The 57,671-nt window shown below is 55.0% G+C and carries 50 protein-coding genes and 1 pseudogene (1 of these 51 cut by a window edge); 31 read left to right on the top strand and 20 right to left on the bottom strand.

What is annotated here, in order from left to right:
* On the bottom strand, positions 1 to 1,233 hold the 5' portion of the coding sequence (locus tag VJ369_RS10410; RefSeq protein ID WP_324091993.1) for an acyl-CoA carboxylase subunit beta. The gene continues 378 nt to the left of window position 1, outside the view; the window shows 1,233 of its 1,611 coding nt (coding positions 1-1,233); its start codon is at positions 1,231 to 1,233; its stop codon lies beyond the left edge, outside the window.
* A gap of 194 nt (positions 1,234 to 1,427) precedes the next feature.
* On the opposite strand from VJ369_RS10410, the gene VJ369_RS10405 reads away from it, so the two are divergent.
* The 7 genes from VJ369_RS10405 to VJ369_RS10375 all read left to right on the top strand — a co-directional run bounded on the left by VJ369_RS10405 (position 1,428) and on the right by VJ369_RS10375 (position 9,104).
* Positions 1,428 to 2,285: an NAD(P)-dependent oxidoreductase gene (locus tag VJ369_RS10405; RefSeq protein WP_324092104.1), complete on the top strand. Its 858-nt coding sequence runs from the start codon at positions 1,428 to 1,430 to the stop codon at positions 2,283 to 2,285.
* A gap of 40 nt (positions 2,286 to 2,325) precedes the next feature.
* Positions 2,326 to 3,192, top strand: coding sequence for a biotin--[acetyl-CoA-carboxylase] ligase (locus VJ369_RS10400; protein ID WP_324091992.1), 867 nt, complete (start codon positions 2,326 to 2,328; stop codon positions 3,190 to 3,192).
* 116 nt (positions 3,193 to 3,308) lie between these two features.
* Entirely contained in the window at positions 3,309 to 3,830 is a 522-nt protein-coding gene (locus VJ369_RS10395) for a hypothetical protein (protein WP_324091991.1), read from the top strand.
* Complete coding sequence (locus VJ369_RS10390; RefSeq protein WP_324091990.1) at positions 3,827 to 5,038, top strand: adenylate/guanylate cyclase domain-containing protein; 1,212 nt, start codon at positions 3,827 to 3,829, stop codon at positions 5,036 to 5,038. Before VJ369_RS10395 ends, VJ369_RS10390 begins: the two co-directional genes overlap by 4 nt.
* Entirely contained in the window at positions 5,039 to 5,968 is a 930-nt protein-coding gene (locus VJ369_RS10385) for a serine/threonine-protein phosphatase (RefSeq protein ID WP_324091989.1), read from the top strand.
* 91 nt (positions 5,969 to 6,059) lie between these two features.
* On the top strand, positions 6,060 to 8,300 hold the full coding sequence (ligA, locus tag VJ369_RS10380; RefSeq protein WP_324092103.1) for an NAD-dependent DNA ligase LigA: 2,241 nt from the start codon (positions 6,060 to 6,062) through the stop codon (positions 8,298 to 8,300).
* Positions 8,301 to 9,104, top strand: a complete 804-nt coding sequence (locus VJ369_RS10375; RefSeq protein ID WP_324091988.1) for an inositol monophosphatase family protein — start codon at positions 8,301 to 8,303, stop codon at positions 9,102 to 9,104.
* Between the two features lie 74 nt (positions 9,105 to 9,178).
* Here the strand turns inward: VJ369_RS10375 and VJ369_RS10370 are convergent, their stop codons facing one another.
* On the bottom strand, positions 9,179 to 9,706 hold the full coding sequence (locus VJ369_RS10370; protein WP_324091987.1) for a hypothetical protein: 528 nt from the start codon (positions 9,704 to 9,706) through the stop codon (positions 9,179 to 9,181).
* Positions 9,707 to 10,043: 337 nt separating this feature from the next.
* Between VJ369_RS10370 and VJ369_RS10365 the strand changes: the two genes are divergently transcribed.
* Complete coding sequence (locus VJ369_RS10365; protein ID WP_324091986.1) at positions 10,044 to 10,574, top strand: hypothetical protein; 531 nt, start codon at positions 10,044 to 10,046, stop codon at positions 10,572 to 10,574.
* On the opposite strand, the gene VJ369_RS10360 is transcribed toward VJ369_RS10365, so the two are convergent.
* Both VJ369_RS10360 and VJ369_RS10355 read right to left on the bottom strand, forming a co-directional pair.
* The gene (locus VJ369_RS10360) at positions 10,571 to 10,921 is read right to left on the bottom strand and encodes an SRPBCC family protein (RefSeq protein ID WP_324091985.1); all 351 of its coding nucleotides are present in this window, start codon (positions 10,919 to 10,921) and stop codon (positions 10,571 to 10,573) included. The two genes, VJ369_RS10365 and VJ369_RS10360, sit on opposite strands and share 4 nt — an antisense overlap.
* A 143-nt stretch (positions 10,922 to 11,064) precedes the next feature.
* Positions 11,065 to 11,880 carry a glucosamine-6-phosphate deaminase gene (locus VJ369_RS10355; protein WP_324091984.1) on the bottom strand — a complete coding sequence of 272 codons (816 nt, stop codon included), beginning with the start codon at positions 11,878 to 11,880 and terminating at the stop codon, positions 11,065 to 11,067.
* A 479-nt stretch (positions 11,881 to 12,359) separates the two neighbouring features.
* On the opposite strand from VJ369_RS10355, the gene VJ369_RS10350 reads away from it, so the two are divergent.
* Both VJ369_RS10350 and VJ369_RS10345 read left to right on the top strand, forming a co-directional pair.
* Positions 12,360 to 12,896 (top strand): GNAT family N-acetyltransferase, encoded by a 537-nt coding sequence (locus VJ369_RS10350; RefSeq protein ID WP_324091983.1) that lies wholly within the window; start codon positions 12,360 to 12,362, stop codon positions 12,894 to 12,896.
* Between the two features lie 72 nt (positions 12,897 to 12,968).
* The gene (locus VJ369_RS10345) at positions 12,969 to 14,882 is read left to right on the top strand and encodes a penicillin-binding transpeptidase domain-containing protein (protein ID WP_324091982.1); all 1,914 of its coding nucleotides are present in this window, start codon (positions 12,969 to 12,971) and stop codon (positions 14,880 to 14,882) included.
* A gap of 7 nt (positions 14,883 to 14,889) precedes the next feature.
* Here VJ369_RS10345 and VJ369_RS10340 read toward each other — a convergent pair whose 3' ends face one another.
* Positions 14,890 to 15,498 (bottom strand): GNAT family protein, encoded by a 609-nt coding sequence (locus VJ369_RS10340; protein ID WP_324091981.1) that lies wholly within the window; start codon positions 15,496 to 15,498, stop codon positions 14,890 to 14,892.
* A gap of 130 nt (positions 15,499 to 15,628) precedes the next feature.
* On the opposite strand from VJ369_RS10340, the gene VJ369_RS10335 reads away from it, so the two are divergent.
* The 4 genes from VJ369_RS10335 (at position 15,629) to gatB (ending at position 19,624) form a co-directional block, all read left to right on the top strand.
* A complete protein-coding gene (locus tag VJ369_RS10335) occupies positions 15,629 to 16,180 on the top strand; it encodes a maltokinase N-terminal cap-like domain-containing protein (protein WP_324091980.1) in 552 nt (183 codons plus the stop codon).
* 86 nt (positions 16,181 to 16,266) lie between these two features.
* On the top strand, positions 16,267 to 16,563 hold the full coding sequence (gatC, locus tag VJ369_RS10330) for an Asp-tRNA(Asn)/Glu-tRNA(Gln) amidotransferase subunit GatC (protein ID WP_324091979.1): 297 nt from the start codon (positions 16,267 to 16,269) through the stop codon (positions 16,561 to 16,563).
* Positions 16,553 to 18,106, top strand: coding sequence for an Asp-tRNA(Asn)/Glu-tRNA(Gln) amidotransferase subunit GatA (gene gatA / locus VJ369_RS10325; protein WP_414652645.1), 1,554 nt, complete (start codon positions 16,553 to 16,555; stop codon positions 18,104 to 18,106). Before gatC ends, gatA begins: the two co-directional genes overlap by 11 nt.
* Before the next feature lie 9 nt (positions 18,107 to 18,115).
* Positions 18,116 to 19,624 (top strand): Asp-tRNA(Asn)/Glu-tRNA(Gln) amidotransferase subunit GatB, encoded by a 1,509-nt coding sequence (gatB, locus tag VJ369_RS10320; protein ID WP_324091977.1) that lies wholly within the window; start codon positions 18,116 to 18,118, stop codon positions 19,622 to 19,624.
* 276 nt (positions 19,625 to 19,900) lie between these two features.
* Here the strand turns inward: gatB and VJ369_RS10315 are convergent, their stop codons facing one another.
* Complete coding sequence (locus VJ369_RS10315) at positions 19,901 to 20,167, bottom strand: hypothetical protein (RefSeq protein WP_324091976.1); 267 nt, start codon at positions 20,165 to 20,167, stop codon at positions 19,901 to 19,903.
* Between the two features lie 134 nt (positions 20,168 to 20,301).
* On the opposite strand from VJ369_RS10315, the gene VJ369_RS10310 reads away from it, so the two are divergent.
* A complete protein-coding gene (locus VJ369_RS10310; protein WP_324091975.1) occupies positions 20,302 to 20,745 on the top strand; it encodes an isochorismatase family protein in 444 nt (147 codons plus the stop codon).
* Here VJ369_RS10310 and VJ369_RS10305 read toward each other — a convergent pair.
* The 3 genes from VJ369_RS10305 to VJ369_RS10295 all read right to left on the bottom strand — a co-directional run bounded on the left by VJ369_RS10305 (position 20,717) and on the right by VJ369_RS10295 (position 22,417).
* Positions 20,717 to 21,184: a DUF664 domain-containing protein gene (locus tag VJ369_RS10305; protein ID WP_324091974.1), complete on the bottom strand. Its 468-nt coding sequence runs from the start codon at positions 21,182 to 21,184 to the stop codon at positions 20,717 to 20,719. The two genes, VJ369_RS10310 and VJ369_RS10305, sit on opposite strands and share 29 nt — an antisense overlap.
* A 168-nt stretch (positions 21,185 to 21,352) precedes the next feature.
* On the bottom strand, positions 21,353 to 21,985 hold the full coding sequence (locus tag VJ369_RS10300; RefSeq protein WP_324091973.1) for a hypothetical protein: 633 nt from the start codon (positions 21,983 to 21,985) through the stop codon (positions 21,353 to 21,355).
* Positions 21,986 to 22,033: 48 nt separating this feature from the next.
* Positions 22,034 to 22,417 (bottom strand): hypothetical protein, encoded by a 384-nt coding sequence (locus tag VJ369_RS10295; protein WP_324091972.1) that lies wholly within the window; start codon positions 22,415 to 22,417, stop codon positions 22,034 to 22,036.
* A 197-nt stretch (positions 22,418 to 22,614) separates the two neighbouring features.
* On the opposite strand from VJ369_RS10295, the gene VJ369_RS10290 reads away from it, so the two are divergent.
* From VJ369_RS10290 to VJ369_RS10280, 3 genes are all read left to right on the top strand, one after another.
* Positions 22,615 to 23,232 carry a TetR family transcriptional regulator gene (locus VJ369_RS10290; protein ID WP_324091971.1) on the top strand — a complete coding sequence of 206 codons (618 nt, stop codon included), beginning with the start codon at positions 22,615 to 22,617 and terminating at the stop codon, positions 23,230 to 23,232.
* A gap of 453 nt (positions 23,233 to 23,685) precedes the next feature.
* Positions 23,686 to 24,567: an aminoglycoside phosphotransferase family protein gene (locus VJ369_RS10285; RefSeq protein WP_324091970.1), complete on the top strand. Its 882-nt coding sequence runs from the start codon at positions 23,686 to 23,688 to the stop codon at positions 24,565 to 24,567.
* A 94-nt stretch (positions 24,568 to 24,661) separates the two neighbouring features.
* On the top strand, positions 24,662 to 25,288 hold the full coding sequence (locus tag VJ369_RS10280) for a maleylpyruvate isomerase N-terminal domain-containing protein (RefSeq protein WP_324091969.1): 627 nt from the start codon (positions 24,662 to 24,664) through the stop codon (positions 25,286 to 25,288).
* Positions 25,289 to 25,326: 38 nt separating this feature from the next.
* Here the strand turns inward: VJ369_RS10280 and VJ369_RS10275 are convergent, their stop codons facing one another.
* Entirely contained in the window at positions 25,327 to 26,004 is a 678-nt protein-coding gene (locus VJ369_RS10275; protein ID WP_324091968.1) for an HAD family phosphatase, read from the bottom strand.
* A gap of 31 nt (positions 26,005 to 26,035) precedes the next feature.
* Positions 26,036 to 26,482: a MarR family winged helix-turn-helix transcriptional regulator gene (locus VJ369_RS10270; RefSeq protein WP_324091967.1), complete on the bottom strand. Its 447-nt coding sequence runs from the start codon at positions 26,480 to 26,482 to the stop codon at positions 26,036 to 26,038.
* A gap of 114 nt (positions 26,483 to 26,596) precedes the next feature.
* Here VJ369_RS10270 and VJ369_RS10265 point away from each other — a divergent pair, with 114 nt between their 5' ends.
* Both VJ369_RS10265 and VJ369_RS10260 read left to right on the top strand, forming a co-directional pair.
* The gene (locus VJ369_RS10265) at positions 26,597 to 27,778 is read left to right on the top strand and encodes an MFS transporter (RefSeq protein WP_324091966.1); all 1,182 of its coding nucleotides are present in this window, start codon (positions 26,597 to 26,599) and stop codon (positions 27,776 to 27,778) included.
* Positions 27,779 to 27,822: 44 nt separating this feature from the next.
* Positions 27,823 to 28,653, top strand: coding sequence for an aldo/keto reductase (locus VJ369_RS10260; protein WP_324091965.1), 831 nt, complete (start codon positions 27,823 to 27,825; stop codon positions 28,651 to 28,653).
* Positions 28,654 to 29,046: 393 nt separating this feature from the next.
* Here the strand turns inward: VJ369_RS10260 and VJ369_RS10255 are convergent, their stop codons facing one another.
* Positions 29,047 to 29,349, bottom strand: coding sequence for a hypothetical protein (locus VJ369_RS10255; RefSeq protein ID WP_324091964.1), 303 nt, complete (start codon positions 29,347 to 29,349; stop codon positions 29,047 to 29,049).
* Positions 29,350 to 29,557: 208 nt separating this feature from the next.
* On the opposite strand from VJ369_RS10255, the gene VJ369_RS10250 reads away from it, so the two are divergent.
* Together VJ369_RS10250 and VJ369_RS10245 are read left to right on the top strand one after the other, a co-directional pair.
* The gene (locus VJ369_RS10250) at positions 29,558 to 29,926 is read left to right on the top strand and encodes a hypothetical protein (RefSeq protein ID WP_324091963.1); all 369 of its coding nucleotides are present in this window, start codon (positions 29,558 to 29,560) and stop codon (positions 29,924 to 29,926) included.
* Between the two features lie 184 nt (positions 29,927 to 30,110).
* Positions 30,111 to 30,527: a hypothetical protein gene (locus tag VJ369_RS10245; RefSeq protein WP_324091962.1), complete on the top strand. Its 417-nt coding sequence runs from the start codon at positions 30,111 to 30,113 to the stop codon at positions 30,525 to 30,527.
* A 229-nt stretch (positions 30,528 to 30,756) separates the two neighbouring features.
* Here VJ369_RS10245 and VJ369_RS10240 read toward each other — a convergent pair whose 3' ends face one another.
* Positions 30,757 to 31,254 carry a GNAT family N-acetyltransferase gene (locus tag VJ369_RS10240; protein ID WP_324091961.1) on the bottom strand — a complete coding sequence of 166 codons (498 nt, stop codon included), beginning with the start codon at positions 31,252 to 31,254 and terminating at the stop codon, positions 30,757 to 30,759.
* A gap of 780 nt (positions 31,255 to 32,034) precedes the next feature.
* Positions 32,035 to 32,940: a LysR family transcriptional regulator gene (locus VJ369_RS10235; RefSeq protein WP_324091960.1), complete on the bottom strand. Its 906-nt coding sequence runs from the start codon at positions 32,938 to 32,940 to the stop codon at positions 32,035 to 32,037.
* A gap of 136 nt (positions 32,941 to 33,076) precedes the next feature.
* Here VJ369_RS10235 and tdh point away from each other — a divergent pair, with 136 nt between their 5' ends.
* The 3 genes from tdh to hutI all read left to right on the top strand — a co-directional run bounded on the left by tdh (position 33,077) and on the right by hutI (position 36,726).
* Positions 33,077 to 34,123, top strand: coding sequence for an L-threonine 3-dehydrogenase (gene tdh, locus VJ369_RS10230; RefSeq protein WP_324091959.1), 1,047 nt, complete (start codon positions 33,077 to 33,079; stop codon positions 34,121 to 34,123).
* Between the two features lie 10 nt (positions 34,124 to 34,133).
* Positions 34,134 to 35,333, top strand: coding sequence for a glycine C-acetyltransferase (locus tag VJ369_RS10225; protein ID WP_324091958.1), 1,200 nt, complete (start codon positions 34,134 to 34,136; stop codon positions 35,331 to 35,333).
* Positions 35,334 to 35,532: 199 nt separating this feature from the next.
* Positions 35,533 to 36,726: an imidazolonepropionase gene (gene hutI, locus VJ369_RS10220; protein ID WP_324091957.1), complete on the top strand. Its 1,194-nt coding sequence runs from the start codon at positions 35,533 to 35,535 to the stop codon at positions 36,724 to 36,726.
* Here hutI and VJ369_RS10215 read toward each other — a convergent pair.
* Positions 36,716 to 37,348, bottom strand: coding sequence for a class I SAM-dependent methyltransferase (locus VJ369_RS10215; RefSeq protein WP_324091956.1), 633 nt, complete (start codon positions 37,346 to 37,348; stop codon positions 36,716 to 36,718). The genes hutI and VJ369_RS10215 overlap by 11 nt on opposite strands.
* Positions 37,349 to 37,481: 133 nt before the next feature.
* On the opposite strand from VJ369_RS10215, the gene tpx reads away from it, so the two are divergent.
* Together tpx and VJ369_RS10205 are read left to right on the top strand one after the other, a co-directional pair.
* Positions 37,482 to 37,982, top strand: coding sequence for a thiol peroxidase (gene tpx, locus VJ369_RS10210; protein ID WP_324091955.1), 501 nt, complete (start codon positions 37,482 to 37,484; stop codon positions 37,980 to 37,982).
* A gap of 252 nt (positions 37,983 to 38,234) precedes the next feature.
* Positions 38,235 to 38,957, top strand: coding sequence for a type II CAAX endopeptidase family protein (locus tag VJ369_RS10205; RefSeq protein ID WP_324092102.1), 723 nt, complete (start codon positions 38,235 to 38,237; stop codon positions 38,955 to 38,957).
* Between the two features lie 154 nt (positions 38,958 to 39,111).
* Here VJ369_RS10205 and VJ369_RS10200 read toward each other — a convergent pair whose 3' ends face one another.
* The 4 genes and pseudogenes from VJ369_RS10200 to VJ369_RS10185 form a co-directional block, all read right to left on the bottom strand.
* The gene (locus VJ369_RS10200) at positions 39,112 to 40,296 is read right to left on the bottom strand and encodes a TerC family protein (protein WP_324091954.1); all 1,185 of its coding nucleotides are present in this window, start codon (positions 40,294 to 40,296) and stop codon (positions 39,112 to 39,114) included.
* A 2,144-nt stretch (positions 40,297 to 42,440) separates the two neighbouring features.
* Entirely contained in the window at positions 42,441 to 45,005 is a 2,565-nt protein-coding gene (locus tag VJ369_RS10195; protein ID WP_324091953.1) for an MMPL family transporter, read from the bottom strand.
* A 47-nt stretch (positions 45,006 to 45,052) separates the two neighbouring features.
* Entirely contained in the window at positions 45,053 to 45,688 is a 636-nt protein-coding gene (locus tag VJ369_RS10190; protein WP_324091952.1) for a TetR/AcrR family transcriptional regulator, read from the bottom strand.
* Positions 45,689 to 46,136: 448 nt separating this feature from the next.
* A pseudogene (locus VJ369_RS10185) lies at positions 46,137 to 46,391 on the bottom strand (IS3 family transposase); the annotation flags it as partial.
* A 775-nt stretch (positions 46,392 to 47,166) separates the two neighbouring features.
* Between VJ369_RS10185 and VJ369_RS19180 the strand changes: the two are divergent.
* From VJ369_RS19180 to VJ369_RS10165, 4 genes are all read left to right on the top strand, one after another.
* On the top strand, positions 47,167 to 47,361 hold the full coding sequence (locus VJ369_RS19180; RefSeq protein WP_414652644.1) for a tyrosine-type recombinase/integrase: 195 nt from the start codon (positions 47,167 to 47,169) through the stop codon (positions 47,359 to 47,361).
* A gap of 791 nt (positions 47,362 to 48,152) precedes the next feature.
* The gene (locus tag VJ369_RS10175; protein ID WP_324091950.1) at positions 48,153 to 51,140 is read left to right on the top strand and encodes a CshA/CshB family fibrillar adhesin-related protein; all 2,988 of its coding nucleotides are present in this window, start codon (positions 48,153 to 48,155) and stop codon (positions 51,138 to 51,140) included.
* Positions 51,141 to 51,208: 68 nt separating this feature from the next.
* Positions 51,209 to 52,612 carry a SpaH/EbpB family LPXTG-anchored major pilin gene (locus VJ369_RS10170; RefSeq protein WP_324091949.1) on the top strand — a complete coding sequence of 468 codons (1,404 nt, stop codon included), beginning with the start codon at positions 51,209 to 51,211 and terminating at the stop codon, positions 52,610 to 52,612.
* Between the two features lie 111 nt (positions 52,613 to 52,723).
* Positions 52,724 to 53,608: a class C sortase gene (locus VJ369_RS10165; RefSeq protein ID WP_324091948.1), complete on the top strand. Its 885-nt coding sequence runs from the start codon at positions 52,724 to 52,726 to the stop codon at positions 53,606 to 53,608.
* A 168-nt stretch (positions 53,609 to 53,776) separates the two neighbouring features.
* Here VJ369_RS10165 and VJ369_RS10160 read toward each other — a convergent pair whose 3' ends face one another.
* Positions 53,777 to 54,010 carry a DUF4193 family protein gene (locus VJ369_RS10160; protein WP_414652648.1) on the bottom strand — a complete coding sequence of 78 codons (234 nt, stop codon included), beginning with the start codon at positions 54,008 to 54,010 and terminating at the stop codon, positions 53,777 to 53,779.
* Between the last annotated feature and the right edge of the window lie 3,661 nt (positions 54,011 to 57,671).

Genomic DNA, 57,671 nt, shown 5'->3' with positions numbered 1-57,671 from the left:
CTTGGGTACGGTGGCTTCTGCATAGGCGTAGAGCAGCTTCGCGCCACGGCGGATAATTCCCTGGAATTCTTGGTCCTTGCCAGGTAAGAATCCAGGCACATCCACGAAGGTGAGCAGTGGAACGTTGAAGGCATCGCAGTTGCGCACGAAGCGTGCGGCCTTCTCTGAGGCGGCGATATCTAAGGTGCCAGCGAACTGCATCGGCTGGTTAGCCACAATGCCTACCGTGCGGCCTTCAACGCGCGCATAACCAATCATTACGTTCGGTGCGTAGAGTGACTGCGTCTCAAAGAAGTGCTCGTCGTCAACTACGGATTCAATCACCTTGCGCATGTCATATGGCTGGTTTGCCGAATCGGGGATGAGCGCATCGAGGGACAGGTCATCTTCGTTGATTTCCAGATCTTCATCAAATTCCGCGGTCAATCCGTCGGCGAGGTTTGAGGAAGGAAGGAAGTCCAGAAGTTCCTTGCAGAACTCCACCGCGTCTTCCTCGTCGGTGGCCAGGTATGTGGCGGTGCCGGTGTTGGCGTTGTGCTGGCGCGCACCGCCTAAGGACTCCATGTCGATTTCTTCGCCGGTGACGGTCTTGATGACATCTGGGCCGGTGATGAACATGTGGCTGGTCTTGTCGACCATGATGACGTAGTCGGTGAGCGCGGGGGAGTAAGCTGCCCCTCCGGCGCTAGGGCCCATGATCAAAGAAATCTGCGGCACAACACCTGAGGCGTGAACGTTGTTACGGAAGATGTCGGCAAACATCGCCAGCGAGGCGACGCCCTCCTGGATGCGCGCGCCGCCGCCGTCGAGGATACCCACAATAGGGCAGCCGTTGCGCAGAGCGAATTCCTGGACCTTGACGATCTTTTCGCCGTTAACCTGGGAAAGTGAGCCACCGTATACGGTGAAATCTTGTGAGTAGACCGCGACTAAGCGACCGTCTACCGTGCCGTAACCGGAGACCAGCCCGTCACCCAGTGGCTTCTTCTTCTCCATGCCGAAAGCAGTGGAGCGGTGTGTTGCCAGGGCATCAAATTCGACGAAGGAATCTTCGTCCATCAGCATGTTAATGCGTTCGCGGGCTGTGTGCTTGCCGCGGGCGTGCTGCTTTTCGATGGCGGCTTCGCCCGAAGGTGCCTGCGCCAAGTTCTGGCGGCGGCGGAATTCGGCAAGCTTGCCAGCGGTGGTGGACAGATCGATTACTTCGTCCGTCTCGGTGTGGCCCTGCGTCATACCTTCGGCTCCCTCGGGTTCAGCTGATGTGTAGGAATGGCACAAGAAAAATGCCAACTAAGTCAGTCTAACCGGGTTATTTGCGGTTTTTGTTGTAGGAAACTCACAAAATGCCCGTGGTGTGAACGTGAAGCACGCCAGAATAAGTTACTCGTGAGTAGCTTAGCGTGAGCACATCGCGTAACCTAGGTCACATGACTAATGAATCGCGTAGTGAGATCGCCCCAGAAATAACTCGGCTCAAGGGCCGCACCGTATTGATGAGCGGAGGCAGCCGCGGCATTGGGTTGGCCATCGCCCTAGCCGCCGCTAAGGCCGGAGCCAACGTCGTCTTGCTATCCAAAACCGATAAGCCGCACCCCAGCTTGGAAGGCACCATTCACACTGCCGTCGAGCAGATTAACGCGTCCGGCGGACACGGTTTGGCGGTCGCCGGCGACGTCCGGGAAGACGCGGACGTACAGCGCGCGGTGGACGCGGCGGTGGAAAAATTCGGTGGCATCGACATCGTCATCAACAACGCTTCGGCTATCAACCTGGCAAAAACCGATGACCTGGACATGAAGCGCTACGACCTGATGCAAGACATCAACGTGCGTGGCACGTTCCTGCTCTCAAAAACGGCGTTGCCATACCTGCGCAAATCCTCACACGCTCACATTCTGACCCTGTCACCACCGCTGAATCTAGATCCGCACTGGGCGGGACTTCACCTGGGCTACACCATGGCCAAATATGGCATGTCACTGACCACGTTGGGATTAGCCGAAGAACTCAAAAACGAGGGTGTTGCGGTGAATTCCTTGTGGCCAGCAACCTTGATTGATACCGCCGCCATTCGAGCTATGCCCGGTGGAATGAAGATGATCCAAGCCGCCCGCACCACCGATATCGTGGCGGACGCCGCGATGTGCATTCTTGCCAGTGACCCACGAGGGGTCAGCGGCAACTTCTTCACCGACGTGCAGGTGCTCGAAGGGTGCGGAATCAAAGACCTGGAGAAATATGCGGTAAATCCGCAAGCTGAACTCATCGAGGACATCTTCCTCTAAGAACAAGTTCTCAATGCAGGAGATGTCATAGGCTTAAAGCATGAACCCTGAAACCGCGGCGGCGCGGGCAGCTCTGGACCCAGCCCCCTTAGAAGAGCTGGCCGCGCAACTGCGGCTGGGCTTCGTGAAGGTGGTCCCCAGCTCCGGCTCCACCAACACCGAACTTGCCCAACTGGCAAGCGACGGACTGGCTGGCCATCTGAGCGTGTACTTCAGTGAGCACCAGCAACAGGGCAAGGGGCGTCTGGGGCGCGAATGGGTGACGCCAGCCGGGTCGGCAATCACCGTGAGCATCTTGGCTTCACCGGGCACCACGATGGAGCCGCAGTCGTTAAGCTGGTACACGATGCTGGCGGCGTTGGCCTGGTCCCACGCAGTCCAGGAGCTCGTTCCTGTTAACGCGCGGATCAAATGGCCTAATGACCTACTTGCCGGTGACCGCAAAATCTGTGGGATTTTGGCACAATTGGTGCAAACTCCCCAAGGTTTTGCCGTGGTGGTGGGCACCGGTATGAACGTTGATCAAGAGGCAGCGGAATTGCCCGTGGAAACAGCAACCTCGCTTCGACTAGCCGGCGGTAACCTCGTGGACCGTTCGGCCTTGCTTGCCGAATATCTGCGAAAGTTTGTTGCCCTCGACGCGGCATTCCGAGCGGTGGGTGGGCAAAGTGACGTGGCCTTGAAACCTTTTGGGAACCAGTCACTGCGCGAACTGGTGGCGGAACGACTGGCGACCTTGGACCAGGAAGTGCGTGTGGAATTCCCCGACGGATCAACTTTGGTGGGTCGAGCCGTGCAGCTGGCTGAAGATGGGGCGCTGGTTGTGCAAGACGCCGCGGGGCAAAGTCACCGGATTCTGGCCGGCGACGTGCATCATGTGCGGCGCGCCGACGGTAAATACGCTTAACAAGCCAAGCGCAGAGCACGCGGACTAGTATTAGATGAGATGACTGGTCGGAAGAACTTACGGTAGGAGGGGCGAGGAACTCGACGATGAAGGTGCCGTTACATGACAGGGAGCGCGTGGTCATCAAGACCCGAGAACATTCCCGAGTGTTACGCCAACCTTTTGCCGTCTTTTTATTCCTCACCGCTGGGTGCGCGTTTTTACTTGGTTATCTCTCCCGTGAAGACCTTTCCGATTGGCTCACGAATGAATCTGAGCTCTGGATGATTTTATCTGCAGTGCTGTGGTTCATACTCGTGCTGATCTGGTGCGTTACACCGTGGGTTCGCTGGTTACGCACCTGCATCGTGTTGACCACCGAGCGGATCTTATTCCGGACTTCCTATGGTCGCGCGGACCTGGATTCTATTGGTCTTTATTCCGTGCGTGATTTGATTGCGCACACCAAGCAACAGGCGGTTAGCACGAAACCCGGGACCCTAGACGTTGTATTAAGCCATGGACATGTGCGTATCATGCATGTGCCCGCAGTATCTTATTTCCGCACCTTAGCCATCGAGACGATGAACAACGTGCACCAGCATCAGAGAACACACACCGCGGTAGATGCATCGAACAGTGAGGGCATTGGACTATGAGCACCGACAACTCCAATCCTTCACGCCCAGACACCCCGCAGGCGGCTTCTGAGGCGGTCAAAGAAGCCCGTGAGCACACCCCTAATCCTGAGAACCCGGCGGAACTAGACCCCATCGCCGAATTGGCCCAAGCCATGAAAAGTCCGCTCCAGGTTCCACATCATGCCTCGGATGCGGTCAAAAATCACATGGCCGATTTGGAACACCGCCTGATTGGCGGGCCACGCGAGTTTAAACGTCGTGAGGTAGCCGCCGACGCCGGTGTTTCGCTGCTCTCGGCACGCAAACTTTGGCGCGCCATGGGCTTCCCGGAGCTGGGCGATGACGAAGTGTTTTTCAGTGGACGAGATACCGAAGCCCTGAAGACGATGGTTGATCTGGTGCGCGAAGGAAAACTCACCGACGAAACCGCCATCTCGCTGATGCGCTCGGTAGGGCAAATGACAGACCGCATGGTGGTCTGGCAGGTCGAGGCGATTGTTGAGGATATGGTCGCCAACCAGAATATGAGTGACCGGCAAGCACGCCGGCAACTTCTGGAAAGTCTGCCTGATCTTATCGGTCCGTTAGAAGATTTGTTGGTTTACTCCTGGCGTCGCCAGCTCAACGCCGGAATTCACCGCCTTGCACTACGCGCCGAAGCCGGGGTGGCGGCCTATAACCAGGACTCGGGTGATGACGACGGAACTCCACTGCCGCTGGCCCGCGCGGTAGGCTTTGCCGACCTAGTTTCTTACACCTCCTTGTCGCGTCGGATGAACGAACGCACCCTAGCCCAGATGGTGCAGCGCTTTGAATCTAAGAGTGCCGAAATTATTTCCGTTGGTGGCGGGCGTTTAGTTAAAACCATTGGCGACGAAGTCTTATTTGTGGCCGAAACCCCGCAGGCGGGAGCCCAAATTTCGTTGGCGCTTTCGCGTGAATTTGAAGCCGATGAACTATTGCCGCGCACCCGTGTGGCGGTGGTCTGGGGACGTTTGCTCTCCCGGCTGGGAGATATTTACGGTCCCACGGTTAACCTGGCGGCTCGGCTGACCTCCTTGGCTGAGCCCGGAATGGTGCTCACCGACGCGGTTACCGCGAACACACTGAAACAAGACGCACGCTTTATCCTCACTGCTCAAGAAATAACCTCGGTGCGTGGTTTTGGTGAAATTCAACCCTATGAACTCTCCGCTGGTGAGGGTGGCAGGCTGGTGCTGGACTAAATGGAATCTGAAGAGAACTTCGAAAGCTTCCGCCTGGCCGTCTGCGGGCAAACTGATGTCGGGCTCAAACGCCAGGACAATCAAGACCGTATCCTGATCACCGACGTGGTTCAGGCGGTGGCCGATGGGATGGGGGGCCATGAGGCGGGCGAGGTAGCCAGTCAGCTGGCCGTAGAAACCCTCGAAGAGCTGAACACCTTCAGCCTGAAAACCATAGCGCGCCGGCTGCCAACCGTCGAACAAGTTCAAAAACAGGTCCAACTGGCCGATGACCGTATCCGGGATGCGCTGGAATCGCGTGGTGGCACCACGCTCTGTGCCCTGGCATTGATTCGCAGTGCAGGACCCGGCCATGACCAGGTGAGCCAGCCAATGGTGATCCCACCGTGGACCGGCAGCTTTAAAATGAGCCAAAACACCGATGTGCTCAGCAAAATTACGCCCGAAATGCTGGCCGAGCATCGGGCACGGACCGAAAAAGTCAGTGCGGAAACCCAAAGTAGCGCCGAGTACACCAGCTTGCTGCTGATCAACGTCGGTGATTCGCGCGGCTATCGCCTGCGCGGCAAGGAACTGCGTCAACTCACCCGGGACCACTCTGCGGTGCAGGAAATGGTGGACGCCGGTCAGATTACCGAGGCCGAGGCACGTAGCCACCCACACCGTAACCTGATCACCCGTGCTTTAGGTGCCGGGGCCGACAGCCAACCGGATTTGACCGTATTGCAGCCGCGCATCGGTGATCGTTACCTGCTGTGCAGTGACGGGTTGAGCGGCGAATTGACCGAAGAAGCAATCCAAGAAATTCTCATTGCCTATCCGGAACGTGAAGCGGCTTCTCAGGTTTTGACTCAGGCTGCGCTGGAAGCCGGAGGCCGGGATAATATCGCGGTGGTAGTCATCGACGTGTTACCCGCCGCATACTCTTAAACACGCGGTGCTCGCAAGGGTCAAAGCGTCGCCTAGTTGGGGCACAATTGGATACGTGAGTGAAAATCCAGTAACACCAACAGACTCCACGATGACCCCACCGGATAGCGTTCGCGAGCGCTATGCAACGCTGGTGGAACAAGTGCGTGCGCATCGCGAGGCCTACTATCTGCGGGACGCCCCGATGGTCTCGGACGCCGAGTATGACCAGCTATTCCACGAATTGCAGCTGGTGGAGAGCCAATACCCGATTCTGATGGGCCAGGACTCACCCACGTTAGAGGTCGGCGGTGAAGTCAGCAGCGCCTTTGCCTCGGTAACTCACGCCAGCCGGATGTACTCGTTAGAGGACGTCTTTTCGATTGAAGAGCTCACCGTGTGGCTGGAGAGAGCCCAAGCCAACGCATTAAAGCTTCATCCAGATATGCCCATGAAATGGTTGTGCGAAGTAAAAATCGATGGGTTGGCGCTGAACCTGACCTATCGTGACGGAAAGCTGTTGCGTGCGGTCACCCGAGGCGACGGCACCACCGGTGAAGACGTGACGCATAACGCGCTGACCATCGCCGATATCCCGCAAGAACTGAATGGCAGCGGATACCCGCAAGAATTTGAAGTCCGCGGTGAGGTTTACATCGGCACCGATGATTTCAACGCCTACAACGAGATGCTGATTGCAGACGGCAAGGCGCCCCTGGCGAACCCCCGCAACGCAGCCGCCGGTTCACTACGCCAAAAGGATCCAGCGCAGACCGCTAAGCGCCCACTGAAGATGTTTGTCCACGGTCTTGGGCGTAGTAAAGACTTTGCAATGACGCACCAGTCCGAAGCCTATGAGCTGATGCGCGGCTGGGGTCTGCCAGTTTCTCCTTATGGCCGAGTAGTCACCTCACTTTCCGAGGTCACCGACTTCATCGCCGAGAATGGTGAAAAACGCCACGAGCTGATCCACGACATTGATGGAATTGTCATCAAGGTTGATGACCTGGCCACACAAGAGCAGCTAGGGTACACCTCGCGTGTGCCACGCTGGGCGGTGGCCTACAAATATCCACCGGAAGAAGTCCACACCAAACTGCTCGATATCCAGGTGCAGGTCGGCCGCACCGGACGAGTGACTCCCTTCGGCGTGATGGAGCCGGTGCTCGTAGCCGGTTCCACTGTCGCGCGCGCCACCTTGCACAACCAAGAAGTTGTTAAGGCTAAAAATGTGATGATCGGCGATACCGTGATCCTGCGTAAAGCCGGAGACGTGATCCCAGAGATTGTTGGTCCGGTACTCGCCTTGCGTGAGGGTAATACGGAACTGCGTGAATTTGTGATGCCTACTTCTTGTCCGTCCTGTGGTCAGCCGCTGGCTCCGGCTAAGGAAGGCGACGTAGACATTCGTTGCCTCAATGCTGAATCGTGCCCGGTACAGCTCACCGAACGAGTGGCCTATCTCGGCGGACGCAGCGCATTGGACATCGAAGCGCTGGGCTACGAGGCTGCTGCGGCATTGACCAGTGGACCGGGTGAAGACCCTGCCACTCAGGGTGGCTTGATCTTGCCAGCTGGCGCCGGACCGCTGCGTAACGAAGCTGAACTTTTTGATCTGAAAGACAAGCTTGAACAGCTTGCCGAGGTAAAAGTCTGGCGCGAAAAACGCTCCAAGGGTGAAGGCACCGGAAAGTTCGAATTGGTGCCGTACTTCTACACCAAGGCTACGGCTAAAAAGCCGTCGGCGCCTACCAAGAGCACGTTAAAGCTCTTCGATGAGCTGGAAAAGGCAAAGAGCAATCCACTCTGGCGCGTCTTGGTCGCCCTGTCGATTCGTCACGTTGGACCTAACGCTTCACGCGCCATTGCAACCCGCTACGGGTCTATGGACGCAATCCTAAAAGCCTTGGAGTCGCCGACGGCAGTCGATGAGCTCAGCCAGATCGATTCGGTGGGTTCAATTATTGCCGAAGCCTTGGTCGACTGGTTCAAAGTTGATTGGCATCGTGACATTGTCACCCAGTGGCAAGCCGCCGGGGTGAAGATGGAAGATGAGCAAGACGAAAATGTCATCAAGCATCTAGACTCATTGGCCATTGTGGTCACCGGTACGTTGGAAAATTTCTCCCGGGACACCGCTAAAGAAGCAATTATTATCCGCGGTGGAAAAGCCACCGGAAGCGTCTCCAAGAAGACAGATTTTCTGGTGGCCGGCGAGGCCGCCGGATCAAAGCTTGATAAGGCACAGTCCCTAGGGGTTCCAGTACTGGATGAGGCTGGCTTCGTGGTGTTGATTGAACAAGGGCCGGATGCCGCACGCGAGATCGCAATAAAGGCAAGTGAAGGAGTCTAAGTGGAGAACAAAAAGGTAGCGCATGACCCACTGGTACTTTTGGCACGTCGGGCTGCTGCGGCCGGTGCCCAGGTACTTTCCGGCCGTGATGAGCAAAAGTTTAATACTGATGAAAAATCTGCTGCGGGGGACTGGGTTACCGATTTTGACCGCGCAGCAGAAGAAGCCATCCGTGCCACGATCTTCACCGCACGTCCCAACGACGAACTCACCGGTGAAGAATTCCCCAGCCAGAAGCCGAGTAATCCCAGTGGCTACCGCTGGAGTATTGACCCCCTGGATGGCACGACAAACTTCGTGCGGAACATCGCGTATTACTGCTCGTCGGTAGGCGTATGCCAGCGACAAGATGACGGAACCGACGTATGGGTGGCAGCAGCTATCGTTGCACCCGCGCTGGAGGTCGAATACTTCGCCGGGCGGGGGCAGGGAGCTTGGAAGCACGATCTACGTACCAAGAAAATCACCCAGCTCACCGGCCCAGTAGAGTCGGATGCCAAATTGTTGGGCACCGGCTTTGGCTACGACGCAGAACGTCGTGACTTCCAACTAAGCGTACTGACCGAACTGCTGCCAGATTTTGTCAATATTCGCCGGATTGGTTCGGCGGCCTTGGACTTGTGTTTGGTCGCCGAGGGGTCCTTGGACGCCTACGCAGAATATGGCACTCAAGAATACGATTGGGCTGCCGGTGCCTTGATTGCTGAAGAAACTGGCACCCCGGTGGGGCGACCGGTGGGATACCCCGGATGGCAATATGCCGGGCTGGTTGATACCAGCAAACTGGTTAGCCCTAAAGCGTAGTTAAACATCTCTGGCTCGCACCTGTGTCCCTCGGAGAGGGCTACAGGTGCGAGCCAGAAGCGTTTTTGGAGCGGTTAGCTGAGCATTGCAATCCAACCGCTAAGGTAGCTCACTGCTATGCCAACAACGACACCGCCGCAGACCTGCGAGGAGGTATGCTGCTGGCTACGAATGCGGGACCATGAGAGCACCCCGATAAATAACAGCACCGGTGGGACCCCTGTCAGACTCGTGCAAAGCTGTAGCGCCACATAGCAGCCGACCGCCATATGCACAGAGACCTTCCACCACAGGTTAATCGCTGCCACCATGAGCAATCCGGCCAAGATGGAGAGTACTTCAACAAATATCCGCTGACTCGCGTCCATCAGGCTCAGTAGTAGGAGTCCAAGTCCAATCGATACCGCGGTGAGGGCGAATATTTTATGACGTTGACTGCGTCTGGTGACGTGTAAATCGGTTACTGTTCCGCGGTAGGTGGACCACAGCAGATACAGCCACGGAAGCAACATGGTGAAAGCGGTAGCAACGCATACTTCAACCCAGGAGACTTCGCTGTGCCGCAAAGGCGTGGAAAGCAACAGCAAGCTGGCTAAGATCACCGGGGTGAAAATATGCGAGAGGAATAGCGCAATTTTTCCGACATGGTCATTTTGGGAATCGAGTCGCTGAATTTGAGCGGTAATGAGACGCTCCCTTGCTTGTTGGATCTGCTGTCACGCCTTGTGAGTCTAAATGCGGACGGACTTAAGCCTATAAGTATCGTCTGAGAAATCGAGCCGTCGGGACACGCGAACTAAATAATTACTTCCTGTCGGGGCCGAATCCTAGCTATCAATTCTTTTTATGCGTAGGATTGAATAAAAGAATTATCAGGTCGCAGGCATGATCCCCAAATGCAAAGATCATATTTCGGCGATCGCCACGAGATTCTGCGTCATGAAATTCAGCAGCAGTAGCGCGCACTGGAAAGGTAAAACCTTGAATAGCAGTCCCAAGAGAATTTATGGTTTAGCAGGTGCTATCACGCTGATGGTGCCGCTACTTCTAGCTACAGGTTGTTCCAAGTCCCAAGAACGGTGTTTGCCTGAAGCCATGTCTCTTTCTGAAACGACGGCCCAGCCAGGAGGGACGATTACCGTCTCTGCGCCCGCTGCCAAATGCGATCTGGGTTATGCAGAAGGGAAAAACTACACACTTCGGCTAATTTCGGAGTACTCCGAAACAGATCCTCTGGAGGGGCGGGAAATTCTTGTGAATACAGATGGTTCCTTCAGCGACGAAGTCCCGATCCCTACCGATTTCCCGCAAGGGGCTGCTACGTTGCTAGTTACAGGTAGTCCATATGATGAGTGTGGGGACGCAGAGTCCTGCGCCGCCTACTCCCACTCGTTCGCAGTTACTGCCGACAAGGACGAGTCAGCACCCAACGTCCTTGATCATCTAGATAGCCTGTTGTTTGAGCCTTAATTTTCCAAAAGAAATTTGTTTCGCTGCCTGATCAACTGAGGCATATACCAGCCCAAAACTAGCCTTTCGGCCACCCATCCAAGGGGGCCGAAAGGGGCCGTGAAACTGATCCGATCAATCATCATTGTCATGCCATCCACGTCAAAAAATTCATGGACATGATGGAATGACTTAAACGGTCCACGTAACTGTTCATCAATGAACATGCGGGCCGGATCCATGGCCGTGATTTTCGTGGTGAGTCGAAACGGTATTCCAAAATGTCGGGCCTTCCACGTGACCTGCTCACCGAGTGAGATTAGGCCACTTAGCACTCCAGCGACAGCTTGTTCATTTGTCTGAGACATTGAACCTAGGTGTGCGTCAATGCTCCGTGAACGGTCAAATAGTTCGGTTCGACTCATCGGAGTTTGGGTGACGCATTCGAAATAGACTGCCATGATTCTCAGTCTTACACTGCTGGTACATCAATGGCCGTATTGAAACAGGCCTAGTGGACCCTCAAGTTCTCTAGGCTGATTCCTTCCGCCGCATCATCGTAGTAGGCGCGTTTCTTAAGACCGGCCGCGGCAGCCTCGTCGAGAAGTACCACAGCATCTGGGTGAAGTTGCAGTACCGAACCCGGGCAGGATGCAGACAGCGGACCTTCAACGGCTAGCGCCACGGCTTCTGCTTTAGCTTCTCCCGTAGCCACGAGGACTAGACGCCCGGCTTCCAAAACAGTGCCCAGACCTTGGGTCACGCAATGGGTAGGGACGTGTTCGATGCCGTCGAAAAAGCGTGCATTGTCGATGCGCGTCTGCGCAGCTAAACGCTTGATACGGGTGCGGCTTCGTAACGCGCTTCCTGGTTCGTTAAACCCGACGTGGCCGTTGCTACCGATGCCAAGGATCTGGACCTGTACGCCACCGGCAGCCTTGATGGCTTGGTCATACGCATGTGCGGCGGCTTCGATTTCCTCGACAGTATCTGCCATGCCTCGGGGAGTGTGCAGACCGCTGACGGGCAGGCCGAAAGTGTTGCATACTTCGGTGATCAGCGTCTGACGGTAGGAGAGCTCATGGGTATCGGGGATGCCGATGTATTCGTCCAAGGCGAAGCCTTGTGCGTTGGAGAAGTCTGCTCGTCCTTCGGCAACCGCCACACGTAACTCGCGATACAGGCCCAAGGGGGATGAACCCGTAGCGACACCGAGTACGGGATTTTTTCCATGCCCGTGGTGTGTTAATCCTGCAAGGACGTTATCTGCTGCAATGCGAGCAACATGTTCCGCGGATGAACCAATGAGAACGCGCAAGTCGTTCACTCTCCGATCTGATAGTAAAAATAGAATTAGTGAGGGCTGGCTACGCGCCGTAGCGCAAATTTTTGGAACTGAACCAAAATGTTGTCCCTGACAAATTGAAATTATTGGGTTGTGTCTGTACTTCTCTAAAACTTCTCACCGCTCTGAAGGCAGCTAAAAAACAGTCCAGTTACGGGTGATTAGTAGGAAAGCTACTTCCTCGGCCATGGACGTGGCGCAGGCGAGCACAGCATTGTGATCAAAGAGAAAGACCGTATGCCCAAGGGCAATGCTTACTACTTTACTGGTTGCTGGCAGACAGCACAGCAACACTGTCTTTTATTTCACGTCAAATCATCACGACGTCTTCACACCTTCGCCACTTGGCTGCTCATCGGTGATTTCACGCGGAAAGACTAAACTAAGCAAAATTCAAAGTAGCGAATGAAACCATAGAAAGGGCATTGAAGATTCAGAATTGGTGACAAAATAGTAGAACCATGTCTGAAATTGATGATGCCAAAGTTACCAGCAGCCCATTACTGATCGAAGCCGCTACGGTGGCCGACTATGAACGAATTGGCCAACTAACGGTTGATGCGTATGTGCAGGCCGGGCACTTTGCTGATCCGCAACACGAATACCTCAAGTTTGTTCGCCAGGTTGCTCGACGCGATAAGTATTGCGACATTTTGGTAGCGCGCAAGGCTGGTCATCTTGTTGCCTCGATGACACTCATTCAAGCAGGTAATGAATATGCTGACATTGCACTAGAAGGCGAGCTGGAAATCCGTATGCTCAGCGTTGATCCGGGCGTGCAACGCACCGGTGCTGGCAAAGCGATGGTGGTGGCGGCAATTGACTTTGCCCGCCAACTTGCCGACGTGCACACGGTCTCGCTAACCACCGGTCAACACTGGTTAGCAGCAAGAAGTCTTTATGAGTCACTGGGATTCATCCACCGGGCCGAACGTGATTGGGTAGTTCCCGATACCGATATCCGCCTTGTGGTGTACTCGCTGAACTTAGCGGACTAAACCGCATAGCTAACGCTGACATGTGGCGAGCCGTTCTAGCGAGCTGCAGTACGAAGTGCATAGACTGACGCCATGCGTCGTTTCCCCCGAAGTGTTGTTGCCCTGTCCGTCGCCGCGCTCGTTGCCAGTACGTTTACTGCGTGCAGCGCAGCAACGCCGGACCCAAAACCCGCGGCCGAGGCCTTGACCGCCGCGCTCGGTTCCGGGGACTTTAGCCAGGTGCCACTCGCTGGAAGCGATGCAAGCGCCGCGAACAAAAGCGTCGAAACAGCCTTCGGTCCGATGGGCGAGATCAAGCATACCCACACCGTGCTCAATGCGGCGGAAGACGAAGAAACCCAGGACGGGGTGAAAACGGCTACCGCAACCGTGCAGACCACGTGGGATGTTGACTCCTCCGACAACGACCTCACCTATGAAACTCAAGCGGTCATGGAATTTGATCAGGACGCCGAGCAGTGGAAGCTGCGCTTTAACCCGGCGATTCTCGCACCCGGTTTGGTCGCCGGTGAATATCTTGACGCACGATTTAGCGAAGCCAAACGTGGACAGATTCTGGGTGGTAACGGCAATGCCCTGGTGAAGAATCGTCCGGTGGTGCGGGTAGGAATCGACAAGACTCGCACCGAGGCAGACACGTGGGATTCTTCGGCACGTAATCTGGCCAAATTACTTGAGATCGATGAAGATTCGTTCGCTAATCGGGTTGAAAAGTCTGGGGCCAAGGCCTGGGTGCAGGCTATCGTATTGCGTGATGACGCCAGCCGCGAGGTAAGTGATGACGAAATTACCGGGATCCCAGGTGCCATCGCGCAGCCTGATGAGATGCCCCTAGCCCCCACGCGTACCTTCGCCCGACCGATCCTTGGAAGCGTCGGACAAGCCACCGCTGAAATTATCAAAAAGTCTGAAGGCAAAATTCAGGCCGGTGACCAGGTGGGTCTTTCCGGTCTGCAATCGGCCTATAACGAGTCATTAGCGGGGAGCTCAGGCGTCACCGTTTCCCGCTATAACGCGGACCACGAGGCCGTGGCCGAACTGTTGAGCAGTGAACCGGTCGCAGGCGAAGATCTCAAACTGACGCTCAATGAGAATCTGCAGACCGCTGCGGAGTCGTTGGTTGCTGAAACTGATTCGGCTTCCTCCATCGTGGCCATCAAACCTTCCACCGGCCAAATTCTCGCGGCCGCATCCGGACCTGAAACCAACGGGCTGAATACGGCGCTCAAAGGACGCTACGCACCGGGATCCGTCTTCAAAGTAGTCGGTGCCCTTGCCATGCTGCGTGACGGCGAAACACCCCAGAGCAAGGTGCAGTGCCCGGCAACTACCGAGGTAGATGGGAAAAGTTTCAAGAACTATGACGGTTACCCTGCCAAGGCGGTGGGTACGATTCCATTCGCAGAAGCCATTGCAGAGTCTTGCAATACGGTCTTCGTCAATGCAGGTAAGGGGCTCGGGGCCAAAGCGGTGGCCGACGCCGCCAGCTCCTTAGGGCTACTGGCAGATGATGGAACCGGAGCCGAAGCATTTATCGGTTCGGTGCCAGATGATTCCGAAGGTACCGAGCTGGCTGCAAACATGATTGGACAGGGCGTGGTGGAAGCCTCGCCTTTGGGCATGGCAACAGTGATGGCATCCATTGCTAACGCCAGCACTGTGCATCCACAACTCGTGGTGAGCCCGAAGGTGCAAGAACCGGTCAAGGCTAAGAGCGCGCTGACAGAAAAAGAAGCCGAACAGTTGCAGGAAATGATGGCCGGCACGGTGGACCATGGAACGCTCAAAGCATTAAAGTCGGTTCCCGGGACAAAAATTATCGGCAAGAGTGGCACCGCTGAATACGACGCCGAACGAAACGCTCACGCCTGGGTGATTGCCGCCCAAGGCGATCTGGCTGTTGCAGCCTTTGTCGAAGATGGCGATGGGGGAGCGCAGACTGCCGGTCCGCTAGTTGCCGACTTCCTGACTAAGGCTGGTAAGTAGTCACCGGCTAGCCTGCGGGCGCAACCGCCGCGAAGTAATCACGGGCGAGAACGCTGAAAATCAGCTGGTCGTGGAAACGACCCTGATGGAAATAGATCTCTCGCTCTCGTCCTTCAAGGATGAAGCCTGCTTTTTCATAAGCGCGTACCGCGCGGGTGTTAAAGGCGGCGACCCTAAGCCCTATACGGTTTAGCCCCATCTCCGCGAAGCCGTATTTGAGCATGAGACCGATGGCACGGGTACCGTAGCCCCGGTTGACCTGGTCACCGCCGAGCATGATGGCTAACTGGGCGGCGCGGTGTGGCAAAGATCCACCGCTGAGCGTGATGTGCCCAATAAGCCGTCCATCCTGGCATTCAAAAATGCTAAATCCAGCATCACCGCTGTGGGGTTTGTTGATACTCCAGCTAGCCAGCATTTCCATCACCGATTGGGAAGGCCGGGGTTTGATAATGCGTTGTTGCAGCACTGCCCAGCGCGGGTCATTCCACCATTGGGCAAGTTGCGCAAGATCCTCTGGTTCCACCTCGCGCAAATCCACCTGTTCATCACAGAGCAGGCTCTTGCCATAGTCTTGGGCCTGGTACATTTGATTCCACTGCGCCTCACTGAACATGAAGACCATGCTATCTAGTCGTCGCGGAAGTTGGTTAGCAAAGAGAAAAACAAACTATTTGTCAAAGAAGTCTGAACAACACTAGCTCTTGGCTCTTGTATGCTCAGCGCGCGCTTGGCAGACTGAGCCCATGGGCATTATCTACAACACCTCCATGAATCCTTCGAAAAATGAGTTGCTCGCCAAGTGGCTGGTGACGCAGGATTTTTACGACGGTCAGGGCGCTCCAGACTTACAGAACGTCGGTGGCTTCCGTTTGGAGGATCCCGCCGGAGAAGTGGGGATGGAACTGCGCCTCGTCGCAGACCGTGCCGATCGCTCCGAGGTGATTTACCACGTGCCCTTCAGCTACCGAGCCGAAGAGCTGGAAGGCGCCGAAGCATATCTTGTGGGCACCAGCGATCACGGGATTCTCGGCTTGCGTTACATCTACGACGCAACCGGTGACCCGGTGTTCACTCAACAGCTCAACGAACTTCTTGCCGGCCGAGCGGTCCCGCAACATCAGAATAATTCCTTCGAAGAAGACTCAAATGTCCGGGTCTTAGGTAACGGTGTCAGTGGCAAGCTGGAAGTGATTCGCCGCCCAGTCGCCGGCGAAGTAACCGGGCAAGGTGTGGTCGGTTCGTGGGAAAACGCGCTAGGCCAACCGCTCAGCGGTCTGGTATTGCGCATAGCATAACCGCATGATGGCCAAATCGACCTAGGTGAGTGCGGGCAAGGGATAGACTTATCTGTGAAACCCATCCGCCCACTTTAGGGAGATATATGTCTGCCATCAGCCGTGAGGACCTTGTGCACCTGGCACAATTGGCCCATATCGAGATGAGCGGCGCAGAGCTGGATAAGATGACCGGTGAGCTCGGCGTGATCGTCGATGCCATCGCATCCGTCAGCGAAGTCGCCTCCTCCGATATCCCAGCCACCAGCCACCCAATCCCGTTGACCAACGTATTGCGTGAAGACGTGGTGGGGCAGACGCTGAGCATCGATGAAGTTCTGCTCAACGCGCCTGACTCGGACTCGGACCGCTTTAAGGTCCCGGCAATTTTGGATGGTGAATAAATCTGTGCCTGATTTGATTCGTCTTTCCGCCACCGCACTGGCAGCAAAGCTGCGCGCTGGCGAAGTAACTTCCGTCGCAGCGGTACAGGCTCACCTGGACCGTATCGCCGAAGTTGATGGTGCACTGAACGCCTTCCTGCACGTGAACGCCGAAGAGGCGCTCGCCGTAGCTGCCGAGGTTGACGCGATTCGCGCAGCCGGCGGTGCCGAAGCCGAAGCGCTGCACCCATTCGCTGGTGTGCCGATTGCCATCAAGGACCTGATCGTCACCAAGGGCCAGCCCACCACCGCGGCATCAAAGATGCTCGAAGGCTGGATGAGCCCATATGACGCGACCGTCATTGAAAAGATCCGCGCGGCGAAGCTTCCAATGCTGGGTAAGACCAACTTGGACGAATTTGCTATGGGCTCGTCCACCGAGCACTCCGCTTACGGTGTGACCCGCAACCCGTGGAACCTGAACCGCATCCCCGGTGGCTCCGGCGGTGGCTCGGCCGCTGCCGTTGCCTCCTTCGAGGCACCCCTGGCGCTGGGCACCGATACCGGTGGTTCCATCCGTCAGCCAGGCGCAGTGACCGGCACCGTGGGTGTGAAGCCAACCTATGGCGGTGTTTCGCGCTATGGTGCGATCGCCATGGCTTCCTCGCTGGACCAGATTGGCCCGGTCTCTCGTACCGTGCTGGACTCGGCGTACCTGCAGGAACTGATCGGCGGGCACGACCCGAAGGATTCAACCTCGCTGCCAAAGACCCTTGAGGGTCTGGTTGCTGCCGCAGAAGCTGGCGCCGCAGGAGATCTGAAGGGTCTGCGCGTTGGCGTGGTCAAAGAATTGCAGGGTGAAGGCTACCAAGCTGGCGTGCAGGCACGCTTCGAAGAATCTCTGGAATTGCTCAAGGGTGCGGGCGCCGAAATCGTTGAGGTTTCCTGCCCTAACCTGAAATACGCGCTGGGCGCTTACTACCTGATCATGCCTTCGGAAGTCTCTTCCAACCTGGCTAAGTTTGACGGTGTCCGCTTCGGTAAACGAGTGCTGCCAGAATCCGGTCCGATGACCATTGAACGCGTCATGGGTTCCACCCGTGCCGCAGGTTTCGGCGATGAGGTAAAGCGCCGCATCATCTTGGGTACCTATGCATTGAGTGCAGGCTACTATGACGCGTACTACGGTTCGGCACAGAAGGTCCGCACGCTGATTCAGCGCGACTTCGCCGCAGCGTTTGAACAAGCAGACGTACTGGTGTCCCCAACGGCACCAACCGTGGCCTTCGAACTGGGCGAGAACGACAACGATCCATTGGCCATGTACCTCAATGACGTGGCAACCATCCCGGCTAACCTCGCCGGCATCCCGGGCATCACCGTGCCAGGCGGATTGTCTGAGGACCTGCCGGTGGGTATCCAGTTCTTGGCGCCTGCTTTCGAAGACGCCCGCGTGTACCGCGCCGGTGCGGCACTGGAAGCACTGCTGGAAAAGAGCTGGGGCCACACCCTGATCTCGCAGGCACCTGCCATTGATTCCGCGTCGATCGCGCCAAAGGCCTAAGGGGAGCACATGTCTAACTACACCGATGAACTAGTCGACTTCGACGAGGCGCTGGAAAAGTATGATCCGGTGCTCGGCTTTGAGGTCCACGTAGAGCTAAACACCAAGACCAAGATGTTCTCGGACGCGCCGAACGCTTTCGGCGACGCCCCGAACACCAACGTCACCCCGGTAGACCTCGGTCTGCCAGGCGTGCTGCCGGTGGTCAACAAGACCGCGGTGGAATACTCCATCTTGATCGGTCTGGCGCTGAACTGCCAGATCGCTGAAAAGTGCGGTTTCGCCCGGAAGAACTACTTCTACCCGGACACCCCGAAGAACTTCCAGACCTCGCAGTACGAAGATCCAATTGCCTTTGACGGCTACCTGGATGTCGAGCTGGAGGATGGGGAAATCTTCCGCGTTGAGATTGAACGCGCGCATATGGAAGAAGACGCCGGCAAGCTGACCCACATGGGTGGATCCACCGGACGCATCCAGGGTGCGGACTACTCGCTGGTTGACTACAACCGTGCGGGCGTTCCACTGGTAGAGATCGTCACCAAGACCATCGAGGGTGCAGGCAAGCGCGCTCCCGAGCTGGCTAAGGCCTATGTGGCTGCGGTGCGCGAAATCGTGAAGAACCTTGGTGTTTCGGAAGCAAAAATGGAGCACGGCAACGTGCGTTGTGACGCGAACGTTTCGCTGATGCCAAAGGGTGCAGATAAGTTCGGTACGCGTACCGAAACGAAGAACGTGAACTCCTTGCGCGCGGTAGAGCATGCAGTGCGCTTCGAGATTGAGCGTCACGCTGCGGTGCTGGATTCTGGTGCCAAGATTGTTCAGGAAACCCGTCACTGGCACGAGGATACTCGCTCGACTACCTCGGGACGCCCGAAGTCGGATGCTGACGATTACCGTTACTTCCCGGAGCCGGATCTGGTGCCAATCGTCACCACCGCTGAATGGGTTGAAGAACTGCGTGGCCGTCTTCCCGAGCCGCCGGCAGATCGCCGCAAGCGTCTGAAGGCCGACTGGGGTTATGCGGACAAGGAATTCCGCGACGTGGTCAATGCTGGTGTTCTCGACGAGATCGAAGCAACCATTGCTGCTGGTACTTCTGCTGCGGTAGCCCGCAAGTGGTGGATGGGCGAGATTGCTCGTCTGGCCAAGGCTGCGGACAAGGACATCGCTGATCTGGGCGTGACTCCTGCGACCATCGTTGAGCTGAACTCGCTGATCGAGGGCAAGAAGATCAATGACAAGATCGCCCGCCAGGTACTGGAATTCGTCGTTGACGGTGAAGGTACGCCAAGTGAAATCGTTGAGAAACGCTCGCTTGCAGTGGTCAACGATGATGATGCCTTGGGCAAGGCCGTGGATGATGCCATGGCTGCAATGCCTGATGTGGTCGAGAAGATCAAGGGCGGCAAGATGCAGGCTATCGGCGCGCTGATGGGACCGGTCATGAAGGCCACCCGCGGTCAAGCTGATGCAGGTCGCGTTCGCGAAATCGTGATCGAGAAGCTGGGCCTATAGTCCTCGGACTTCAAACCCTGGCGCCGGCCTCGGACTTCCAATTGTGAAGTCCGAGGCCGGCGTTTTTAACAAGCATTACACGGAGATCTCCTTAATCGGCCCAGACCTAGGACCCGGGCGATCATTAGGTTGCGGTTGCCTAGGGCAAACGAATGCCCGAGGCTCGCGATCGGACAGAGGTCTGGTGTCAGAAATGGGCCCGGTTGTGGCGACCGTGAAAACTGCTCGCGTAAGAACGAATTCGGATATCTACGATTCCGCCATGAACGGCAGCAATTACGATTCGGTAGTTGGAGATTCTTTAGAGTTCGCAGGAATCTGAATCAAGGCACGCTCAGCAAGGAGCGAGCCGAGGAGCAATACGCCTGCCCCCAGCGTCCAGGGTAGGAAGAACAAGTCCTCTGAATCACCTTTGATAAGCCAGCTCGTAGTAGCGAAGGTCAGAAAAGCCAGTCCTAGGCAAATGAGCAGGGAACCCCATTTTCTTCTTTCACTGACACCGGTCCACAAGGGCAGCGATTCGTGTTCAGGATTTCCAGTCATTCCAAGCCAAGCAAGCACCAGCTTCACGGTCCTTCCAGTAATCCTGGTGCCCAGCTTCGAGTCGGTGCCAAGATCGATGATTACGGTTCTGCACTTAAGCCTATGTAGGCGATCGGTGGTTATCCATAATCCTTTTGGATGATTGGGACTACCTGTGCGGCTCACCCTTGTTTGTGGAAGGGGCCGGCAATAATCTTCACGAATCGGTCCAGGCGGTTACCCCTGATCTGTTTGTAACTAAGGCAGTGAACTCATCATTTTATGGCTCCCCGGATATAGACCAGTGGCTAAGGATCACGCGAATCAATCAGATTTTCGTCTGCGGAATCCAAACCAACTTGTGTGTAGAAACCACCGCCCGTATAGGCGGGAATCTGGGATTTGATGTCATTGTTCCTCTCGATGCCACACGAACTTTTGATCTGGCAGGACCTGACGGCACGGTAATACCGGCAGCCACCCTGATGCAGGTTACAGCGACAAATCTTCACGGTGACGGTTTCGCCCAGGTGGTTTCCACCCAAGACGTTCTAGATTCACTACTTCCTTCTAAGGGCGGCGCAAGAAATCACGAGTGATTTCTAGATGGCCCAAGTGCTGGCAGAGCTCTTCGTAAACATGCATGAGGACGCCTTTGCAGGTTGCCATCCAATATTCGATTTCTCGGCCCGATGGCAAAACGGCAGGAGCTTGTTCCATTGTGGTGAATGAGATGTCTGCAGCAAACGCTGCTCTGGTTTCCAAGGCCAATTTCAAAACCTCTGGCTTGCTCATTCTTGCGCTGAACTCAGCGTCCCGATCACGGGGGACTTTGATGCCAAGGTTCACCGTTGAGGACCAACGTCGCATCATGCCGCAACAATGCACGAGAATCTGCACTGGCGAGTTGCTGCCCTCCACTGGCAAGCAGCTATTGATCAATACGTCTGGAACGTCGTTGACCGTTGCGCAGAGCCGGTCGAACTTTTCAAGAATAAGGTGAACGAGAATCTGCTCGTTGGATGCCGATGGGCTCATGCCACGATTCTAGACCGGAACCTTTTGCGAATCCTCTACCCAAATGGTCAAAAATAGTCCCGAGAACATTGCTAGAGCACGGAGGACCAGGGTCCGTCCGTGCTCTAGGAAAGTGCCTCATGGGCGTCAGATTGAGTGGTAAACAACAAGATGTTTACCCTTATTCACCTAGGAAACGTGCTTCCCAGCGTGGGGTGTTTCCAGCGTGCTCTCTGGCACGTGCATAGTTTCTTTGGCGCGGAAATGCCCAATCAATGTCAGTACGATACCGACCAAAACCCACACACTAAGCGTCCACCACTGTTGTGCGGTGGAAGCATCAGGGAAGTAGCTGAGGGATCGAATGAGCGAACCGGAAGCGCCTGGTACTAAGTACTGTCCGATAGCACCCCATGGTGCTGGCAAGAATTGCCAAGGCATGGTGGCACCTGACAGGGGATTGCCGACAAACATCGTCACCACGGCACCAATTCCGATACCTGCCCGGCCAATAAGCGAAGTGCAGCCAACGATGAAGGAAGCGGTTGCCATCATCGTCAGGCCCATCGCCAAAGCATTGATCCAGAAGTCTCCCTGAAGGTACTGGAACCACGTCTGCATGATGAACGCGACGACCAGTCCTGCGACAACTGCAAAGCTGGCAACGGCGGCCAAACGCCGCACCGGACCTGTGATCAGCAAGGAAATCAGTACGCCGCCAAGCATGCCTCCGATGGCCATCGGGAAGGACGCAGAGGCAAGACCAGAACCACTTGGATCATGAACGGAGAATGGGACGACAGGGGTGACCGAAACCTTCACGGACGCAGGGTCCCCGCCAGCTTTGGCGACCTGTTGTGAGACTTGAGCCTACAGCTGAGTGGCTACGCCCGTGAGCATCTGAGCTGACACTGGGCTTGCTGCTGGTGCGGTCAAAACTTCAGGAACTTCAGTGCCGGAACCCAGTACGATAGCCCCGTAGGTCTGCTGAGACTTAATTTGGCTAACGGCATCCGCGCGATCTTTGGCCTCGACGAAATCGAAAGTATTCGTGGCTCCCATAGCACTTTCAAGAGCGGATACCTTGGCTTGATCGCCAGAAATACCTACTGGCAGGTTTTCGGCTTGCGCGGTTTTTCCCGGCCAGAGGAAGGCAAGCACAACCAAGGCAAGCACGAGCGAGGCTACTGCGCCGATGGTTACTGCGACCGGCCACTTTGTATGTGGGGTTGGGCTGGTTACTTGGGATGTCATGGTCTGACTCCTCTATTGATTTCAGAATGAGGTGGGGTGGCCGCAGATAGGGGAAATCTTTAACCGGTGGCCTTTTGGAGGGAAGACTGTGGGGGGAAGTTGGCTTCGCCAAGAACCTTATTTTTGTGGTTCTTAGGTCTCTTGCTCATTAACTCTACACCTGAGGAATTCCTCAGGTGTAGAAGTATACTGAATTTATGAGCGATCAAGATGAAAAGTCCCTGCCTAAGCGCCCCAGCGGACGTCGTTCCGGCGATAGCGGCACGAAAGAAGCAATCCTCGATTCGGCGCGCGAACTGTTTTCGCAGTCGGGATATGAAGCAACGTCTATTCGGACTATTGCCACGTCAGCGGGTGTTGACCCGGCGCTAATCCGCCATTTCTTTGGCGACAAGGCAACCCTATTTGCAACTACCTTGGCTGAGCACACCACCATCCCGCAGCGACTGAGAGAAGCATTTATTGGTGATCCTGACCATATAGGTGTCCGAGTGGTCGATATATACCTTCGACTTTGGGAAGACGACGAAACTCGTCACATCTTGTTGGCGATCGTTCGCTCTGCAGCTACTTCAGGTAGCGCCTCTGAGATGCTCAAAACGGTCTTGGGTTCTCGGATGCGTGGTGTTGCGCAGCTATCTGCAGAAGACCCAGATCAGAGCAAGCGAGTAGCCTTGGCTGCCTCTCACATGCTCGGCATTGGATTCACTCGGTATGTCATCAAACTCCCAGACATCACGTCTCGGACTCATGAAGAATTGGTCGCTGAGGTCGGTCCGGTCATCCAAAGGTACTTAACTGGAACAAATCGCTAACTAGTTCAGCTCGTGAAGTGAATGACCTGCCCAGGGGCATAGTCTTCACTCGATGAGTACGCTCTGGGGTGGCGAGGCATCTATCACGTTAGAAACTGTCCAGTCTCCATAAGATTCGCTCATCTTGGTTGAAGGTATGTTATCGCGCCGAGAGGAACTCATTTCTTGCTGGGATTGCCCGGTGTTTTTGGACGTTCCGTTTAAGGAAGCGGCGGCCCGAATGGCACTTCGAAATGGGAATGATCCGGATCCTGAATATCCTTCGATGAACAGACATGTGGAAGGACAAAAAATGTATTTCAGAACTGCCAAAGCTTGGAATCGTGAGTCTTTCGTCGTAGACAACTCAAACTTTTTGTTGCCACTAATTATTGAGTCAAACCAGGTATCTGCCATCCATCTTTAGACGATTAGTATTGAGCGATGAGCTCCCCACCAGTTAAGAAGACGGCTATGCCTGAAGCGGAGGTTGCGATCGATCTGGCGCTGGTGCGCGGGCTGATAGCATCTCAAGCACCCCAGTGGGCTCACGAAGAAATCAGGTACCTTGCCACCGGTTGGGATAACGAGGTCTATCGCCTCGGAGATTCTTTGCTGATTCGTTTGCCTCGCAGGCAGATGGGGGAGGACATCGGGTTCAAAGAGCGTACCTGGCTTCCACAACTGGCAAAGGACACCGGTGTAGATATTGGCTTGACGATCTTTGAAGGTCAGCCCACTTCCAGTTACCCTTTTACCTTTTCGATTTGCCGCTACGTTCCGGGATCAAGTGCCGCGCAGTTCAAGCGTCAGGACCGCGATGAATACGCGGAGGAATTTTCTGGACTATTACGTGCACTGCATCAACCGGCACGTATACAGGAACCGCGAAGCGAATTCCGTGGCTGTGCACTGAGCTTGGTTGATTCACGGACTCGCGAACAAATCTCGTTCCTAGATTCGTCCATCCAGCCCGCGGCCTTAATGATTTGGAACGAGGCTCTGAATGCGGAGGAATATTGCGGTGCACCAGTGTGGCTGCATGGCGATCCGCATCCACACAACACGGTAGTGGGGGATGGGGCGCAACACTCCACTGTGGCTCTGGTCGATTATGGCGATCTATGTGTTGGTGACCCGGCCTCGGATCTAGGTATGTTCTGGATGCATTTCACGCCCCGAGGCATCAGCAGTGCTTTCGAGAGTTACGGCATTGCAGAGGGCAGCCCAACTTGGCAACGAGCGCGCGGTTGGGGATTACGATATGCCATGTTAACGGTAAATCTTGGCACTGATGACCTGCTGGGCGTTGTTGGGCGTGAGACCTTGGAAGTCTTGACAGCTAGCTCCAGATAGTTCCACGTGAACGTTATTTGAGCTACCTCAGACCGTAAGCTGATTTTCAACAAATATCTGAGTACTGTCTGATTAGATCGATGAGAGGATCACTGTGGATCTCGAGAAAAAGCCGAGCATCGCTGCACGTTTATGTATCGAATCCCATGCAGAATTGTTGCAGCATGTCGCCGGCCTCAGCGACGAGACGATGAGGCAGGATAGCAAACTGCCGGGGTGGTCCATCGGTCATGTGTTGACGCACCTTGCGAGAAATGCCGATGCGCATGCACGGCGTCTGGATGGAGCATTAGCCGGCGAGGACGTTCCCAAATATGCGAACGGTCCAGAGCAACGCCGCCAGGAAATTGAAGACGGCGCGAAGAATTCGGCATCTGAAATCTTGACGGATCTTGAATCGAGTATTTGGCGTCTAAACGGAATTCTGGAGCAAAGTGAACAGGCCCAGTGGCCCAACGCCGACTTTATGGGCGGAGGAAATTACGGAGTTGGCGGTTGCCCGGCCCATCGCCTTCGCGAGGTGCAGATGCATCTAGTAGATCTTGGGCTGGGATACACACCAAGTAGCTGGCCCGATGAATACGCAGCGTGGGATCTTGAAAATTTACTAGCCAGCGTTCCTGAACGATTGGCGAGCAAACAAGCGCGCACAGAACTAGTCGCATGGTTGGCCGGGCGTGCCCCGCTGCACGAGGACTTCACTTTGGAACCTTGGGGCTAAGCGGGTTCGCCGTCGATATCTAAAGTGCTGTGCCTCAACTAGTCCTGAGCGAGAAGTCCCGGCAACTGATCCATGCTGGTGAACACTTCGGTTGCACCTGCCGTCAAGAGCTCTTCTTTGGTGCTGCTGATAGGTCCACCTGGGCAGTAACCAAAGACCGTCGCCCCGGCCGCAACGCCAGCACTCACTCCGGTGACCGTATCCTCGACAACTGCTGCTTGTCGGGGATCAACGCTTAGGCCAGAAGCCGCTGCGAGATAGACATCCGGTGCCGGCTTGCTCTGCGCATATTCCATACCGCTGTAGACCTGGTTGCCAAAGAATGGCGCTATCTCGGTTATCGATAGCTGCATCTCAACCTTGGCCCGGTCCGCACCTGTAGCGCAGGCCAGCTTGTCGCCGTAAAGGGTCGAAATCCGTTTCACCGCGTCCAAAACACCGGGTATGGCCTGCAAGTTTTTGCGCAGAGCGATATCGCGACGTTGCCGAAACTCGGCGATCCACTGTTCATCAATCCGCACCCCGGTGTGAACCAGAATGGGTTCCCATTGATCCTTCAAGGCTTTGCCGATAAAGATGCTAATGCACTCTTCTTGGCTAATGTTCCAACCCAGTTCAATGAGCATCTCTCGCAGCACTGAGTTGGTGATGGACTCGGAATCGACGAGTACGCCATCACAATCAAAGAGCACGGCGGAAAATTTTGGACGCGTCAAGTTTGAGCCTTCCTGCAGAATCAGTGATTAGTTAGGCCACTGAGAATTCGTGAAGAATGCGAGCCAGTGGTGCCAGTTCTGGCTGTTCTTCGGCCTGTTTTAAAACACGTTCCAAGGTGGCATCGTGGATTGGCTGCGCCTTTTGATACAACTCGTGGCCGTTGGCGGTGAGCTCTGTGTAAATCCCGCGGCGGTCATCGGCGCACAGCACGCGAGAGAGCAGATTTCGATCTTCCAGCCGGGTGACCAAGCGCGTCGTCGCGCTCGGGCTCAGAGCGGTTGCCCGGGCAAGCTGCGCCATGCGCATATGCCAACCGTCCTGCCGGTTCAAAGCGTCCAACAATGTGTACTCGACCACAGAAAGCCCGGCCTGCGCGGTCAAATCCTTTTCGAGTGCAGCCTCGATTAATCCGTGCAATGACGCCAAGGTACGCCATCCACGAGCACGGATTTCGACAGCATCATCCGCGATTCCCATGAGTTCCTCCAAAAATACTTGCTTGCGCTGGTTAGTTGCGTATGCAACGATAGTGTTCATCGCGCAATAACAAGCGTGTGCAACTAATTTATCTAGTCTAGCAGGAGTAACGCTATGCCGCTCGGTCTTATTGCGTTGGCTATCGGTGCCTTTGGCATCGGGCTTACTGAATTTGTCATCATGGGCCTGTTGCCAGACGTGGCCACCGACTTCGCAGTCAGTGAGGCAGCTGCTGGCTGGCTCATTTCCGGATACGCCCTGAGCGTCGTGGTGGGGGCCCTTGGGCTCACCGCTGCCACCGTTCGTCTGCCACGCAAGCCAGTGCTTGTAGGTTTGCTGGTGCTGTTTATTATCGGCAACTCGCTGACCGCACTGGCCGGCACCTATGAAGTGGCCATGATTGGGCGCATCATTGCCGCTCTATGCCACGGTGCTTTCTTTGGTATTGGTTCGGTGGTGGCCTCGGATATGGTTCCGGCCAATAAAAAGGCAGGCGCCATCGCCATTATGTTTACCGGCCTGACCGCCGCCAATGTTCTTGGTGTTCCATTTGGAACCCTACTAGGCCAGCACTCCGGCTGGCGCTCAACCTTCTGGGCTATCTCCGGCATTGGTGTCCTGGCGCTGATCGGCATTCTTGTCTTGGTTCCAGCGATCAAGCATGTTGCAGAGGGAATCTCGATTAGGCGCGAACTTGGTGCTTTCACCTCGTTGCAGGTCTGGCTGTCTTTGGGTGTCACCGTCCTCGGCTACGGCGGAATGTTCGGTGCTTTCACCTACATCGCCTACACACTGACCGAAATCACCGGTTTCAACGAAACCAGCGTGCCGTGGTTGCTGATGCTCTTCGGTGTTGGCCTCTTCGCTGGTAACTGGATCGGCGGCCGAATGGCCGATAAGAACATCGACCGTACCTTGCTCCTCTTCATCGCTGCTTTGCTCGTTGTACTTGTTATCTTCGGCTTCCTGGCGAGCAATCAGATTGCAACCTTCATCGCGTTGCTTCTCATGGGCGGTTTCGGTTTTGGTACCGTTCCCGGCTTACAAAGCCGCATCATGCAGTACGCCGGAAACGCGCCAACCTTGGCATCGGGCGCCAATATCGGAGCTTTCAACGTAGGTAATGCGCTGGGTGCATGGGCCGGCGGCCTGGGTATTGCAGCAGGTCTCGGGTACAGCTCGCCAATCTGGATCGGAGCGATCATTACCTTCGCCGCACTGGTCCTCGTGCTTGTTGCTATGGGTTTGGCTAAGAAGTCCTCGGCAGCCACACCTGAGCTAGTCCCAGCTAGCTAATCCAAATTTTTAATAGTCCCTCAAGTAATTTCAAGGAGTTAGATATGACTACCGCAATCCCAACCGTCACCCTGAATAACGGCGTTGAAATGCCCCAGGTAGGTTTTGGTGTCTTCCAGGTTCCCAACGAGGAAACCACCGCTGCCGTAGCGTCCGCACTGAAAGCCGGATACCGCAGCATCGACACCGCTGCCATCTACGGCAATGAAGAGGGCGTGGGCCAGGCTTTGGCTGAGTCCGGAATCGCTCGTGACGAACTGTTCATCACTTCCAAGCTCTGGATTTCTGAGATGGGATGTGAGCAGACCATCGCCGGGCTCGATTCGAGCCTGCGGCGCTTAGGCCTCGAGTACCTAGATCTCTTCTTGATTCACTGGCCGGCTCCGGCAAAGGACCTGTACGTTGAAACTTGGAGGGCACTGGAGAAGCTATACGCAGACAAGAAGATTCGTGCCATCGGCGTTTCCAACTTCCAGCCCGCGCACCTGACCAAGCTGATCGCTGAGGGAAGTATCGTTCCCGCAGTGAATCAGGTTGAACTTCACCCGGCTCTGCAGAACCGCGAAGTCATTGCCGCGAATGCCGAGCATGGAGTGGTCACCGAAGCGTGGAGCCCGCTGGCTCAGGGTGCAATGCTCACGGACGAGACCATCCTCGCGATTGCCGAGACCCATAAGGTAACTGCAGCCCAGGTTATCCTGCGCTGGCACCTGCAGCAGGGCCGCGTCATCATTCCGAAGTCGGTCACTGAGTCACGCATTATCGCCAACTTAGAACTGTTCGGTTTTGAATTGACTGGCGAAGAACTCGGTAGCATCGACGCGCTAGACCGCGATGGCCGTACCGGTCCTAACCCGGAGACCTTCAATGGCTGATTTGATAACGCCGGCCAAGTTGCTGCCCGTACGCTAATTCAGCCGCACGAGGCATCCCTGGCTTGGCTGGTCCGTGGCGTTGCGAACGTCGCGTTCTAGGCATCATCCCAATGCTGATCGGAATGGTCACCTATTCGGTATGGGCACGAGCCACTGGGTAAGCCAGTACCTAGTTCGCCAGGACTCCCCAGTCGATGGACACCACGAACGAATTGGCGGTGACTTCCTGATTGGTGTGGGAGCCTCGAACTCCATATCGGGAGTCCACCGGTAGAACCTGAATAATACAGTTGTTGCCTAGATCGATTTGTCTGGTCTAGGCAACAACTGTAGCGGTCATCTTTTGGGACACTGAACGTGTCATGTCCTGCATGTCAGTCTGTTGCTGCGTGACTACTGCCTGAAATAAGGGTCATTGGCTGAAGGTGAGCCCACCTCTGTTGGTATCCACCAGTGGAGCCGAGTCATGCCGATTCCGCCTTCATAGATGTATTCGACCCAGATTACGGCATAGCGGCCGTGGCGGTTTGCTTCTGCCCATGCGAGGACCTCAACAATGCTTTCTGCGTCTTCAATGCGGTTCTCGTAGCAGGCACGGTCTTCGTCCCAGAAATCCACGCGATACACGGGATACGGATTTTCCTGACTGACGTATCGAGGATCAACGAGACTTGCCTTGATTTTTGCTGCACTCATGCTGACAATCTATTGCGCTTGAGGGTAGTTATGCAGTTATTCTGGAGCCGTTCCATGAGCCGAACCTCCAATGAATAGCTCTCGCTATGTAAACTCAGATTCAATTGGTCCCAAAACCACTTGAGCCGCTAGAGTCGCTGGAAATTAGCATCGAAACGAGATGCAATTGACAAGAAAGCGATAGTCATTGTCTGTACCGGGAGAATCCGTGGATGAGCCGCTGAACGATATCGAACTGGAGATTTTCGATTACGGTGAGGACGACTGGGTTCATTTTATGACCATCATGGGGATCATTGAGGAGGCCAATGGCAAAGTACCCCTCGAGGACCAATCCGTCGCTGAAGCCTCGACCGTAGTCCTGAATCTCTGTACAAGGGGATACGCTCAACTCGGAAGATACACCAATTCCACATCTTTTGTGCCGTGGCATGAAACCGGTGCGGATCTGGTAGCCCGGCTGGAGCGTGAACTGGATAATCCACCTTCAGGGGATGACCACGAATTCAATCTGATGTACATCATGCTTGAGATCTTGCCCGCCGGATTCGAAGCCAGGAACCACCAGCTCTTGTAGTGTCTGCACCTTTCTGGTCCAACAAGAGCCTCATATATGGGAATAAGTTCGACAAGTCGGCTCTGAAGAAATTCCCGCAAGCGGAACGTTGACTGGGACACCAAATACGCTCGGTTCTGGGCAATATCGATTCCGATTCTTTGCAAGGTGGGGAACCGTACGCATTGCGTGAGAGGCTTTGAACGTGATTATTGACATCCAAACCATGCTTTTTCGAATTACTGCTCAAGTTTTTGATGAGAATTTCAAGGTCAAACACGAGGATTCTCTAGACGCCGGGTATCTGCACGTTGTCAGAGTGGATTCCATATTACGGACTGAACGCGCAGCCATTTTCCGGGCCACTTATGAGTGGGTGGATGTCTGGATTCCCGAGTTGAGGGTAGGTGCAACTATGTTCGACTATGGGGACATTCAAGGGGATAAAGAAGAAGATCTTCGAAGGCTGTGCATTGCTACCCGCGTCTATCTTGAAGGAGGAGCTCAAATCGAACTGCGCAAACGTGTGTTTCGAAAGGATCCCATTCCTCTAGTCATAATCGATGTGGATGGCCTGGAATGGCGCCTAGGTAGAAACCACTTTGTGGTTCCCTATATGTAGAAAAGTATTTGAAGGATGCAATTCGATAATAGATCTCGCCCTGCCTGATTGAATCCAGAGTGATCTATTTCGGAGATGTCGGCTTCCGGAGCCGATAGGAATTTATGCGAAGTTCGCTCTAAAGTTCCGTAGGCGGAACCCTGAATGGGGCGTCTAGAGATTCACTACTGGCGAGACTTGCCGCGGTGTCACGCCTCGCTTTTCGAAGCATGACATCGTCACTATTCGCTTAGACTAACTCGCGGAACCCAAGCCGCTTATATAACTCAAGCGCAGCGCCGGAGGTACCATCGCCGATCCGCAGACTCAAAGTGTCCGCGCCATATGCCTTGCAGGCAGACATCGCAGCGGAAATGAGGGCGCGACCCAGTCCTTGCCCCTGGTGCCGAGGATCAACGAAAAGATCGATGATGAACGGTCCGGAAATGTCCTCATCCCAGATCGATTCTTCGACAACAAAAATCGCCCCAATCGGAGATCCTTGATGTAGCGCGACAAAAGAAGCATTTTCGAGGAGATGCCCAAACTCGTGCGCAAAGGATTCTTTCATCTCTGTTTGCGCTTCTGCGAGGGTTCCGGCCGCGACGCCTGGTGGGTATGCAGCGAAATACGCTGCAGCTAGCGCTGCTGAGGATAATGGTTCTGCACGGCAAATAACTGCGTATGGAGAAACAGTGGGAGTGAAATCTGAGTGCTGAAGGTCAGCTTGTAAAACATCAGAGGGCATGACAAATCCATTCGTAGGTCTTCTGAACTAGTTTCGAGAGAACTTTATGAATGGATCATGCTTCGAACCTACCACTAAGAAATCAAAGGTGAAGCGAAATTTACCCAAAGCTTTTGCCGTGTTGAGAAGACACAACTGACTTTCGATGGAAGTGTCCCGCAAGCCGATCGTCATGTGGGACACTCGATCCGTTGGCTTGGAAAATGAGCGAAAGGCGCCACTGCGGTTCTGGGGTAGAAGCCATCCGTTGTTCCTCGAGGGTTCGCTGGTGCTCGAGCGCTGCTCGCGGAAAATGTTGATTTTTGTGCAACTCAAATTTACTGAGACTGGTCCTCTGTTCGCTTGGCCTGTCGCCCAGGTCCTGATGAAAACGCTCGGTAGGCTGTTGCCTGTTCCCACTGTTTGGAGGGTGCATTTCTGACGGTCGGCTTACTGATATATGTCAACGGCCTAGGCTGTGAACGAAATAGTCTAACGAGGATCCCGGCTGTTCGGTAATTCACTTCCAGAGGAGCCAGCCACTTGCATTCGGAGGGCTCAGAAAGCGAAATGACGCAGCGAACTAGCCGGCTTGCGGAATCCATATTCCCCGGGTGGCCGTCGGTACGGAGTCGGCGGCAGTCTATCGAACGGTCTGCATAGGGATTCAGGTAAACCACGACGACGTTAGGTCTGGCCGTTCTCTGCGCAGGAGATTCAATAAGTGGGTCTCGTGAGATCTTTAGAACTTGATAGCGACGGTTCCGGAATGACTGACATCGTGTTTCCTTATTTGTGGGATCAGCTGATGACCAACCGTTTCACGGTGTTCCTGATCGCTTCGATGACATCAGTGACGGTATTCCGGTGCAGGTGTTCTGCCCTCAATAGAAGGTCGATTTGTCGACCTGAATTGAGGCCCTTGATTGGTCGTAAAGTCACCGTTTCGCCCAAGGTTTTTCTAGCGGTGAATCGAGGCAATATCCCTAAGCATTCACTGGCTTCGACGAGCGCGCCAGCGGTTGCGTAATCGTTGACCCGATGCACAATCCGCGGCGCTTTCCCGGCTAGTGCAGCGATGGTTTCCAAGACATCGGCTGGGGAATATCCGGAGCGGGAAACGACCCAAGGTTCATCGATGACCTGCTCGGGGGAGAGCTCGTCAAACTTGGCCAGACGGTGATCCTTGTGGATGGCAATATCCAGCGGTTCGAAAGCCAAGGGAATTACCGCGATGCGATCTTCAGGCCACGGGGCTGTATGCGGCATGCGGTGCGCAAGCACCAAGTCGTAGGAAGAGGTGAGCGCCGGGAAATCCTGCTGCGAGACATCTTCATCGGAAAAATGTAGCGGCGGGAGATGCCCTTCGGGGTAAGAAAGCAGCGGAGCAAAGATTGTCTGCCCGATGGAGTGGAATCCGGCGATACGAATCGGAACGTCATGATCTTGTTCCTGTGTGCGGATCTTGGTTGAGACTTCGGCCAGGGTTGAGGCGACGGAGGCCGCCGCGGATGCTAAGAGCTTGCCCTCGGCGGTGAGCACCAGCCGACGCCCCTCCCTCTGAGTCAGTGGCGCGGGGAAATTACGTTGCAGCTGTGCCAGGTGCTGCGAGACCGCAGAGGGTGAGACGAACAAGGACTTGGCTACCGCGTTCACGCTACCCAGATCCGCTAGTTCGCGAAGGATTCTCAACTGATGCAATTCCATGAAGTAAATACTAAACTGTCAGATCAGAAAATGACTGATCTTCTAAGGTTTATTCTGCTGCCGTGGGGTGCGACACTGGAGGTATCCCAAGCCTGCCGTGCGTGCACCCCGGTGCCCGATCCTCAAAGGAACCAGCATGAAAGCTCTATACAAGTCCGGCCCACACGCCGGGCTGGAACTCGTAGACCGGCCCGAGCCAGAAACAGGTGCTCATGATGTGAAAATCCGTGTGATGACCGCTGGCATCTGCGGCACCGACCTGCATATTGAAGCCTATGATGAGGCCGCGCAGGCCATGATCAACACCCCGCTGGTCCCAGGTCACGAGTTCTACGGGGAGGTCGTGGAAGTTGGAGCGTTCGCACACGGTGTCAAGGTCGGGGACCGCGTGTCCGGCGAGGGCCATGTGGTCTGTGGCATCTGCCGAAACTGCCGTGCCGGACGCCCGCACATGTGCATCAACGTCAACTCTGTAGGCGTTCAGCGCGATGGCGCGTTCGCCGAATACGTAGTGATCCCGGCAAGCAATGTGTACATTCACCGCGACGAGCGCATCACCCCGCTGCTGGGCGCAATTTTTGATCCTTTTGGCAACGCTGTGCACACCGCACTGCAGTTCCCCATGGTGGGCGAAGACGTATTGATCACCGGTGCCGGACCAATCGGTCTGATGGCAGCAGCAGTGGCCCGCCACGCCGGCGCGCGCAACATCGCCATCACCGACGTGTCAGAGCAGCGTCTGGAACTGGCACGAAGCATGGGAGTGAACCTCGCCATCAACGTTTCTCAACAGCGTGTGGCTGAGGCTCAGAAGGAACTGGGCATGCGCGAAGGTTTCGACTTCGGCATGGAAATGTCGGGGCACAAGACCGCATTGCCGGAAATGATCGAAAATATGAACCACGGTGGCAAGATCAGCATGCTTGGACTGCCTAGCGAATCGATCGATATTAACTGGGGCAAGGTTGTCACCCACATGCTCACCCTGAAGGGGATCTACGGGCGTGAAATGTTCGAAACCTGGTATGCCATGAGCGCCATGCTCACCACCTCGGACGTTTTGCGCGAACGCATAGCGTCGGTGGTGACCGACTTTATCCCTGCCACCGAGTGGCAGGACGGATTCACCGCCGCCCGTGGTGGGCACGGTGGCAAGGTTGTTTTGGACTGGACTGTTTTCTAGGAGATATGACATGTACACAGATATGAAAGAGCAGCTGTCCGCGGAACTGGAACAGCTCAAAGAAGCAGGACTTTTTAAAGCAGAACGCCACATCGATTCGGCACAGTCCGCGTCTATCATGGCCGGTTCCTTGGGCAGCGAAGCACGCCGGGTGCTGAACTTCTGCGCAAATAACTACCTGGGCCTAGCCGATGATGCCCGAATCATCGACGCGGCAAAAAATGCCATGGACGAGCGCGGCTTCGGCATGGCGTCTGTCCGTTTCATCTGCGGTACCCAGGATCTGCACCTAGAACTTGAATCCAAGCTCTCGGGCTTCCTCGGAACCGAAGACACCATCTTGTTCTCCAGCTGCTTCGACGCAAATGGCGGTGTATTTGAGTCCTTGTTCGGCAAGGAAGACGCGATCATCTCCGATTCGCTGAACCACGCCTCGATCATTGATGGCATTCGTTTGTCCAAGGCAGCGCGTTTCCGCTACGCCAACCAGGACATGGCAGATCTGGAAACTCAGCTGCAGGCAGTTGCAGCCCTCAACGATGGTGCCGGTGCCCGACGCACCATCATCGTCACCGACGGGGTGTTCTCCATGGACGGCTTCTTGGCTCCCCTGGAAGCCATCTGCGATTTAGCCGACAAATACGGTGCACTGGTCATGGTTGATGATTCCCACGCGGTGGGGTTCATGGGAGCAACAGGCGCAGGAACTCCGGAGCACGCAGGTGTCTCTGACCGGGTGGACATCTACACCGGAACCTTCGGCAAGGCGTTGGGCGGAGCTTCGGGTGGTTATGTTTCTGGACGTGGCGAGATCGTAGCTATGCTTCGTCAGAAGGCCCGCCCCTACCTGTTCTCCAACTCACTTGCTCCGTCCATCGTAGCGGCCACCCTGAAGGCCCTGGAATTGGTGGTCGATTCAGGTGACCTGCGCGAGAAGCTCTTTGAGAATGCGGCGCACTTCCGTCGTCGGATGACGGAGGAAGGTTTTGATCTGCTGGACGGCGAGCATGCCATCATTCCGGTCATGTTCGGCGATGCGGTCAAGGCCGCCGAAGTAGCATCGAAGATGTTGGAGCATGGTGTTTTTGTCACCGCGTTCAGCTTCCCGGTAGTGCCAAAGGGTGCAGCACGTATCCGTGTTCAGCTCTCCGCGGCACATTCGGCCGAGGATATCGAAGCCTGTGTGAAGGCCTTCGTCGCCTCGCGCTAAATAGACGGTCAGAGTCGCCTTGATTCCCTCCACGGAAACGGGGCGACTTTGTCGTATCCGCTGACTTGTCCGAAATGCCAGATTGAACCTGATGACTTTGCTTCCTGCGCGGAGTACTTTTCAATAAGCTCTGATAAGGACCGTGATAGTGCGCCATCATAATCTTAGGACGCACTCAAGCAAAAGGAACCACAGGCAGATGAGCACCCACTTACTGACAAACATCTCCCAACTGACCACCGTTGACGCCGCCGGTACCGTCATCGCGGATGCAGCATTGCTGATCAGAGGCGGAATCATCGAATGGGTGGGCTCAGCGCAGCAAGCGCCAGAGGCTGAGATCATTACTGATCTTGGCGGCCGTGCGGTACTGCCGGGGTGGGTGGACTCGCACAGCCACCTAGTCTTTGCCGGGGATCGAGCAGACGAATTTGTTGCCCGGATGGCCGGTGAAGACTACGCCGCCGGGGGGATTGCCGTCACTACCTCGGCTACCCGCGCCACCGATGACAACGCCTTGTCCGAACTGGTCTCGGCCCGCCGAGCCGAAGCACTGTCTATGGGAACGACCTGGATGGAAACTAAAACGGGTTATGGGCTCACCTTAGAGGAGGAAGTGCGCCATGCACTTCTGGCACGAGAAATCGTGGATCAGGTGACTTTCCTAGGTGCTCACCTGGTTCCTGCCGGTCGCGACGCAGATGACTACACCAACGAGGTAGCCGGCCCAATGCTTGATGCTGTGGCCGCGAGCATAGATTTTGTGGATGTATTCTGCGAACGCGGAGCATTTAACGAAGAACAAACACGCCGAGTAATGCAGGCGGCCAAAGACCGCGGGATCGCCACAAAGATTCATGGAAATCAGCTGGGCCCAGGTCCTGGGACAAAGCTCGCCGTAGAATTTAGCAGCCACTCGGTGGACCACGTGAATTATCTTGAACCAGCCGACATCAACGCGCTCGCCGGGTCCTGGAGCGGTTGGGACAAGGCGGCCCGGACGGGTTCTCGTGGGGTGGTGGCTACATGCCTTCCGGCCTGTGATCTTTCCACTCGTCAGCCTTTGGCGCCCGGGCGTGAGTTGCTCGATGCCGGCGTGGTGATCGCTTTGGCCAGTAACTGCAATCCGGGGACCAGCTACACCAGCAACATGAACTTCTGTGTGGCGACCGCGGTGCTGCAAATGAGGCTGAGCCTTGCAGAGGCGGTCGAGGCTGCCACTTTCGGCGGGGCCTTAGCCCTTGGCGTGGCGGATAAAGTTGGGTCGATAGAAGTTGGGAAGCGTGCGGACCTGCATGTTCTGGATGCACCCTCCGCCGCACATCTGGCATACCGGCCGGGAATGGCTCTGACACACAGCGTGTATCGAGCAGGGGAAATGGTTACCCTCTGAGGATAAATTTACCGTCGGGTGTTTCGGAAAACTGACGAATGCTGGATCGTCCAAAAATACTCACGGACCACGGCGACTCTTCCTCAAATGAGCCTAGGTGCCAGTCGGAATAACGGTGAGTCAGTATGAGGCCGGTGCTATGCACTGCGCGGTCTTGGTGTGTAGGTCCACCACGCATGGCAGTGGTGGTGCCAATGATGAGGACGCCATTGCCGCTGAGGTGATTTTCGAGCTGAGCCATTGATGCTGCGAAATCGGTCTCCGTGAGAAAGGCCGGAACATTTCCAGCAAGCAAAATGGCGTCATAGGTAGTCGGCAGTCCAAGTTCTGTTAAGCGTTCGAACGTGATTTCAGCGGCTCCTAGCTGCCTGAACCAGCTAGGTTCGTAGAGCTCTTGCGCGGTCCGAAGCACCGTCACGGTCGGATCGATTCCAAAAGCTTGATGGCCTCGGGTCCTGAGGCCATTTACGGCATTTCCAATTCCGCAGCCAACGTCCAAGACAGTTGCTGAGCGAGAAATCAGCATGTCGAGAAAGCGTACATCAACCTCAAAGTCGATGCCCTCTTCGGTGAGCGCGCGCATTTTGGAAGCATAGGCGTGCAAATCAGGGACCTTAGTCATAGCCTAAGTCTGTCACGGGGCAAAGAATTCGAAACCATGAAAAGTGGGAAGAATCGGGGTAAACACTAGACGTATCGTTGCGCTGAGACCGAAATATAGAAGTAAGTTGGCCATCCGTGATAGACAATGAAGTATGGCTACTACTGCATTCAAAGATACCCCCGTCCAGACTATTGGAGAGCTGCCAGCCGTTGGCGCGCAGGCTCCAGCGTTTACCCTCACCGACACCGGCCTCGCAGATGTCACCAGCGAATCCCTCGCTGGCCGACGCGTGGTGCTGAACATCTTCCCATCGGTTGACACCGGTGTGTGCGCAGCCAGCGTACGCCGCTTCAATGAACTAGCTGCCGGCTTGGAAAACACCACCGTTGTGTGTGTTTCGGCTGACCTGCCATTCGCTTTGGGCCGCTTCTGCGGTGCAGAGAACATTGAAAATGTGACCGCTGCTTCCGTGTTCCGCTCGGACTTTGGCTCGGCGTACGGTGTGACCCAGGTAGATGGGCCACTAGCGGGCCTCTTGGCACGTTCCGTCGTCGTCTTGGACGAGGCCGGCAAGGTCGTTTACACCCAGATCGTTCCGGAAATCACCACGGAGCCAGACTACGACGCAGCTATTGCAGCGCTAAATAGCTAGTAAGTTTTTGCGGCCATAGGCGAATTAGTTCGTCTGGTGTTGCGCTAGTCAAGGAGTATCGGGCCCATTAACTTGGGCGCGGTGCTCCTTGACTTTTTAATGCGGCTTGAACATAGCATGTCTGCGTGCATACTGGCTGTTCTTGTGTGCAGCGATTACCACACGCAAAGCTCCGACACAGCGGACGAAGTCTATGATCGATAGGTGACTGGTGAAAAGACGTTAGCGAAGAGCAATGCTCGCATCCTCAAGATGGAGATCTTCCTTGTGATGGGGCTCTGTCTGGGGCAGAGTGCGGTGTATTCGTTGATTAGCTTTGCCGACAAGGCGACCCGAGCGCCGCTGCGCGACCAAACCACGTCGATGAATAATCCTCTCAACTCCCGCGAATACTTTGACCTGTCATATCAGTTGCTGGATATTTTATTTGCGCTGATACCGGTTCTTCTCGCACTGTACTTGATGCACCGCACGCTGGGACGAAGCGTGAAAGATATCGGATTCGACTTTCGCAGGCCGGGCAAAGATTCGCTGCTCGGGGCAGGATTATTCCTTGCCATGGGTCTGGGCACTTTGGGGGTTTATGCCGCAGGCCGCGCGTTAGGGATCACCACTGCTCTGTCGACGGCGAATCTCGCAGAATATTGGTGGAGCGTGCCGGTGCTGCTACTTTCTGCCATCCGGCATGCGGTGCTCGAAGAAGTGATCATGCTGGCATTCCTATTCGGCTACGGAAAAAAACTCAACTTCGGGCCGTGGACGCTTATTTTGGTTTCGGCGCTGATCCGCGGCAGCTACCATCTCTATCAAGGCGTCGGCCCGATGCTGGGAAATATAGCCATGGGTGTGGTGTTCGGTTGGATTTACCACAAATACGGGCGGGTGATGCCGTTGGTAATCGCGCATTTCTTGTTGGACGCCGTGGGCTTTGTCGGCTTCATGCTCTTTGGGCCTGCTATCGGTATCGGCAGTTAACGCCACAGGCTAGGCGTCCGACAACTCCGCTGTTCCCCGGGAATGTGGAGCTATCAATAACATCCCGGGGAGCGATCCTGCGCGTTAGTGGTTCTGATACGTGTTAGTGAGTAGGGAGGAAGAACGCAGTCTTTGGTTCTCTTAACCCCTTTGATTACGGGGAGAGGTATTCCTCGTGCTGCCGGTGGGCCTTGGCCACCTCGGCCCGGATCATCTCGACGTCCTTGGCTTTGTTGCGGTACTTAGGAGCCATCGTTTCGATCTGCCGTTCTTCCTCTAGTAGGGCGGTGTAGATGCGTTCGCGTTCGGCAGGATCTGCCGTGTAGTCCAAATCCAGATAGTTGACCGCGTGCCGTCGGGCATTGTTGATCGCGGCCTGAGCTTTGCCGGCCTTGCTCAGCAGTGAGGCCAGTACGGTGATAACCAGTACTCCGATGATGACTGTCAGCGATAGGCCTGTGGTGATCTCGATGACCGGTACCGGTTTGCCATCATTGATGAACGGCAAAGTGTTTTCGTGCATTGCGTGCAGGATCAGTTTGACGCCGATGAATCCTAAGACCGCGGCCAGCCCGTAGGAGAGATAGATCAACCGGTCCAGGAGGCCGTCGATCAGGAAGTAGAGCTGTCGCAGGCCCATGAGGGAGAACGCAGTGGCGGTGAAGACGATGTAGACGTTCTGGGTGAGGCCGAAGATGGCGGGGATCGAGTCCAGGGCGAAGAGAATGTCGGTTCCGCCTATGGCGACCATGACCAGCAGCATTGGGGTGAGGACCTTTTTGCCGTTCTCCATGGTGAACAGCTTGTCGCCGTCGTAGTGCTCCGAGGTGTGGAAGAACTTGCGGGTGAGACGGATCATGAAGTTGTCGGCTTCGTCGCCATCGGTTTTGGGTTTGAGAAGGTTTCCGGCGGTAAGCAGCAAGATCAGGCCGAAGGCGTAGAAGACCCAGGCGAAGGAGTTGATCAGTGCTGCGCCGAGGAAGATGAAACCGGTGCGGGCGATCAGGGAGAACACAATGCCGAAGAGCAGTACCTTCTGCTGATCCTCGCGCGGAACCTTGAAGCTGGCGATGATGATCAGGAAGACAAAGAGGTTGTCTACCGAGAGGGCCTTTTCGGTGATGTATCCGGCGAAGTACTCTGAGCCCATGGTGGGTCCGCCGAAGACCAGGACAAGAATGCCAAAGACAAGGGCGATGCCCACGTAGATGGAAGACCAGATGGCCGCTTCCTTCAGGGTGGGGACGTGTGCCTTGCGGATGTGGAAGAAATAGTCGAAGGCCAGCAGAGCCAGGATGACCACGATGGTGATGCCCCAGATCAGGGGGGAGATAGTCACGATATTCCTGCTTTCAAGAGGTGGGGGACTTGTAGGTCAGGGACTTAGTGGTCAGGAAGGATATGGCCAATGCTAGTTCACCCGGCGACCGGTCTGCGGTTCTTGGAAGGAAATCGGCAGCCGAGTCAGCGGCTGATGGATTGAATAGGAATAGATTCAGTGGGAGCCCTAAAGCGCGTAGAACAGACAGACTTGGCGTCCAAATTCACGCCATGTCATCACGTTGAGTGCTGCCCCTTACAAACGAAGAATACCGATCGTTACACGATATGACGTGTTCCGGCGAATCGTTCCGTCGCTGATCCTACGGCAGGTAGAAGCGGCCCCCTCCACCGAGGCCAACAAGGTCTACTTAGTCAACCTCAGTGTTGTTTGCGGTCATTGCGAATTGACGGGGCCAGTATTGTGGTCTGTCGATGAGCAGGCATCTCAAATCTGGAACGCCCGCCCGGTGCCCGTCGGAGCACAGGCCGGCCGCCAGGGAGTCATAAGTTGAGGGTCCGGCCAGTGGGCTGTGTACAAGCGTGCAGAGTTCATTCGCCTAGCCTGGCACGAGGGCCAAGGAACAAGCTAGGGCCGATCTGCTCTCCCCTTCTAGGAGAAACTATTAGAAATTGTCTTGAAGCTTCACACGTATATGCCGATGCACTGCGGTGAGGTGTCTACTCGAAATGCAGACTGTTTCTGCATCGTTCAGGTCATTTTCTGTAATTGCACGGGGTCGGCAGTCAGATATGCTCCGTAGGCTTTTCCCGGTTAGCTTATCGGGACCACTGCGTCGGGCAGTAGGGAAATCCTGCCTTAAAAATGAAAAATTAATTACCGGATTTCGTGCCGGTAAATGCCCTACGTTGTCGCATACTTAGTTTTAAGCAAGATCCGTAGAAGAGTGCAGTCCCATACACCGCATCTAAAGGGACCGTGCTTTGCCTATCTATCCGTTTGCAACGGCTTGCCTCGGCCGCGTCAGGACCTGTGGCTCTGTCGGCTGAACGGTTTGGATACTTGGGGGTTTCGAAATGTTCAGCCGACCACAAGAATCACCACATCGAGCAAACTTACTGCGTCACGCCATCAAAGGGTCGCGTCCCAGTCGTGTCTTTCGTTTCTACGTTTTGAGTCGACAGGTTGGACTCGCCGTCCGTTGTCCATATGGCGAGAAAATCGCTGAGTAGAAAATAAATGTTGACTAGCTGTTTATTGGTTAACCAGAGAAGTTGCCTCTCTTCGCCACCTTTTCCGGGATAGATTCAAAAGTACATTCTGCTGCGAATTCTGGATATCGTTTCGGCGCGCATGCGGGAAGCAAATCTGAAAGTTAGCGCAGCATGAGTCATGGGGAGTACTCGTAACAGTTACGAACAAGGCGGAGGGCTACAAATTGCCCGGACGAATTGCCAGATCCGAAATCGCCATACTCGTCTCCGAACTGCTCGGTTCGCGCGAAGGACGTGGTGACCTGAGTGAATATGAGTGAGTTCAAGGAATGCCAGCGGTGATAGCCACGTTCAATGAATCAGTTGACGACCTCATGCGTTTGGTTTCGATCCTCGCCCGCAGTTCTAATTGCTTTGGAAGATGCCCAGACTGAAGAGTTACTTTTGGTGAATATCTCGATACCGTGTTCCTCCCCGCCTATTGTTGCTGCAAGTTCCTCGGGAATCACGGCTGGCTTCTTCTTTGATCGTGTAGTTCGAGGGACGATGGTGCCACTCGGGTTCGGTAATGGAAACTACAGCGTGGTGGCGAAGGTTGTTCCCACATTCATACGCAGTTCGTGGTCGAAGCGAGGCTCCTGCCATCACAGTCTGGAAGTGCAGATACGTATCTTATGTGTGAGCATGCTTCCGCTGAGCGCTTTCTACTCGTTCTCCGAAGTGCTGAATGGATTGTGGCCGGGTTTAGGTGTTCGAGGTCGTTGCGTGTACCAGAATTTAGGGGCTGACATGCTCGCCTCCGAGCCTGTCAGCGGTGTCGTAGGCAGTACGCAGGGGCAAGACACTGATCGGCAGGGCAGTGGAGAATGTGTGGACTCCGACGACCTCAATGATCAATCTGATGACGGTCGACTTCGGACGCAAACGGACCTGCCTCGCTTACCTGACGTAAGTGAAACAGATCCGCTGGTTCTTGGAATAGCTTAGTTAGCTACGGTCGTGACGTGCTGATTCTTGTGCCGAATTTGCGTCCAAGGTCGGGGCGACATGCGGGTGGCTGCGTTCCAAGGACGCACCCTCCACATCTATATCCGGCAATATGCGATTAAGCCACTTCGGTAACCACCATGCTTTGTCCCCGGCTAGGTGCATGAGTGCGGGGATCAGCAGCATGCGCACCACGAAGGCATCGACCAGCACGCCGAAAGCCAGTGCGAAGCCGATAGGCCGGATCATCGCGCTGTGGGAGAAGACGAAGCCACCGAAGACCGAGATCATGATGATGGCCGCCGCGGACACTACCGCACGTCCAGCGCGCACTCCCTGGACCACTGCAAGCCTGGCTTGGGCACCATGGGCGTAGGCTTCGCGCATGCCTGAACCAATGAACAGTTGATAATCCATGGCTAGGCCGAAGAGGATGCCTACCAGCAGAGTCGGAAGGAAATTCAGGATTGGCCCGGGGGTATCGACGCCGAAGATGGTTGAGAACCAGCCCCACTGGTAGATTGCGACTACTCCGCCCAAGGAGGCGAAGTAGGACAGAATGAAGCCTATTGTCGCGACTAGGGGTACGAAGATCGAACGGAACACCAGGATGAGAATCAGCATGGACAGCCCGACAACCACGACTAGGTAAATAGGCAGGGCTTCGGCGAGCTTCTCGGAGATGTCCACGTTGCCGCTAGCTGAGCCGGCGACGCCGATCTCGAAGGTGCCATCAACAGGGGAGAGTCCGCGAAGGGTGTGGACCAGTTCCTCGGTGGACACGCTGGTCGGCCCTTGTTCGGGGATGACTTGGAATGCCGCAACGGAGCGATCCGCGGAGGTGCCTGCCGGCGCCACTGCCACCACGTCATCTTGGGCGAAGATGGTCTCGGCAATGTCGCGCTGGTATGCCAGTGCCTGTTCCTCGCTCGGTGTGCCGGGAAGGTCAGCAACTACCAGCAAGGGACCATTTTGTCCTTCGCCGAATCGTTCGGAAATACTCGTGTAGGCGCGGTATTGGGTAGTGTCCGAGGCCTCGGAGGACCCATCGGGCAGATTCAGACGGAGATCCAAAGCTGGGATGGCAATGACAAGCAGCAAGGCTATGGAGCCCACCGCTGCGCCAATGGCGCCCTTGGTCGACATTGGGCGTACCGCGCGCACCCGAGACGTCACTGCTGCGGAGACTTGCGGGCCTGCTTCCAGACGGGCTCGTTCCTTGCGGCTGAGAATCTTCTGGCCTACAAGCGAGAGCAGTGCGGGAGTCAGGGTGATGGCAACCAGCACTGCGATCAGCACGCTGGCCGCGCCGACGCTACCCATGAGTCCCAAGAACGGGATCCGGGTGACATTCAGGGCCAGCAGGGCTATGAATACCGTGGCGCCGGCGAAGACTACGGCATTACCCGAGGTGCCATTGGCCAGCGCGATCGATTCACGTACCGTGTAGCCATCCTTGAGCTGGTGGCGGTGTCGATTAATGATGAACAATGAATAGTCAATGCCTACGGCTAAGCCGAGCATCAGTCCGAGCATCGGGGTCACTGAGGACATTTCCAGCACGCTGGACAGGGACATCGCACCCAACGCGCCAATGGCCACGCCCACTAGAGCGGTCAGCAATGGCAAACCGGCACCCACCAAGGTACCCAGCATGACTACCAGCACGATTCCAGCCACGATTAGGCCAATGACTTCACCAACGCCGAAAACGCTGGGGATGCCTTGTGAGACTTCCGAAGAGAAGTCGAATTCCACACCAGCTACTGGGTTCTCTGCAAACGCCGCGACTAGTGCGTCTTTGGTTTCTTGCGCGATATCCATCTGAGCTTCGGTGAACACGACGGTGGTGATGGCAGCTCGCCCGTCGGCCGACACTGTCCGGATTTCGGCAGCCATGTTCAGCAGGGAAGCTCCTTGCTGAAGTTCAGCTTCCTGTTTTTCCAGCGTTGCGCTGCCTTCGTCCAGCTTGGCCCGCTGAGTTTTCAGTTCTTCGGCTACGGCGTTCAGTTGGGCCGATTGGTTATCGAACTGGGCTTTTGCTTGGTCATACAGGCCTGCTGAGCGGGCCTGGGCGATGGCCTTGTCTAGTTGTTCGCGGCCGGCGGCCAGTTCTTCTTCCGCAGTCTGAAGCTGGGTGGAACCCGTCTTCAGCTTATCCTTGGCGTCCGCGATCTGCTGCTGGGCGTCCTTGATCGCGGCGGCCTGGTCGGATCTATCTGATTCGGTGGCGAAGGGATCAATGACGGTTTCGATTCCATCGATGCCCTTGGCTTCCGTGACGATCGCGCCGATGGCCTGTTCCTGCTCAGCGGTAAATGCTTCACCGCTGCTGGTCTGCGCCACGATACTGCCAGTTCCACCGGAAGCTTCAGGGAATTCTCTAGCCAGTCTGTCTGTCACTTCTGCTGTGGGGGTACCGGGAATGGACATGGCATTGGACAATGTTCCCCCGCCAATGGCGAATGCTATGCCGACGGCCAAGAGCACCGCGAACCACGCAGCGATGATTTTCCGGGCGTGGCGAGCTGAGCCACGTCCAAGACGATAAAGAAATTCAGCCATGGGTCCTTCTCATAGTGTCGATGGATAATCTAGAAAATGTGGGAGTGCTAACTGTCGCCAAAACCGGTGCGAAGCGAGTCGATGAGCCGTTCCAGGAGTTGTGCCCAGAGATTCCTAGATTCGGGCGTGTCAACGGCTCCCAGCGTGGAAACCCAGTGAGTGTAGATGACGAGCAGGCCATTCGTTAATGAACTGACCAGCAGCTGGACCAACAAGGGGTCGCTCCCGGAGTGACGTTGCAGCATCTGCCCGGTAAGCCGCTCGCTGATGGCAGTAAAAGCCCGCGCAGCCATATGGGCCTGACGCGGGGACAACACTGGTTCCTCACTGCCCAATACTTGGGTGAGGTAGACCATCGGCGAAACTAAGTCGGTGGACCGTAGCGTTGTGGCAAGTTCGTCGAATATCGACTCGCGGGATTCTCCAGGGGGAGTGTGTGAAGCGAGCCGTTCAACGACCTCTCCGAGTTCGTTGCCGAAAACCTCGATGACTACTTCATCTAGAGAAGCGAAATGATTGAAGAGTGTGCGCTTCGATAAATCGGCTGCCTGGGCTAATTCGTCGACTGAGAAATCGCTAGTCAGCCGGTTCCGCATGATTGAGGCAGCGGCGTCGATGATGGAACGGCGGTGCCTGGCTTTGGTTTCGGTACGACGATCAGTGTTCGGTAAAAAATTACTCACCTAATTACACTAAGTGCAACATTGCGCTCAGTGCAAATTTTTCATTTCAATGGTCGAGAGCAGGGTATGGAGCTGGCCGTAACTTTAACGATCCTGATGTTCTCACTGGTTAGTTGTTTGGTTGATTTTTCGTATCACTTGCATCGTCTTGCTATACGTTCCGCTAGGCCTACAAGGATTGAGTTTTCCGATCAATTTTGAGTCGGTTTTTTAATGGCCCGCAAACCATGACGTTGTCACGGATCTGCGTTTTCGCTTGAAATACATAGTAGTGAGAACCTAGGACTAACGAATTTTCAAGGATTTTAAGCCGAGGGAGTGCAGAAATTTTCAAGTCAAGTGAGACCAGGAGCAGCTATGCTGCAGGTGTTTCCACGTTATCCTCCTCTACTTCCTAACGTTCGATGGGCTCGTCAATCCAAGCCTTGTCTGGCAGTTGAAGCTTCTACAGTAACCGAGAAGAACTAAATCGTTCAGGATGCTGCACCTGTGCTTACGCCAGCGCGGCCAACCACTGATCATCAACATGACCAGTCATCTCAAAATGCACATCGGCTGGGGCGTGAAACCCGATTCCGGAATGTCGGTGGTGGGTGTTGCTGGTCGAAGAGAAGCGCACAAGAAAATCTTTGGCATGCGCGAACCACCCGAACCGTTCAGGGAACGAGGGCAAATACTTCAGGGTTTTGAACCAGACTTCTGAGTTATCCCGAAATCGGGATAGCAGCGATTATTGCCGGGCCGTGATTATGCCGAGCTCAAACGTGTCTGGGCGGATTCTTGCTGGTACGTGGGCTGCCGCGGCCTAGACACTCGGCATAATCGCGTTGGTGCTTCATGCTGATTCTGTGCGGATTCTTCGTTCGGAGGAGGCTGCATCAGCTCGCAGCATTGGATCGTTGGTTGCACGGGCGTCGCCTGGCTGCCAGCGACTTGGACGATGCCTGTCTGGTTCCGGTTGGTCGCGGCCCGGCGGCCCGCACACCGAACGACGTTTGTGGCTATCACAAATTTTTCGGTTCCGATCGCGTATTTGCGCCAAATCGGTGTGGCGCCTCCAGCGATCACACGCGTGGACCCGCTCTCGCTGATCCATGAGCGGTATCCCAGTTAACTCTCCACCGAACGCGGGCTGGTTGAAAGCTCGGTCGTGACCAATATGCGTGTCACCGAGTATCTCCAACCAGCAGGGACTCTGGTTGGAGGGGATCTCAGCGGGCCAGAAGACCATCTACATTTCGGCGCTCTGCGCTAGTTCAAGTATTGGGTGGTCGCAGACGACCGTGACCGCGTTAGCATCGTTTCTGCGCTTCCTCCGCGTCGCCGAAATCACGACTGCACCGCTCGCTATGGCGCTGCCAAAACTCACCGGGCATCGTTCCAACGTTCCATGCGCGTTCACGCAAAGCGACTTCATCCGTCCGCCCGCTGGCTGTGATTGAGCCAGAGATGTCGGTTTAAGTGACCGTGCGATTCTAATGGTTCTGTGGCAGTTGGGTACTCGCCGAGGCGAGGTGGCCGGTCTGAAGGTTGATGACATCAACTGGCGCCGGGGTGAAATCACGGTCCGGGGAAAAGGGAACCGCCACGAAGTTTTGCCAATCTCGACCGATGTTGGTGAAGCACCCTTGCTCTGCCTCCACGAATCCCATCGTCGTATCCCGACCTCCTAACATCTCGTGGCCAGGCAAGACAACGATCTAAATTGCGTCAGTGACTAAGGCACGGTTGGAACACCACTTTTCTTCGATGCTCGCATTTTTCGAGGATTTCTCAACTTTGGCGATTAGGACTGATCTCCGGTGTAAAGAGACAAGAATAGGGAAAAATCTCTCAACCTGCTTCAGGGCTGCGCTAGGTTTCTTGTCGTCGAAAGCCAGATACATCTGCGACTCGAACCGCGTCCGAAATTTGGACGGTGCGTTGCCGCAGCTTCAGTTCAAAGTGGCTGGGAGCTGACTTCAGATAAAAGTGAGTTTCATCCCAGTTGGAAACTTCGTGTAACTCTTACTGTCAATTGAATGGCAAGAATTTTCGAAACGTCGATTATTTCGCCCGAGGCACACTCTAATTCCATGATGGAGACATCTTCTTGAAACCCATGAAATTTCAAGTGATTACTAACTATCTTGTCTTTGAAAATCTTCAATCCAAATCGAATGTATATAAAGAAGTCAAGCGCGGAGTGACAGGTTTACGAGTGTCAACTGCTTCGTTAGTTTTAATACATGGTTGAGTAAATATGAGTACCTTGCTAGGCTAAGTAAAAATTTTGCTGAAAGACCTGGATGAAATGAATTCAGGGGGTTACGCGCATAACAAGGAATAATTTCGTCTTATTCGTGCCTGTAATCGCAGAAATCTGAGTAATGCTCCGTGACTATCGGGTGCTGACGCAAATTTCTAACTCAGCTGATTCGCACGCTTATGATCTGCTAAGTCTCTGATCGCCCTAGGGCGGTCTGTGCCCGGAGCTTCGGACTATAAGCCCACAGACCTGATGGATGTTGTATTGTTGCGCCGTGCCAGTTTTGCCTTGAGTATCCGATTTGCGAGCACCTTGCTTTGCGCGTTGTTACTCCTGATGATTTTACCCGCAGTGAGTGCGAAATTCGCTTTGCCTGCAAACGCTACCTATGCTACAGGCGGATCAGGGCAGTACAAGGGACTCATCGACTGGATTCAATGGGGGACCAGCGGTAGCGCGATCGCCAGTGGGACTACAAAAAGTACAACCCGAACTATCGGAGGGCAAGCCCTCGTCACCAGCTGCACTATCAACAATATTGCTGGACGTCAGACCGCAAGTAATGACTCGCGACTTCTTGCATACCGGCCAGGCCAATGGACTAACGATGGACTCGATGACCTGTACAACATTGGTGGTACGGGAGGCTCTAATCAGCTGATCAGCGGCATTACGCATGCAATTGATAATGATCGCGCAACCTTCAATGTGAGCTGCTCGGCGACCTTGAACGGAACCGCCGTCCCACTGGGTGGTCTGGTATTCGCGGATGCTGAAGCAAGTAATTCAAACAGTGTCGCCACGAGATCCGAGTTTGTTGCGGCCAGGCCTCTACAGACTCCCGTAGATTGGCGCGTCATTGAGCGATTCCGAAACGCTTCGTGCAACACCACCAATGGCGTAAACGCTCAGCTGCTCACGGGTACTCTTACCTTGCGTCCTACTGCCGGTGAATGCGCGAACGGTGGTCCTATGGCGATCGCCTACATGAAAGGGTCAAGTTCTGCCGCTATTACTATCCAAGGCGGCGGTAAAAGCGCAGTGGCCTTGGGCGTGGTGTTTGAGGCTGACTTTGGCGATGCGCCGTCTAGCTACGGTGAAGCAGGCGCTCTTTTCCAACGCGAATGGAGCGGAACACAGCTTACCGAAGGTGACAATCTCGTTTTTGGTTCGGGGTTCGAGCTGGGCACCCCAATCCAGCCGCTCACACGTTTAGGCGCCACGATTGATGCCGATGCCAATCACCAGCCCAGTGCTAGGGCAACACTCGACGACACAACTAATGCGGACGACGAGGACGCTGTCGGTAATCTAGGCACGATCAATGCTGTCCCCGGACAGAACTACACGATGAACTCTGTTCAATGCACCGGACCTGGTTATGTCGCCGGTTGGATTGACTGGAATGCTAACGGCAAGTTTGACACGGGCGAACGTTCCGCAGCTGTCCAATGCACTGGCGCCTCGGTGAACCTTACTTGGGCAGTTCCCGCCGATACGAAGAAGTCCTCAGCCACGGGTACAAGTTTCGTGCGTTTCCGTATTGCGGCAACCACGGCTGAGCTGTCTTCACCCACTGGCATGACTCAGTCTGGTGAGGTGGAAGATCACGCGTTGAAGATCAATGCGCCCTCTGTCACTGTGCAGAAAAACGTCGAACGACGTGTGGGAGCATCTGACCAATTTGTATTGTCTCTGCGCCAAGGCTCAACCGTTCTGGGCGAAGCAACGACAACTGGAAGTGCAACTGGCGTACAGGCCACTCAAGTAGAACCGGTCTCCGTTTTGCCTGGGCAGACTTATGCCTATGGAGAAGCCATGTCGGCTGGCTCAACGGGCACACTGGCCGATTACTCCAGCCAATCACAATGCACTATCAGCTATTCAAATGCCCCAGCTGAGGTCCTTCCCGCCCAGCAGGGAGCACAGGGAACCATTGTCGTTCCCGCATACCAAGCGGCTAAGGGCGTTCCAGCGATCAATTGCGTAATCGGCAACGATGCGAAGGTCTCTGACCTGACACTGAGCAAGGTCTGGGTTATCAATGGTCAACGAGTCGACAATGGATCACAGCCTGAAGGATTACAGGCTCAAGCACGTGTGACCACTGATCAAACCCGAGACCTGACGTGGGGGACCAAATTGGAGGGGCTGCGCTCGGGGCAGAAAATCAGTGTGGATGAAACGACCAGCATCTCCAAAGGGATGCCGGGATGCCGGATTACCAGCCAGAAACTGACCGGATTCAATGGTTCCACACTCGACCGAACGATGCCCTCAGAGCTCACGCTGCGTTCCGCAGCTAACACCGCCACGGTCACCAACAACGTTTCGTGCGAATCAAATCTAACTCTAAACAAAGAAGTCATCGGCGGCGCAATTAGCCCCCAGGCCTGGGACCTGGCAGGGCTAAACGATTCCGGCACCGCGGTCATTCAGGGAAAAAGTGGGGTGCGCCAAAGCATTCCAGCCAACCAGCGTCTTGCACTGGCAGAATCCAATGGCCCGGCTGAGTATGTGCAAGATGACACAAGAACAAGCCAGGAGCGTAGCGCGGCTCCCCGCGCCACCGGGTCATGGAAATGCGTCACGGTCGACGTCGATGGAAAAACCGTGCAAGGAGTACTCGCTGAGCGTTCCGGCACTAACGGCACAGTAACAGCACCTTTGGGCGCAGACATCCGCTGCACAGCTGTCAACAAGACGGCCCAAATGACGCTGTTGAAATTCGTCGAAAACATCAATGGAACGGGCACCGCCGTGGCCAGCGACTGGGATCTGACTGCGGCCCCTCGCACCGACTTCCCACGCCTTTCCGAACGTACAGTTGAAGGAGCCTCGACGATCTCGGACAACTCTTTCCTGATTCGTCCAGGCCATGAGTATGAGATCAGTGAAGCGAGCGAAATCGGTGGTTACACCCAAGTAGCTTTCGAAAAATTCATCGGATCTGACCCACGTCTTCAAGCACAACTTAATGATCCTAAGAACTGGGAAAAAGCAGACCGGAAAAGTCTCACTCTGGCGGCCGAGCAACAAGCTGTTTACCGCTTCGTGAACCGCGATGCGAAAGCTTTCGCACTTCCTCTGACCGGCGGCACAGGCACTCGGGTATACGTCATCGCAGGAACACTGATAGCGCTTGCTGCTATTGCTGCGGGGATCTACCGCCTGCGAAGAAACCGTAACAGCAGCTCCGACTAAAGACCACGGGTGGCATCCCCGTCACTCGATGCCTCATCAATGATTCATCACAAGAAGAAAGGGACATCATGTCCTTGACCACCCGCCGCGCATCGCGCGGACTCCGCCGCATTGCGGTCAGCCTGGGTGCACTGCTGGCGGGGACGTCGCTGGTTTTGACCGCGGCTATTCCTGCTTCCGCAGCGCAGAACATCGATCCTGATGCGACCGGTTCGATCACCGTGCATAAGTTCGAAGAACCGACCACCCCGACTGGGCTGGACAACAACGGCACCGCGATAGACACCAGCGGGTTGACGCCGATTTCTGGAGTGACGTTCACCGCTCAGCAGGTTGATATCGACCTCACTGATGACGCTTCATGGCAGGGACTGGAAAACTACACCGTTGCTCAGGCTCAGTCCAACCTGCGTGCAGGTACTGAGCGTTCGCAAGTTACCGGAGCTAACGGCATCGCTGGCTTTGCCGGTCTGCCGGTGGGCCTGTACTTGGTCACCGAATCCAGTGTGGGTGAAAACAATATCCCCGTCCAGGGCGAACCTTTCCTGGTAACCATGCCGTTAGCCGTGGATAACGACTGGCTCTACGACGTAAACGTCTACCCTAAGAACACCGTCACGGGCTTGGAAAAGACCGTTGATGACTCTGCAGCTTACGTTATTGGCGACCCCGTGAACTTCAGCTTCACCGCCCGTGTTCCGTCGGTGCCGGCTTCGCAGCCGATGACCGCATTTGGCATCTCAGATACCTTGGACAGCCGCCTTCAGTTTGAGTCGGCAACCGTTACGGTGGCCGGAGCGAACCTTGTCGCAGGAGACTACACAATCGGTGCGACCGGTCAGCAGTTCGAGCTTTCCTTCACCGCTGCGGGCCTGACTAAGCTGCGTGCCGTACAGGGCAACATTATTACCGTGAATATGGCGACCACCGTTCAGTCCTTGGGCAACGGCGCGATCACCAACCAGGGCCAGATCTACGTCAACGACCCTGAATCCGGTTACGATTCCAACACCGTCAAGTCTTCGTGGGGTGCCTTGCAGCTGCAGAAGTACGCGGCGGAAGACGAGAGCCTTTTCCTCACTGGTGCAGAGTTCCAGCTCTACGCAGTGAACGCCGAAGGCGGGCGGACCACAGGGCCGCTGCAGGACGTCACCGACAGCAACGATACATTCACCACCGGAGCCGATGGCACGTTCACAATCAACGGGCTCAAGGCAGGAACGTACGAGCTGGTGGAGACTAAGGCGCCTCTCGGCTACAAGCTCGATGCAGCTCCTATTGCAGTCACTGTGAACGAAGGCTCGCTGGCTCAGGCCGCCCAAGTTTCGGTTTCCAATGACCAGGTGCCTCCTTTCCAGCTGCCACTGACCGGTAGCACTGGAACTGCGATCTTCGTGGGCGCCGGCCTAGTGCTCGTCGCTGGCGGTATTTTGCTGGCTACTGCCCGCAAACGCCGTTCCCAGGCAAACTAGCATCTAAGCATGATTCAGGGGGCCTCCCGGCCGCGGCCAGCGGTACTGGGAGGCCCCCTTATTTATGAAATCATTGATCAGCATGCACTCTTCCGGACGAAAGGCTAGGACATGGGTTTGAAGACTGCGCCAAAGCTTATCGGCCGGCACGTAGCACGGCGAAGAGTGCAGCTCTTTTCGGTGTTGATTGCTTGTTTGGTATTCCTTGGAAGTTGCGTTGCCTTCTATCCCTCGGCGGCTTCCTGGGTCTCCGCGTTAGAGCAGACAAAGCAGACCGACCGTTATGTGGACGTCACCGATTCTCTCAGCCCATTTATTAAGCAAGAAGAGCTAAGCCACGCACAGGAATACAACTCCTCCTTGGCAGATGGCACACGAATTGTTGATCCGTTCGCAGCAGTCCAAAAGCACACGCAGAAAACTGACGATCCCTACTGGAATCTCTTGGACCCGAACGATGACGGGCTCATGGCGCGGTTGCGCATCCCCACCATCGACTTGAAAGTACCGGTTTACCACGGAACCGCAGAAGACGTTCTATTGGAAGGCGCCGGCCATCTTGAAGGGACCGCACTTCCAGTGGGAGGTCTAGGAACCCACGCCGTCATGACTGGCCACCGCGGGTTACCTCAAGCTGCGATGTTCACCGATCTTGACAAGGTCGAAGTTGGCGATGAGATCGAGATCGATGTCTTTGGCCAGACGCTCGTTTACCGGGTTACGGATAGTTCCGTAGTTCTTCCCACCGAGACTGCACTGCTGCGACCACAATCGGGTGTGGACCTCATATCGTTGGTTACCTGCACGCCTTTAGGCGTGAACTCTCACCGCATCATCGTGACTGCCGAACGTGTCACCCCGACCCCTCCCAGCGCAGGGAAAAATGTGGATTCTGTAGGCTTCCCCTGGTGGGCAGTAGGATTGACGGTTACTGCCGCGGCCTGTTTTTGGTATGTCATACGCACGCGTGGACAAGAAACAGCAAGCGATCGATAGGAGTCGGTGCCTCTCCGTTCCGCACGCTCACACTTGCGTAGAACAGCTTTCCGGTCGGTTCCAGGATATGGTCTCTCGAGTAAACGGACGCATTCAGATCCAAAACACCTGCGTGCAGGGAATCCTCATAACGGAATCTAGTCTGGTCCCTGTTGTTGCGGCGAATTTTTAGGCGTATCCAAGAACGCAATCGCGGCAAATGACGCCCGTCTTGGTCCTTTCCTCGGCCTGGCTCCGATGCCGGATAGTGAAGCATTCCACGCAAACAAATTCATCCTCGCCGTGGGGGATGACCTCTACGGAGAGTTCCTCATCCACAATCGCACCGGGAAGCTCTAACCCATCAGAGACATCTGTCTCATCGAGTTCCGTATTGACGCTCTTCGCAGTGGGGGCGTCTATTCTCTGAACGTCTTTAAGCTTTTTTCCGATGCTTCGGCTACGTCGGGACGCGCTTCATCATAATCTGTGGCCATGGTCCGATTTCCTTATCATCAGGGTAAAGGTAGACGGGAAATATTAACTACTGCAACTCAGGCCGTCAAATCACACAGAGTGTTTCACTGTTTACACCCAATCTTGGGCTTTGCAGTGGAAGCAGACGGGTGCGGAGCATCGATATATTGAGTGGCTAGACTGACTTGTGCGGGCCCTTGGAGCGCTGGCTGACGGGAGTTTTCACAACCATTTGTACTCCTGTAACGTACTAAAATGTACGAGTCGGAAATCTGATTAATCAAAGCAAAGGCTTCTTGTTATAAAGCTTTATCAACTCAGAAACTTTTAAATTGACAAAATGCAAATATTTTCAAATTATGGGGTGCGTGGTACTCACCCACGTTACTTTGGTGGGTGCCAAGGGGCCCGTGAGAGTTCGTATTACTAACTGCATACTTGGAAGCGGTCAGGTGAGCTCGGGAACCTTGCAACAGCGTGCTTCAAATTCAAATATGCCCGGCTTTGATAAGGCGATACCCAAGTCCTGTGTTCTGACCTTTGATAAATTTGTTTTCGCCACGTCGCAAATACGCAATGCGTGCTGAAACGACTTTGACCGTTTGGCGCTTGAACGTCCTAACGACCTTCTCATTCTTATCGAAAACTGCGCAAGGCGACCAAGATGTCGTGGGCTGACCAACCCCAAAACTTTCTCTGGCCTATTAAACTAGAATTTAACTTCATTCGGCCCTAGAGCATAGGAGGGAACTGAGGATAATTCTACAAAAGGACAATCTACTGGATAACCGTAATCCCGGCGAGGTACGCGTATCGTTTGACGCATGCGGACTTCGTCGATGGCCGGAAAAGACTAGCCAGCATCACTGGCTCAATTCCGCTCGTGGTTTCCCGCAGATGTCGACTATGCCGAATATCTTGACTGGTTGCGCTGGCCGGCAGGCTTCTTCTGCTCAAAATACTTCAATATCGGGGACTGGGCAGATCTAGTAGGAATCCATCTTTGCTCTGACAGTGGACATCCATTCAGTCCTGCGTCAGGAACCATATTTCTTCGTAATCGAACACCTCGGACGATACGGTTTAAAGCGGCTTGGCTGAAGACCGTATCAAAACAAGGATTCTCGGCGCTGAATTTACAAAGAACCACCGTCCTAGGCAGTTACCAAAGCCGTTGGACGATGCTTGAAAATTTCCGAACGATCATGAGCAATAGTCATCATGAGTTGTCGAGTGGAAACGTCGAAATGGCTGAAACCTATCTTGGAGACAAAGGAAAACCGGGAGTTACTGAACGCGGTGCCGCGGTAAGTTAGTGATCGCACGCGCGATCGAACGATCAGGACGAAGGGTCGGCCGAGCGAGGCTGTAGATACTACCTAATACAAAAAGCCCGGGGTTTGATCGGTTTATGCACCAGAGAATTAAGCTAGGTTCGACCGTAGTTACTGGAGGCGGGCGTGGATCTTTAAAGGCTACGATGAATGCTGGTGTTCAGCGACGAATCGAAATCCAGACCTCCGGGCTACGGGTGACAGATTCGCGCTGGCATCCCGCGGAAGTCATCAACGGGCAGCGCAAATAATGAGGAGCAAAGAAGCATCTTCGTTGCTCAGAGCAGTACAACTTCCAAAGTATTCGAAAGCAACATCGTTTCGCGGTAGAAAACCAGCAAGCTCGCAGCCGTGCATTGCTGCGAGCAATGAGAATCCCGCCCTCCTAGGGAGAGCGGGATTCGCGTTTGGTGTCCGGGCAGTTCACCTATCCCCATAGATGAACGTTTGCAACGCAAATCGTCCCCACGATCCGTGTTAACCCCTCGGCACTTCTAACAAGGTACCTCCAGTTGATCGCCATTCATATAATTGAAATCAGCAATTTGACGAATACAGGTAACATATCTCAGATTTCAATGTCTTTGCGCCGCAGTATTGATATCGAACCAAAAGTATGACTCTAGTTTTTCAAGAACGGTCGCTGAACGGTCCGGTCTTGAGACCAAATATCCATCTACCAATATGAGCTTCAATCGCCGCGACCGCAGGATCAAAATCACCGCTACTGGGAACCAGAACATGTGCTCGCCCCGGCCGACGTCACTAGACTGAAATGCTATTCCTGAGAATCCATTAGTGGTTATTTTCCACGATTCGGATGTGCTTTACGGGACCCGTACCGAACTTTCTACCGTTGTTTAAGATCAATTAGTATGATGCGGTCGTCGTTGAGTCCTGATGCCCCCGGCCGGCGGCATTGTTGTTATAAAAGCACAACTTCCCGTCGCGGTGTTGAAGACGCCGGGTGGCTCGGTGATCAGCTGTGGAGATTTGGCCCGCCGGGCCATATAGATGTCGCGGTGTCGGTCGGGAAGACGAAAGATACGATGTTGCCGAGGGAATCCACTCTGAAAACTCAATGCATCGATGAGTTCTGATGAACCATCCCGCCTCACGCATACAGTTGGTTGCTACCGCTCATTTAGTCAAAAACCGGCTCTGATGGCGCGCGGCAAAATTCTAGCGTCGGATATTTCATTCCTGCGCAAGCCAACCCTGGAACGGCATAGGACTATATTGACTCGTGCCATTCTACAACACGGCGCACAAGCATCCCGGATTACGTAGTTTCCCCTTGTTCGGGCCCTTGATGGGTTATGGGTGGATATCTGGGGTGTTCGAGATGCGGCCTTACACAGTTATTGTAGGAAAAACCCTGCGCGGTTCAGTCACCGTCCGGTGACGCTTTCGCCGGCGGATCAAGTCGGTCATTATCTTGACCGAAAAAGAGTTCGCTTGATTATTGGCTTCACGGCTCCAGCAGCTTGCAATTTAACGGTAATTTTTACGACCCGAACTCCCATTTGGCTTTTTTACTGTTAGCGTGGGATTACACCGCACTGGGAAGATCAGTTCCTTTCCCCCAAGTAGGAACTGAAAGTGGTGTGCGCTGCGTCTAACCCCCAAATAGGCGCAATGTCCCATTATCGAATGAAAATGACCCCGGATCAGCGATCCGGGGTCATTACTATCGCATCACAATCTAGCCGATGATTCTTCAAAAATCAGGACTTAGCGAATTCTACGGTTTATGAGCCATCAAAACCCACACGGGTCTAGGACCAGCCAAACGCCGCTAGCCGCGGAACTGTCCGCTTCGTGAAGCCGAGGATTGTGCGATCGGCTCCGAGACGATTCCGACACGTTATTCGGAGACCTCTTGGACTGAATTGTATATATAAGAATGGCACTTTCACTTGGAACCGGCGTTTGAGGTCGTGGCCGTCCTAGTGTCACTCATTAGCTATAGAGAGATACCTTGAAGTTGCTTGTGAAAAGTTGATTACCGTCACTACGGGCTTGGCGTAAGGGAGCGGCCGACGGCGAGATATTTTTCCCGAGATGCATATGCATTCCTGGATTCGAGGATTTCGCGGTATATCGTGTGCAGTGCGCGCACCAATGAAATGACCATCATGCATTGCGATCCACAATGTCTGCGACGACGGGTCCCAAGGCTACAAACTGGACAGAATGCTGCACAAAGGAAGCTTAGCGTTGGTGCAACACAGTACAAATGACGGTGGACTAGTTTTCCGCGAGCAGCCCGC

The sequence above is a fragment of the Glutamicibacter sp. genome, from assembly GCF_035257265.1.
Lineage (GTDB): Bacteria > Actinomycetota > Actinomycetes > Actinomycetales > Micrococcaceae > Glutamicibacter.
Note: the sequence above shows the minus strand (reverse complement) of the source record. Positions and strands in the feature narration are given on the sequence as shown.

Bases quoted from the DNA above. Each gene is read 5' to 3' on its own strand.
- VJ369_RS10405 (WP_324092104.1), top strand. From the start codon at position 1,428: ATGACTAATGAATCGCGTAGTGAGATCGCCCCAGAAATAACTCGGCTC.
- VJ369_RS10400 (WP_324091992.1), top strand. From the start codon at position 2,326: ATGAACCCTGAAACCGCGGCGGCGCGGGCAGCTCTGGACCCAGCCCCC.
- VJ369_RS10390 (WP_324091990.1), top strand. From the start codon at position 3,827: ATGAGCACCGACAACTCCAATCCTTCACGCCCAGACACCCCGCAGGCG.
- VJ369_RS10385 (WP_324091989.1), top strand. From the start codon at position 5,039: ATGGAATCTGAAGAGAACTTCGAAAGCTTCCGCCTGGCCGTCTGCGGG.
- ligA (WP_324092103.1), top strand. From the start codon at position 6,060: ATGACCCCACCGGATAGCGTTCGCGAGCGCTATGCAACGCTGGTGGAA.
- VJ369_RS10365 (WP_324091986.1), top strand. From the start codon at position 10,044: ATGAAATTCAGCAGCAGTAGCGCGCACTGGAAAGGTAAAACCTTGAAT.
- VJ369_RS10360 (WP_324091985.1), bottom strand. From the start codon at position 10,921: ATGTCTCAGACAAATGAACAAGCTGTCGCTGGAGTGCTAAGTGGCCTA.
- VJ369_RS10350 (WP_324091983.1), top strand. From the start codon at position 12,360: ATGTCTGAAATTGATGATGCCAAAGTTACCAGCAGCCCATTACTGATC.
- VJ369_RS10345 (WP_324091982.1), top strand. From the start codon at position 12,969: ATGCGTCGTTTCCCCCGAAGTGTTGTTGCCCTGTCCGTCGCCGCGCTC.
- VJ369_RS10340 (WP_324091981.1), bottom strand. From the start codon at position 15,498: ATGTTCAGTGAGGCGCAGTGGAATCAAATGTACCAGGCCCAAGACTAT.
- VJ369_RS10335 (WP_324091980.1), top strand. From the start codon at position 15,629: ATGGGCATTATCTACAACACCTCCATGAATCCTTCGAAAAATGAGTTG.
- gatC (WP_324091979.1), top strand. From the start codon at position 16,267: ATGTCTGCCATCAGCCGTGAGGACCTTGTGCACCTGGCACAATTGGCC.
- gatA (WP_414652645.1), top strand. From the start codon at position 16,553: ATGGTGAATAAATCTGTGCCTGATTTGATTCGTCTTTCCGCCACCGCA.
- gatB (WP_324091977.1), top strand. From the start codon at position 18,116: ATGTCTAACTACACCGATGAACTAGTCGACTTCGACGAGGCGCTGGAA.
- VJ369_RS10315 (WP_324091976.1), bottom strand. From the start codon at position 20,167: ATGACTGGAAATCCTGAACACGAATCGCTGCCCTTGTGGACCGGTGTC.
- VJ369_RS10305 (WP_324091974.1), bottom strand. From the start codon at position 21,184: ATGAGCCCATCGGCATCCAACGAGCAGATTCTCGTTCACCTTATTCTT.
- VJ369_RS10295 (WP_324091972.1), bottom strand. From the start codon at position 22,417: ATGACATCCCAAGTAACCAGCCCAACCCCACATACAAAGTGGCCGGTC.
- VJ369_RS10290 (WP_324091971.1), top strand. From the start codon at position 22,615: ATGAGCGATCAAGATGAAAAGTCCCTGCCTAAGCGCCCCAGCGGACGT.
- VJ369_RS10285 (WP_324091970.1), top strand. From the start codon at position 23,686: ATGCCTGAAGCGGAGGTTGCGATCGATCTGGCGCTGGTGCGCGGGCTG.
- VJ369_RS10270 (WP_324091967.1), bottom strand. From the start codon at position 26,482: ATGGGAATCGCGGATGATGCTGTCGAAATCCGTGCTCGTGGATGGCGT.
- VJ369_RS10265 (WP_324091966.1), top strand. From the start codon at position 26,597: ATGCCGCTCGGTCTTATTGCGTTGGCTATCGGTGCCTTTGGCATCGGG.
- VJ369_RS10260 (WP_324091965.1), top strand. From the start codon at position 27,823: ATGACTACCGCAATCCCAACCGTCACCCTGAATAACGGCGTTGAAATG.
- VJ369_RS10255 (WP_324091964.1), bottom strand. From the start codon at position 29,349: ATGAGTGCAGCAAAAATCAAGGCAAGTCTCGTTGATCCTCGATACGTC.
- VJ369_RS10240 (WP_324091961.1), bottom strand. From the start codon at position 31,254: ATGCCCTCTGATGTTTTACAAGCTGACCTTCAGCACTCAGATTTCACT.
- VJ369_RS10235 (WP_324091960.1), bottom strand. From the start codon at position 32,940: ATGGAATTGCATCAGTTGAGAATCCTTCGCGAACTAGCGGATCTGGGT.
- tdh (WP_324091959.1), top strand. From the start codon at position 33,077: ATGAAAGCTCTATACAAGTCCGGCCCACACGCCGGGCTGGAACTCGTA.
- VJ369_RS10225 (WP_324091958.1), top strand. From the start codon at position 34,134: ATGTACACAGATATGAAAGAGCAGCTGTCCGCGGAACTGGAACAGCTC.
- hutI (WP_324091957.1), top strand. From the start codon at position 35,533: ATGAGCACCCACTTACTGACAAACATCTCCCAACTGACCACCGTTGAC.
- VJ369_RS10215 (WP_324091956.1), bottom strand. From the start codon at position 37,348: ATGACTAAGGTCCCTGATTTGCACGCCTATGCTTCCAAAATGCGCGCG.
- tpx (WP_324091955.1), top strand. From the start codon at position 37,482: ATGGCTACTACTGCATTCAAAGATACCCCCGTCCAGACTATTGGAGAG.
- VJ369_RS10205 (WP_324092102.1), top strand. From the start codon at position 38,235: ATGGAGATCTTCCTTGTGATGGGGCTCTGTCTGGGGCAGAGTGCGGTG.
- VJ369_RS10195 (WP_324091953.1), bottom strand. From the start codon at position 45,005: ATGGCTGAATTTCTTTATCGTCTTGGACGTGGCTCAGCTCGCCACGCC.
- VJ369_RS19180 (WP_414652644.1), top strand. From the start codon at position 47,167: ATGGTTCTGTGGCAGTTGGGTACTCGCCGAGGCGAGGTGGCCGGTCTG.
- VJ369_RS10170 (WP_324091949.1), top strand. From the start codon at position 51,209: ATGTCCTTGACCACCCGCCGCGCATCGCGCGGACTCCGCCGCATTGCG.
- VJ369_RS10165 (WP_324091948.1), top strand. From the start codon at position 52,724: ATGGGTTTGAAGACTGCGCCAAAGCTTATCGGCCGGCACGTAGCACGG.